The organism is Flavobacterium polysaccharolyticum, assembly GCF_038739875.1.
GTDB lineage: Bacteria > Bacteroidota > Bacteroidia > Flavobacteriales > Flavobacteriaceae > Flavobacterium > Flavobacterium polysaccharolyticum.
The window spans coordinates 115,344-173,014 of the sequence record NZ_JBCGDP010000009.1 but is presented as its reverse complement, the minus strand read 5'-3'; the positions used below and the strand labels follow the sequence as shown (position 1 = coordinate 173,014).

Sequence of the window (57,671 nt, the reverse complement as noted above, 5' to 3'; positions counted from 1 at the left end):
CCTTTGAATACTAAAGATCCTTCTTTAAAGTTTACCGTACCATTGTGTTGTCCTGTAACTTTTTTTCCTAACCATTCGATGCTACTTCCTGCTACGTCAATTTTTTTGGTTTGTGCAGTTACAGCTACTGAAGCTAATACTAAAAAAGCTAATGCAATTGATTTTAAATTTTTCATGTTTAAATTGGTTTTTAGATTAATATTTGAGTTGTAATATTATAAAGTAATAAATAAATCTTCGTTTGATTTTCTAACTTTTGCGTAGTGTTGTGTGTCATCTTCTTCGTGACGGTAACCTACAGCCGCAATTACAGCCGCATTTAAGTTTAATTTGTCTAAACCTAGAATTGCATTAAACTGAGCAGGATCAAATCCTTCCATAGGAGTAGTATCAATTTTTAATTCGGCAGCAGCATTCAATAAATTGGCTAAAGCTAAATAGGTTTGTTTTGCAGTCCATACTTTTTTTGCATCCTCAGCTAGATTAAGAAGACTTCCTTTCATAAAATCCCCATAACCATTCAAAGTTCCTTCTGGTAAACTTCTGGTTTGTTCTGCATTTTTTAAGTATCCTTCGATATCTTCGGCATCAACAGTCGTTTGATTGGCAAAAACAAATAAGTGAGAGGCTTCAGTAATTTGACTTTGTCCCCAGGCTGCAGGTTGTAATTGTGCTCTTAGTTCCGGATTATCTACAATAAAAACCTTGTACAATTGCAATCCGTAAGAAGAAGAACTCAATCGGATGGCTTCTTTTAAAGTATTTAAATCTTCGGTTGTTATTTTTTTGCTAGCATCGAATTTTTTGGTAGCATATCTCCAATTTTGTTGGTCTAAAAATGTACTCATAATATATTTAAATTTATTTAGTTCTGTATTTTTCTAATAGATAATTCAGTTGTTGTAATTCTTCAGAAGCCAAATTTTTGGCAAAAGATTCCTCATGTTCTTTTAACTGGGGTTCTAATTCTTTTAATAAAGACAAGCCTTTTTCGGTAATTAACACTTCTATTTTTCTACGGTTGTGAGGGCAAACATTTCGAGTTACTAATTCTTTTAATAATAATTTATCAACTAGGCGAGTTGTATTACTAGTTTTGGCTAACATGCGTTCTTGAATCACACACATGTTGGCTGGTTTTCCTTTTTGACCTCTTAGGATTCGGAGCACATTGTATTGTTCTCCAGAAATGTCATAGGGTTTTAAAATTTCATTAAAATTTTCCGAAAGAACAATTTCAGTATACATGATATTTAAAATCACTCTTGTCGATTCGCTATAATCGATAGTGCTTTTTAAAACTTCTTCTATTTTCATGTTTGTAATTACTTTATTTGTCGATACAAATGTAGCACTTTTTTTATATGTATATACAAATGTTTTAAATTTAACAGTTATTTCACATCTTAATGGGTTAAATAGGGTCATAAAAAAAGCCGTGAAGTACTAATTCACGGCTTGTAATGAGTTGAAAGGTATTTTTTAAATCATTTAGTCTTTTATCCCCAATTTGGTTAGAATGTCTTCCATCAAACACCATTTGGTAATTGAAGATTGTAGTAAATTTGCTCCTACAAAGGCAGTAAACCACAACCAATTTTGATTAACATAGATTGATAATACTACACTTAGTAGCACAAAAGTTCCTGCTATGGCTCTTATAATTCTGTTTTTCATTTTTTTTCTTTTTAAGTTAATTGGATTTTTCTATGCACAAAACGGCTAGATGTATTTGGGACAAAGATTCTTGTTTCGCATTAAACGCTGCTACACTTTCAAATAGAGGATCCACTTTTTTTTCATTCGCAAAGGCATAAAACAGCACTGACTCATTTTCAATACTATCGGTGGCGAACCAGTTTTCTTCTATCAATTCTTCTGAACTGTTGTGGTAGCCCGTTACTTCTTTATAGGAATATGAACTAATATTGGCCTTCTTCAATAGCTGTTGGATTTCTTTTTGGAAAGCTTTGACGGCAACGATGAGTAGTAATTTCATTTTTTTAGGTTTAAAGGTTTAAAAGTTTAAGGTTTCTAAAAGTGGAAACCTTAAACTTGAAACTAATTTTTATTGATTAGCAGCTCCTGATTCCTCTTTTTCGGAGAGACTATTTGTTTCCCATTTTTTTCGCTCAGTAATGTAATAAATCAAAGGCACGACAATTAGCGTTAAAAGTGTAGAAACAATAGCACCAGCTACAAGTGAAATGGCTAATCCTTGAAAAATTGGATCAAACAAAATAATTGATGCTCCAATTACAACTGCACCAGTGGTTAATAGAATAGGAGTGGTGCGGACCGCTCCAGCTTCTATAATGGCTTGTTTTAAAGGTACACCGTCATTCAGACGGATTTCGATGAAGTCAATAAGTAAAACCGAATTTCGAACCATAACCCCTGCCAAAGCAATCATTCCAATAAAAGAAGTGGCGGTGAAATAAGCATTTAGCATCCAATGACCTAAAACGATTCCTATCAACGAAAGTGGAATAGCCAACATCATAACGATTGGTGTTTTGAAGTTCTGAAACCATCCTACAATCAACATATAGATTATCACAATCACCACCATAAAGGCTACGCCCAAGTCACGAAATACCTCTAAGGTTATTTGCCATTCACCATCCCATTTTACTGTAAAATCACTTTCATCTGTAGGTTGTTCCATATACAATTCATTAATCTTATAGCCTTGTGGAATTTTCATTTTTGCGAGTTTTTCATTCATTCCCAAAATTGCATAAACTGGACTTTCTAATGTACCTGCCATATCAGCCGTAACATACACCACACGTTTTTGATCTTTTCTGTAAATGGTTTTTTGAAGCGTGTCATTTTTAACTTTTACCAAATCGCTAATCGGAATCATGTTCCCTTGATTTCCTTTTATTTTCAAGTTTTGGATATCTTGTAAACTGGTTTTGTCTTTGTCGTCTAACGAAAGAACGATACTAACATTGTCATTTGAGTTTTCGTCGTATAAATTAGAAACAGGATATTCCTTTAATAAATAAGTAAGATTCCCTACTACTTGTTGAGGAGCAATACCATTGAGCATGGCTTTTTCTTTATCAACTTCAAGGCGGTACTCCGTTTGATGGTCTTCTACCATCCAATCGATATCTACAATATTAGTAGTGTTTTGCAGAATGGTTTGTACTTGTTGAGCTACTTTTATTTGTTCTTCATAATCAGGACCATAAATTTCTGCGACCAAAGTAGACAGTACAGGAGGTCCTGGCGGTACTTCAATCAGTTTTACATTGGCGCCATATTTTTTGGCGATTTTTTGAATCTCAGGACGCATGGCTTTGGCAATGTCATGACTTTGTAAATCACGGTCTTCTTTATGTAACAAATTCACCTGAATGTCGGCCATATTACTACCACCACGCATATCGTAATGACGTACCAAACCATTGAAAGTAATAGGAGCAGAGGTACCTACATAGTTCTGATAATTGACTACTTCGGGTTGAGTTGATACATATTGAGCAATTTCTCTGGTAACTGCCGAGGTACGTTCGAGAGTACTTCCTTCAGGCATATCAATCACTACTTGAAATTCATTTTTGTTATCAAATGGGAGCATTTTTACTACCACCGATTTGGTAAAGAACATCAAAATCGAACCAATCAATAAGACCACAGTTCCAGCCAATAAAAGTCTTCTCTTGAAACTATTGTCTAGAAACGGACGCTCTATTTTGCTGTATATTTTATAAATTAAATTTGTTTCTAAGCCTTCGGCATGTTTGTGCGCTTGTTCTTCTTTTTCTTGAAGCAAATGATAACCTAAATATGGAGTAACGGTCAAAGCAACAAACAAGGACAACAACATAGCAATAGAGGCTCCAATAGGCATCGGACTCATATAAGGCCCCATCATTCCAGATACAAAAGCCATAGGAAGAATGGCGGCAATTACTGTAAACGTGGCCAAAATTGTAGGGTTTCCGACTTCATTAATAGCATAAATTGCGGCTTGTTTAAAGGGAAGTCGCTTCATTTTGAAATGTCTATGCATGTTTTCGGCAATAATAATACTATCATCAACCACAATTCCAACTACAAATACAAGGGCAAAAAGTGTGATTCTGTTCAGTGTATACCCCAACAAATAATAAGCAAATAGCGTTAATGCAAAAGTCAGCGGAACAGAGAAAAACACTACCAATCCACCACGCCATCCCATAGCTAGAATGACCAATACAGTAACCGCAATAATAGCTATTCCTAAATGAAGCAGTAATTCCCCCACTTTGTGCGATGCTGTTTCTCCATAGTTTCTTGTTACTTCAACGTGTACATCATCTGGAATGATGGTTTTTTTAAGTTGCTCTACTTTGGTCAAAATCTTATCTGATATTTTCATAGCATCGGCACCTTTTACTTTTCCAACAGAAATGGTAACAGCAGGATATTCTGATTTTGCCGTTTTGAATTGATCATTGGCTTTGCCATAACCAAATGAAACATAGCTTCTGGGAGTAGAAGGTCCATCTGTGATTGCAGCTACTTGTTTTAAGTAGACAGGCATATTTTTGTTGACACCAACCACTAAGTTTTCTACATCTTCAGCATTCGATAAAAATTGTCCTGTTGTAACCAAAAATTCTTCATCGTTCTCAACAAAACTCCCCGATTGCGAACTGCCGTTATTGGCCTGAATCATTTGCATAATTCCTAAAGCATCCACACCATTTTCGGACATTCTATCTTTGTCGAGAATAACTTTAAGTTCTCGATTATTGCCGCCAATTTCTTTGGTAATGGCTACATCTTTTACTTTTTCTATTTCAGAAGTTACTTCTTCTGCAATCTGACGCAATTGGTAATCATCCTGTTTCTCGCTCCAAAGGGTTATTCCAAGCATAGGAACATCATCGATAGAACGAGTTTTTACCATAGGTTTGTACACACCTTGAGGGAACATATTTTCGTGTTTGGCCAATTCGTCATAGAGTTTTACATAAGAGCGCTCTACATCTTGCCCTACATAAAATTGTACAATCAGCATCGCCTGACCGTTCATGGCCATAGTATGCACGTGCTCTACACCCTTAATATTCGAGATAATTTTCTCCAGTGGTTTGGCGACACGGCTTTCCACTTCTTTTGGACTCGCTCCAGGATAGCCAACCATAATATCAGCCATCGGAACATTAATCTGTGGTTCTTCTTCCCTTGGAATTAGAAACGAACTGTATACCCCAATAATCATCAACCCAATCATTAACAAAATCGTTAATTTGGAGTTCATAAATGCTTGGGCAATTTTGCCTGAAATACCTTCTTGCATAGTTTCTTTTATTTATTTGGGCGTGACCCTCTCGAAAAGGTCGGGTCGGGCTATCCGTTGCAATCTTTTTATTCCAAACCCTGTCGGGATTTAGAATAAAAAGGATTTCCACTACTATCCCTCACGCATGATTAATGATGATTTTTATATTTTATTGAAACCATTTATGTTCAATACTAGTTGTCAGCATTCAGCAATTGAATACTACGAAACCGAGCACTGACCACTTCTTTTATTGTACTGTAACCAAAGCTCCGTTGTACAATTTTCCTTCTGCCGAAACTACATATTGTTCTTTGACCGAAAGTCCAGATAAAACCTCTACTTGATTGCCCATTTTTTTGCCAACGCGCAACCATCTCAAAATCGCAACATTTCCGTTGCCTATAGTGTAAATTCCAGTCAGCTGACCTTGATGTACCAAAGCACTTTCTGGTACAACCATTCGTTCACTTGGCTCCGAAGTCGTTTTGCTTTCAATAGGAAACTGAACATTAACAAACATTCCTGATAACACTTTCGCTTTCGTTGGTTCTAAATTGATTTTCACCAAATACTGTCCACCCGTGTTTTTGGCAGATCCGCTCACTTCGCTCACTTTTCCATTTAATGTAATGTTGTTCGATTTGACTAAAATTTGTACAGCCATTCCTTTGTGAATCGCTGTGATAGCATTCTCGGCTACCATGGCGGTAACTTGCAATCGCGTAGCACCTTCTAGGCTTACCAATGGCATTCCCGGATTGGCCATGTCACCTTCTTTTACAAACGTATTGGTAATGGTGCCGCTAAAAGGAGCCGTAATATTTGAGTAAGAAAACTGAGCTAGTACTTCGTTTCGCATTTGTTTGGCACCTTCCAATCCTGCTTTTGCCATTTCGTAGCGCGCCGTCATGTCATCTAGCTCTTTTTGAGAAGCGCTTTGTTGTTTGAACAAATTGGTGAAACGATCGAAATCTTTTTTAGCATTGTTAAAACCCGCTGTAGCTTGTAGAATACTAGCATCTACTTGTGCTTTTTTAGCTTGTAAGTCGGTATTGTTTATACTTACCAACAATTGTCCAGCACTTACTTTTTGTCCTACTTGTACATGAAGTTTGGTAACAAAACCCATCATTCTGGTACTTAAATTGGCTGAATTTTCAGCTTCAATTTTACCACTGGCCGCAACGAATCCGCCGTTGCTGTTTTCTGCAACGCTACTCACTTTTACAGCAATAGGCGTTTCTTTGTTTATGGATTCTTTTTTGTCGCTTCCACAAGAGGTCAATACAACTGCAGAAAGGGAAAGGATGGCTATTATTTTTTTATTCATTTTCATGTTTATTTCTATTGATGATTATCTTTTTTATTCGTGAAATTTGAGGCGTACTAATTTCTACTTCGTTAAAAACTGCAAGTATTCTTTGGTGAAATTATACTCAAACACTGCTTGTAAATGTTCCAGTTCTTTTTGTGCCATTTGCGTTTCGGCTTGCAATAATTCTGTCGTTTTTTCAAGACCTTGCACAAATCGGTTATTGCGAATGCGATAGGCTTCTTCGGACTGTTCAAATGCTAGTTTTGCCAAGTTTACTTTGTTTTCGGCATCTAGTAATTGGCGATTGGTTTTGTTCAATTCTAATTGGCTTTGTGCTTTGTATTGTTGGTTTTCTATAGTTGATTTTTGAAAATCGGCCTTGGCTTTTTCCATTTTACCAATCGATTTATAGCCATCAAAAACCGTCCATGACAACTGCGCTCCAAACAAATAACCACTAGCGTTCATGCCAAGGAAGTTCTTGTCGTATAGTTCATAACTTCCAAAAGCATTCAATCGGGGTAAGAAATTCATTTGACTAGATTTTGACATTTTTTCATACGCCATTACAGATTGATCCATAGCCTGTAGGTCTTTTCTATTTAAAGGTAAAGCCAGATTTACAGGACTGCTAATAATAGCATGTTCGAGGGCTTCAACAGGTTTGTAGACAGTGTTTTTTTGTTCTTCTCCTAATAAAAAAGCCAGGTAATCAGAGGTATTCTGAATGGCACTAGTAGCATATTGTAACTGATTTTTAATTTCATTTACACGTACTTGAACCGAAAGGACATCTGTTTTTTGCAACAAACCTTGTTTGTAATAATTTTGGACCAATTGCAAATTAGCTTGTACAGTAGTATTAGCTTTTTTCAAAACGCTTACGGCTTTATAAGCTAGTTGAAGTTGCATAAAGGCCTTGTTTACCTCCAATTCGAGGTATTCTTTGGTACGTTCGGTTTGTAATTGAACCGCGTCCATTTTCGCTTTTGCAGCTTGTCTACCATAATAGCCATCTATATTGATAAGAGGTTGCAGGATTTCTATTTTGGTAGCAAAATTTTGTGTGCGAGCGGGGTTGTTCAGTAATGCAGGATTGAAATCGGCTTGTGTTAGAATTTCTTGATTTAGTTTTGAACCAAAAGCCATTAAGGGATTAGTTGTCGAAATTGCGGTATGTGAAGCTGTAATACTTGGTAGAAATAACACATTCGATTGTCTATAATCGGCTTGGGCGGCTTGAAATTCTTGTTGCGCTATTTTGAGTTGAAGGTTTTTATCGGCGGCTTTCAAGCCAATTTCTTTTTTGGATACCATAAGTGTATCTTGACTCCATCCCATTACGGAACTCATCAAGCTTACTAGTAGAGCAAATACATTTATTTTTTTCATTTTTTTACCATTTGATAAAGCAAAAGTAGGGGCAGAAAAAAACAAAGTCTGTAACTATTATCACACAGTCTTTTTTTGATTGATTTTCTAACTTATTGTAGTACTATGAAGTGTGTTTTGTAGTTGTTTTTTATAATCCAGAATCCGCATTAGACTTCGTAGCGAAACTGAATTGTTCAATAAAAGCAATAGCTCACGGACTATTTTTGAAGATGTAATACTTTTTGTATTTTGAATTTAAAAATGGGAGAACCAAGTTAGTATATCTTGAAATGTACTAAAAATATAAATTCTTGAAAAAAAAATTTTGGTTTTGAAGAAGGCATCTAAGATTACATTTGACCTAAACAACAATATTAAAAACAAATGAAATTGATTCACTGAACTCTTCTAAAAAACATAAAAATGGTGAAGTAATTCAGTTGCTGTAGATTTATAATTCGGAATTAGGGTTAAAATCTATTTTTTTGGAGTAATTGAGTTGTATTAGATTTCAAAAGTTGAAAGAAAAAAGTGTCTAGAATTCGGGATGAACGATTATTTGTGAAAACCTATTCTTGCCAAAGATTTACAGGAGATGATTCAAAAATGGGTGTTGATTAAAGACTGATTTTTAATAACTAGTATCGTCTAATTTTACTTTTCCATTAAAGGTTTTATACAAAAAGAAAAAGTAAGCCGCTAACAAAGGTGCACCAATTGCCACAATAGTCAGCATAATTCCTAATGATTTTTGCGAAGAAGCAGCATTGTAAATCGTAACACTATACTCAGGGTTTATTGTAGAAATCAATAGTGTAGGGTACAAATGCAAGGCAACGAGAATCAGTAAAAGCGACATCGTTAACGAAGAGAAAATCAAAGCGCGCATGTATTGTTTTTTGGATACCAGTCTTGGTACATTGGCTACTGCCAAAAAAGAAATTACAGGAACCGCAAAATAAATAGGATTGCTTCTAAAATTTTCAGTCACACCAGGAATAAATATTAGCGTGTATAGTGAAGTGATTCCAAAACTAACAATGAAAAAAATCATGCCTCTTCGGAGTAGGAAAGTCAAACGTTGGTGTAAGGTTCCTTCTGTTTTTAATAATAAGTATATCGCACCTTGAGTCATAAAAAGCGATAGGGTAGTAAATCCAACCATAATCGCATAAGGATTAAGAAAGGAAAAAAAGATACCTCCTTTGTAACTAAAATTAGGGCCTAATGCAAAGCCTTGCAGAATATTGCCTAATACAACGCCCAACAAAAACGCAATCATTATACTTGAAGTGCTATAAATCACATCCCAAGTTTTACGCCACCACACCATTTCCTCTGCACTTCTAAACTTTATAGCAGCCGCACGAAGTACATTAAAAAACAAGAATATCATAAAAGGCACATACATGGCAGAAAGCATAGTCGCATACATTACTGGGAAACCGGCAAATAATGCTCCACCACCAATAACCAACCAGACCTGATTGGCATCCCAAACCGGACCAATGGCGTTGATGGCAATACGACGACTCAAATCTTTTCTAAAAAACAAATGCCAAGCACCTGCACCAAAATCAAATCCTTCTAAAATCGCATAACCTGAGAACAAGAGTCCAATGACTAAATACCAAAGCGTGGGATAATCTATGTCTAAAAAATACTCCATAAGTGTAAAGTTGTGGGTAAGTAAATCAGTTTAAAACAGCGTCGGATGAATCATAAGGACCATGTTTTACTTTTTTATTGACTGAATAAATAAATAAAACCAAAAGTAAAGAATACACTAGCGTAAAAAGCACCAATGAAAATACAATTTGGTTAGCCGAAACTTCTTGAGAGAAAGCTTGACTCGTTCTTAACTGACCATATACCACCCAAGGTTGTCTGCCCATTTCGGCTGTAAACCATCCCACCTGATTGGCTATTTGAGGCAGTAGTACAGAATAAGAGAAAATAGTCAATAGCCATTTGGTCTCGAACAATTTGCCTTTGAACCATAAGAAACTCGCATAGAAAGTAAGCGCAATCAAAAACAAACCAATAGCCACCATAATATGGTAAAATTGAAACACCGCATTAATTTGGCTAGGACGGTCTTGTTCTGGAAAGTCATTCAAACCTTTGATAGGCGCTTTAAAATCCTGATGAACCAAGAACGATAAGCCACCCGGAATACCTATGCCTGTTACGGTTTGGTCTTTTTTATTCACCCAACCCATAAGGTATAAATCTGCGGGAGCATTTTTTTCAAAATGACCTTCCATCGCTGCTAATTTTGCTGGCTGATTCACGGCCACTCCATCAGCAGAGCTGTGTCCAGAAAGTAATTGTGTAAAAGAAAAGAAAGTAGCCACTCCCAACGCAATCGGAAAGGCTTTTTTAGAAATGGCAACAAAACGTCCTTTTTTTAAGTAGTAGGCATGAACACTTAACACTAAAAATGCCCCTGCCAAAAAAGAACCTTGCCAAGTGTGTATCAATCGGTCAACACTTGAAGGATTAAAAACCATCGCCCAAAAATCGGTTACTTCAGCGCGAGCGTGCAAGCCTTCGCCTACGATATGATAGCCTGCTGGGGTTTGTTGCCAAGAATTAGCCACCACAATCCAAACCGCCGAAAACATAGAACCTAAAAATACACCAATGGTAGAAACCAAATGCACCCAAGGTTTTACGCGATTCCAACCAAAGAGCAATACACCCAAAAAGGTACTTTCTAGCCCAAAAGCAAAAAGACCTTCAGCAGCAAGTGCACTACCAAAAATGTCTCCCACATAACGCGAATACACCGCCCAGTTGGTACCAAATTCAAATTCCATAATGATGCCTGTGGCAACACCAATTCCGAACGTTAAAGCGAAAATTTTAATCCAAAAACGAGTAAGAGTTTCGTATTCTTTATTGCCGGTTTTGATATAAATACTTTCAAAAAGTACGATAAGCAATCCAATGCCTATGCTCAAAGGCGGATAGATATAATGAAAGGCAACGGTAAAAGCAAACTGGATTCGAGCTAATATTTCAACATCCATGATAGTGGGTTTAGTAGTCCTACAAATTTAGTTGACTTCAGCCAAATATTACCGCTTTTTTTAGCCATTTATCAAAAAAGTAACTTTTGTTGAAGATAAAATTGGAGCTATTTTTTGGGCTTTTTTTCAAACAAATTGCCAATTAATCCTCCCAATAACCCACCGTATAAAGTGCTATTGATTGGTTTTGAGGTAATAGCGCAGCTTCCAGAAGAGCAACCAATAGCTGCATAATAACAATATCCCGCGAGTAATCCAATGGCGATTCCAACCGCGGTTACTATAATGCCTTGTTTACTCATGAGTTGCTTTTTTCTACGATAATTTTGACCAATTCATCTTTGCTCACCACACCAGATTGTCTCCACAATTGTTTCCCGTTTTGAAACAAAAGCATTGTGGGTACGCCGCGAACTTGGTACTGAGCCGCAATCGCTTGATTTTTGTCCACATCAATTTTGATAATTGTGATACGTTCACCAAGGCTTTCCTTTACTTGTTTTAGAATAGGAGTGAGCATTTGGCAAGGACCACACCAAGTAGCGAAAAAGTCAACCAAAACAGGTTGGTCTTTCTGTATCAATTGTTGAAAAGCATTCATAGTCTATTTATTTTTTAGGAATAGCGCAACCATTTGCCCCGCAACCCCAGTTAAACAAAGCTTGTAGCAAGAAAAACAAACCAAAAACAATAAAAAACCATTCTCGAGTAGCATAAGCCTCTCCAAATAAGAATAGGGCAAAAGCCAGCCGAATCCAGCGCATCAAATGCCAATTGGTAAATAAAAGTGTTTTCATTTTCGTGTTTATAATTTTGATGTATTATTATTTTTAGGAACAGCAACAAATGGGCTTTTCAGGAAACACCGTCCCGCTATCCGCTATATCTTTGCTTTTTTAAAGAAAAAAAGCAAAGGATACCGCTGCTATCGGGGTTAAGGAGCAATAATTTGCTTCTTGGTATTCATTGTTGCTATTCTTTATGTTGCAAACCCGAGTTCAATTTACTTTAAGGTTTTCAAAAAATTGTAGGCCTTTTTTGAAACTCCATTTCCTGGAAGGTTTTCAAAACCTTGTAGGTATATTTTGAGTTCAATTTACTTTAAGGTTTTCAAAAAATTGTGCCCTTTTTTAAAACTCCATTTCCTGCAAGGTTTTCAAAACCTTGTAGGTATATTTTCATACTTTAAGCCTTTAACTTGTAAAAAATCATCTTCTTAAAAGTGTACACAGTAAGAAAGTTTAATCAACAAGCGCAATGCTGTACTCAGGTTCATAAGCAAGTACCTCTTTCAATTGTTCCAGTGAAATTTCGTTGGTGCTCATAACAATCAAATTACTGAACGTACTATTGATTTGTGTATTAATTACTCCAGTAATTTCTCCTATTTTCTGAAGTACCGTTTTCGTGCAATTCGAACAAGTGATGCCACTCAAAGCGAAACATTGCACAATCACTTCCGCTTTCTTCTTAAAAACAAAAAACAATTCCGATTGCGCTCTTGGCGTAACCGAGTTATAGGATGTTTCTAGAATTTTAAAATGAAAAGCTTCTGAAAATAACTGTTCGTATTCGGTTTTACTCCCACCAAAAGGTGGACTTACCTCAAAACTGCGATTAAAAAGTAGTCCCGCTTTTTTTCCATTTTTGGATAACAATTGATGCATTTTCCAAACGTATTTTTGACGCATTTGCGGAGGCAAAGCACAAAAGAAAGTTTGTTCCAAAATCAAATCATAGCTACCCTTATGTTCAAAAAAATCACCTTGAATAATGTGAATGGCAGTTGTGTTTTTGAATTTTTCTTTTAATTTTTCAACTAGAGTCGGAGCAATATCAATCACTGTAATGTTGGTAAACCCTTTTTCTAAAAGGTATTCCGCTTCATAGGTATTCCCACAACCCGGAATCAAAACCGAAATTGTAGTATCTTTCAATTGGTCAACATACGCTTTGATTGGTGGAGAAATCGTTCCCAAATCCCAACCCGTAGTTTCAGATTGGTATTGTAAATCCCAATAGGATTGGTCTAATGGTTTCTCGCAACTCTTTACAGAACAAGTAATACCTTCCATTCTTATTTTCTTTTACAAGTTGTAATTCCAAATGGAGCATACAACGGACAAAAACTAATAAAACTCGTTAAAACAAATACCAAAGCTAATCCTAATCCAATCATTCCTAAAGTTCCCTCAATTACTTTGAAATAGTATAGAGCAAAAAGCAAGACGGCTATAAAAACTCGAATTCTTTTGTCGGTAACACCCATGTTTTTTTTCATGATGATTAATTTTAGTTATTACTTTACTATTTGTTCAAGAATTGTCTTTTAAACATTGTTTCACTTTCAGTATTTCTAAACGCGATATTCGCAAAGGATTACGCAAAGAACGCAAAGTCCTATTGGCTCAATAATGTGGTTGGTTAGTGCTCGATTGGATTGATAAGTTGCAGTTGTAGTAAGGTATAGTCAATTTTAGATTTCTATTTTCTAAAGTCTGCCTTTTCATCTCTAACTTCTAACCCAAAAATTATCAATCTTAAAAACTTTTTTGCACCAAAGCACTGAACATTCTCAAACTGATCACACTTTAAATTTCTATTTTCTATTTTCTAAAGTCTGCCTTCTAACCTCTAACCTCTAACTTATTTCAACACTTTGCTTTGGCACACAAAATCAGTTTTAGGAACTGTTGTTTTTGCTATAGCGCCAAAACCACCTTCAATTTCAGTGAAATTTCTAAATCCTCTCGCTTGTAAAATAGAAGCCGCAATCATACTACGATATCCACCTGCACAGTGCATAAAGAAATGTTGTTTCGGGTCGATAGTGGTTATCCAGTCATTTATAGCGGATAAGGGTTTATTATACGCTTCAGCTACGTGTTCTGCGCTGTATTCACTTTCTTTTCTAATATCAATGATAATATCTTTATCGGTGTTTACCTTTTGTTCGAACTCAGCAGCTGAAATTCTATGAATGGTGTCAATTTCTTTATTGGTTTTTGTCCATGACTCAAAACCACCTTCAAGATGTCCTAAAATATGATCAAAACCAACACGACTCAATCGGGTTACGGTTTCTTTTTCACGCCCTTTTTCGGTGACCAAAAGTATGGGTTGTTGTACATCGGCAATCATGGCTCCCACCCATGGAGCGAAATCGCCATTAATCCCAATATTAATAGATTGTGGAATGAAAGCTTTATAAAAATCACCGTTATTTCGGGTGTCTAAAACTAAAGCGCCTGTTTCATCGGCTATTCTTTCAAAATCAGTTGCCGAGAGCGCTTGCATACCGTTATGCAAAACTTTTTCAAAACTTTCGTAGCCTTTTTTATTCATCGCTACATTCATTCCAAAATAGGCTGGAGGAGGAAGCAAACCATCGGTTACTTCTTTTATGAATTCGGCTTCGGTCATGTTGACTCTTAAGGCATAATTGGTAGCTTTTTGTTGTCCAATCGTAGAAACCGTTTCTTTGCTCATGTTCTTACCACAAGCACTTCCGGCACCGTGCGCAGGATACACAATCACTTCATCAGCTAGAGTCATAATTTTATCTCTTAACGAGTGAAATAATGTTCCTGCTAATTGCTCCTGTGTCATTCCAGCGGCTTTTTGTGCCAAATCTGGGCGTCCTACATCTCCAATAAATAAGGTATCTCCAGAGAATATAGCATGTTCTTTACCCGTTTCGTCAAGCAACAAATAGGTAGTGCTTTCCATAGTGTGCCCAGGAGTGTGCAATACTTTAATTTTGATGTTTCCAATTTCAAAAATCTGATTATCTGTGGCTACAATAGCTTCAAATTCAGGTTTTGCAGTTGGGCCATATACAATGGGAGCATTAGTGGCTTTGCTCAAATCCAAGTGACCTGAAACGAAATCAGCATGGAAATGCGTTTCAAAAATATATTTTAAACGTACGTCATCTCGTTCCAAACGGTCTAAATACGGCTGTACTTCTCTCAAAGGGTCAATAATAGCCGCTTCTCCATTTGAAGTGATGTAGTAGGCTCCTTGAGCCAAACAACCTGTATATATTTGTTCTATTTGCATGGTATTTTGTTTTATTGAGTACACAAAGGTACTATTGATTTTTTATAGAAAAAGTGATAAATGTTACATATTTATGGACTAAAAAAAGACTTCTTTGGTAATGATGTAAATGCCCATCACCAAAATAAACCAACCAAAAAGAGGTTTGAGTTTGGCTCCGTCTATTTTTTTAGAAAGCTGAATCCCAATTAGAATTCCGATAAACGCCATAGCGGCTATAGTCAGTAAAAAAGTATAATCAATAGGGGTTCCGATGTATAAATCGCCTCCAAACCCAATGGTCGAATTGATAAAAATGATTAAAAGCGAAGTGCCAACGGCTTGTTTCATAGGTAAATTGGCAAAAAAGAGCAAGGCTGGAATTATTAAAAAACCACCACCAGCACCTAAGAAACCAGTAATGATTCCAACGATAAATCCAATAACTCCCAATTGAACATAATTGGTAGAAGTGGATACAATTTCAGGTAATTTTCTTCTTATCATTGAGACAGCAGCCAATATCATCAAAACCGAAAAGACAATCATTATCAAAAAGTCTTTCGATACTTGAAAACTAGCAATTGAAAATAGAGTAGAAGCAATCTGCGGAAAAATAACTTCTCTAATAATTAGTATCGAAAATACAGAAGGGATTGCAAAATATAAAGCGGCTTTTATTTTTAGATTCCCCATTTTGTAATGGCTATAACAACCAAATAGAGCCGATAATCCAACGATGAATAAGGAATAGCTAGTGGCCAATTCTGGGTCTATTTTGAATAAATAAACCAAAATAGGAATCGTCAATATAGAACCCCCACCACCAATGAGTCCCAATGATAGACCAATAATTATTGAAGCAAAGTAACCAATATATTCCATGTTTCTTTTTTTTGTGCTGCAAAGATGTGACTTTACTTTTTAGTCTTTGGTAATTTTAGTCACATTCGAATTTTTAGTCACAATGTTTGTAATTTAGAGTAGCAAGTTGAGGTTGTTTTAAAATTTACTTAGTCAAAACTTCGATATGGTTGCGATGCAATTTTACTAAACCTCTTTGTTCCATTTTTTTTAAGAGCCTCGAAATAACTTCTCTCGAAGTATTTAAATCCATACCAATCTCTTGATGGGATAATTTTAAATCTTTACAACCACAAGAAGCGACTTGACGTTTTAAATAAAATTCTAAACGCTCATCCATGGCTCTAAATGCTACACTATCTAATACTTCTAGGACTTCTTCAAAACGATTGCGGTAAGTAGCAACCACAAATTCATACCACGAACGGTGCTCCATCATCCATTTGTCCATCAATGCTAAAGGCACCGAAATCAATTCGGCATCTTCTACCACCTTGGCCATAATTTGGCTTTTTTCACTTCTGGTGGCACATACCATAGAGAGTGCGCAAGCTTGACCCGGTTGTAAATAATACATAAAAAATTCTCCACCATCTTCGTCTTCACGATAAATCTTAATCTTTCCGCTAATTACTAGCATCGTATTTTTGATATACTGTCCGGTGCGCATAATTACTGTGCCCGCTGGAATAAATTGTTCCTTGGCATTTTGGTCAATTGCATCGATTAAAGTATTCGAAAAAGAGGGAAAAGATTGTTTTATGGAAGGGTTCATTCTGATGAAGTTTTGTGGTTTATTGGTACTACAAATATAGCACAAAAACGGCAAGATGGGTCGGGTTTAATTTGTTGAGTAATTGTGATTATTTGTGTTATTATTTAAAATACTATTTAATTATTTATGAAATATGATGATTTATTAGTGATAATTTTGTAAAAATGAAATTTTGTTGTTTTTTGTAATTTACGATATCGTTTTCTACGAAATATTATCCATTTAACATTTTTACGTCTTTTTGTTTCTGTAAAACATTGTAATTTTACAAAAAAAGAAGCTATGAATTTAACACAAGAAGATTGGATTGAGCAATTAGAAGCCGATTCAAATGCAGTTATACTTGATGTAAGAACTGAAGACGAATACAATGATGGAATTATCGCATCTGCCTTAAATATTGATATTCACCAAGGTCCAGCGTTTATCTCAGCTATAGAAGCTTTGGATAAGTCTAAAAATTATTATGTGTACTGTCGTTCTGGTGCAAGAAGTGCTAAAGCTTGTGAAATCATGAATGAATTGGGTTTTGAAAATGCCTATAACTTATTAGGAGGTATTTTGGCCTGGAACGGTGAGATTGTAGCGCCAGACTAATGCTACAATAAGAACTAATATTAATTTTTAAATTGTTATCAATGGAAGTACTACCTCAAGAATATCAAATACATACTCTTGTCAATCAAGATACTTATCTCGTAAATGGTGAGTTGAAAAAGTGGACAGGAAAAACAACCCCTGTATATTCAACTATTTCCTCAACTGCAGACTATGCTCCAACTTTATTAGGTTCTATACCTTTTATGGGCGAAGCTGAAGCTTTAGAAGCTGTAGAGGCTGCTCACGACGCTTATGATAATGGTCAAGGGTTATGGCCTACAATGAAAGTAGCGGATCGTATCAAATGTATGGAAAACTTCGTTTCTCAAATGAAATCAACAAGAGAAGAAGTGGTGAAATTGTTGATGTGGGAAATCGGAAAAACCTTAGGCGATTCCGAAAAAGAATTTGACCGAACCGTAGAATATATTTACGACACCATCGAAAGTTTGAAAGAATTAAACAGTCGTAGTGCTCATTTTTCAAAAGTGCAAGGAATCCATGCCATGGTACGTCGTGGTCCACTTGGTGTTGTACTTTGTTTAGGACCTTACAATTATCCTTTAAATGAAACTTTTTCCTTGCTGATTCCCGCTTTGATTATGGGAAATCCAGTAATTTTTAAACCTGCAAAACACGGTGTTTTATTGATTTCCCCTTTATTAGAAGCTTTTAGAAGTAGTTTTCCAAAAGGAGCCATCAATATTTTATATGGACGTGGAAGAGAGGTAGCAACTCCAGTAATGCAATCTGGAAAAGTAGATTTATTGGCCTTGATTGGTAACAGTAAATCGGCTATTGCTTTGCAAGATCAGCACCCAAATAAAAACCGTTTGCGTTTGATTTTAGGATTAGAAGCCAAAAATCCAGCAATCATTTTACCTGATGCCGATTTGGATTTGGCAATTCAAGAATGTATAACTGGTGCTCTTTCGTTCAATGGACAACGTTGTACGGCCTTGAAAGTATTGTATGTTCACGAATCGATTGCAAGTGAATTTAATACACGTTTTGCAGCAAAAGTTGATGAATTGAAATTCGGAAATCCTTGGGAAAAAGGCGTGATGCTTACACCGCTTCCAGAAGTTGAAAAACCCAATTATATTCAAGAATTAATTGATGATGCTATCGCCAAAGGGGCAAAAGTTATCAATGCGAAAGGTGGACAAAAAACCGAAAATTCAATTTTTCCAGCGGTTGTTTTTCCAGTAAATAAAGACATGCGAGTGTACCATGAAGAGCAATTTGGACCAATCGTTCCTATTTTGACTTTCAAAGACATTCAAGAGCCGTTGAATGACATGGCAGAATCCAATTACGGACAGCAAGTTAGTTTGTTTGGAAAAGACATCAAAACCATTGCTCCACTAATCGATACTTTGGTCAATTTAGTTTGTAGAGTAAATTTGAACAGCTCTTGTCAAAGAGGTCCAGACGTGTTCCCATTTACAGGACGAAAAGATTCAGCTGTTGCCACATTGAGTATTCATGATGCCTTGCGCTCATTCTCTATCAGAACTTTTGTAGCATCAAAAGACAATGCTTATAATAATGCTATTTTGCAGGATCTATTAAATAGCAAAGAGTCTAATTTTATCAATACAGATTATATATTGTAAAATCAATTTTTTACTTACTTAAACGCCTCATTCTTATGTTTGAGGCGTTTTTTTTATGTGTTTTAGTAGTCAAAATGTTATGATTTTTTTCAAAAATGGGGATAAATGATATTTATCAGTTTTTTCAACGAGCAATTGTTATAAATTTGAGTAATAATACTAAATCGATTTCGCCATGAAAGCCAATTTTTCTTATTTATTAGTTATGGTTTTATTTATCATCGGAGGACAATTTACTTTTGCTCAAGAGTCAGATTGGAAAGCCCCAAAAACTGCCGATGCACTCAAAAATCCTTTCAAAGGAAATGCTAAAGCAACAGCAGAAGGAAAACGTATTTACGAACAAATGTGTGTACTGTGTCACGGAGTCAAAGGAAAAGGAAATGGAGAAGCAGGACTGACATTAGATAAAAAACCAGCCAACTTTTTGGCTTTCAAAGTAAAAAAAGAATCCGATGGTGTGATTTTTTGGAAAATAACTAACGGGAAAGCTCCAATGGCTGCTTATGAAGAGTTATTAACCGAAGATCAACGATGGCAGTTAGTCAATTACATACGAGAACTCGAAAAATAAATCGAAATCCTATCAAAAAGAAAATAAAAATAGTGACCACCAAGTTACAGGAACAATTGAGTCGTGAGCCCAAGTATGTGCCACATCGATGGCGATTGATTCCGAATGTGATGATTAACCTCCTCTCTTTTTTACTAGCAGGAGTTATAGTTTCAATACTAGTCTATTGGCTTTGCAAATTTGTTCTTACATTATTTTATCATTTGAATTAGTATCTAAACGATAAGAACCCATTGGTCATTATATGAGCCGTCTCTTAAATACCTGAAAAGAGATGGTTTTTTTATTGATTCCTAAGTAGTTATTGCTGAGTGAGTGGCATAAAACGAACTAATTACGCTGTATTAATTTCTATTCGCTGTATTGGTTTTTTTGTATTTTAGCAGAAAATAATCAAAATGCTATCACAAAAAACTAAATATGCTTTAAAAGCTCTTCTGTATTTGGCGCAACAAAAGGAAGGTGAAATAGCCAAGACTTTTGCTATTTCTGAAGGAGCCAATATTCCTAAAAAATTTTTAGAGCAAATTTTATTAGATTTAAAACGAGCACATTTTGTAGGAAGTAAACAAGGCAAATTAGGCGGATATTATCTTTTGAAATCCAAACACGATATTACTTTGGCCGATGTACACCGTTTATTTGATGGGGCAATTGCGCTATTACCTTGCGCTTCGCTTAACTTCTACGAACCTTGCGCAGATTGCAAAAATGAAGCAAGCTGTCATTTGCGTCACGGATTAATTTCTGTTCGAGAAGAAACGCTCAAATCCATGCAACAAATTACTATTGCTTCATTGGTAACAGATCAATAATATAGATACCTGTTTTTACATTTGCTAGTAAAACCCAAATTTGGCTGTCCGGGCAGGCTATCCACTACAAGTCCGCAGGAACCCGTTCATAAAACATAACCCCAAAAGGAGCTTCCGTTGGTCGCTCTTTTGGGGTTTGTTTTATAAAAAGAACGGCTTCCTTTACGGGCTTTCCGTTACTATCCTTGACAGAATTGGGGAATCAAGAACGTTTTCATTCCTCATCATCTTCCTCATCATCTTCGCCATCTTCCATATTTTTAAAAAAAGCATCAGGATCAAAAGGAATATCTTCGTCAGGATCTTTGTCGTTAGCACTTACGCCAGGCGGATTAAACAATCCCCAATTGTCTTTGATATAATTCCATTGATCGAAATTTTCTACCCAGTCCACAAACAAAAGTCTGAATTCCTCGATTTCATTTCTTAACAAACTAATATAGTCTTTGTCCGTTACATGTTCTTCGTAGCGCAAACTGCCCGCTTGTACATACAAGTCTCTAGCTGCTTTTCGGATAAGGGTAGCATTCTCCATTTTTAAATCATACAAATCAATAGCGCAAGCACCAGCAATCTTCGCTGGAATAATCATGGCATTTTCCATCATAAAACGTACGGTGGTTTCTTGCAGAAATTCATTCTCTTTGGGAACAATTTCTACTAAGCCCATCGTGATTTTTAAAATTTGTTCAGCCTTTTGATACAAAGGTATTTGTTGTAGTCGATCTCGTTTTGACATGGTGATTTATTAGATATAACTTGTGGTAAGTTACAAAAAAAGTACGAGACCAATTGTTTGCTTTAATTTATGAAATCTAAAAAACCAACAACATTCCATAGTTGATTTTAAAAAAAAAACTCTAATTTCGCGCCAAAATTAAAGCAACTCTCATCAATAACCTTGTGGAATTCGACAACTATTGCATTTTTTGACGCAACCATTTGTACTTTTTCTCCTCTACAGAATATACCTTTAAATTTGATGAGCAAACATTGAATATTCATCAAGCAATTGAAAGGTGTGAGCTATACCAACCCCAATACATGAAAATAGTATGAAAGAAACTAAAGCAACCAAAAGAATATTTCTTGAAACGCACAACATCAAAAAATTACATACTGGTTTCGGTCAATTCAATTTTAATTTAGCGAAAGCTTTAAGCCATGAAACCGAATTTTTAAATGAACATGAAGTCATACTAAATTGCAATAACGACATAGTAAAGAAAGCCTTAGGAGCACGCGTTTCTTATAATACCTATTTGCCAATTACCAGATATCCGCTTTTTAGAATTAAAAAGAATTTCAATTTATGGCATTCTGTAAACCAAAACACCAAAATTGAACCCGCTTCATTTTCAGTACCCTATCTTTTAACCGTTCATGATGTCAACTTTTTAGAAGAAGAAAAAGGAGAAAAATTAGATTTTAGAATTAATAAATTCAAAGATAAAATCCAACGAAGTGATGCTATTGTCTATATTTCTGAGTATGCCAAAGCTAGTACGCATGCTCATTTTGATATTCCTAATATTCCCGAGTATGTTATTTACAATGGCAATAATCTAAACTACAGTTGTGCGAATCATTTCGAAGATTCGTGTACGGGTTTTATTCCTCAAAAACCATTTATATTTTCAATAGGTCAGGTGGTGGAGAAAAAGAATTTCCACACCTTGATTGATATGTTGCGATTCTTACCTGATATACAGTTGGTTATTGCAGGTGAAATGAAAACAGAATATGCTGAGATTTTAAAGCAAAAAATAGAACACTATAGATTGGAAAATAGGGTTTTCTTGCTTGGAACAATTTCAGAATCAGACAAAATCTACTATTACAAAAATTGTCTTGCTTTTGCTTTTCCTTCCTTGAGAGAAGGTTTTGGACTTCCAGTCCTTGAAGCCATGACGTTTGGTAAGCCTGTATTTTTATCCAACAAAACATCTTTGCCCGAAATAGGAGGGAAGCACGCCTTTTATTGGGAAAATTTTGATCCCGAAGCTATGGCCGATGTTTTTGTTGAAGGCATAAATTGCTATATGCAAGACAAGGAATATTATGCATTAGCCTATAAAAAGCGAGCCCAAAAATTTACATGGGAAACGGCAGCCAAAGAATACATGAGCGTGTATAAAAGTATTTTAAATCAATAACCCTTATATTTTAACCTTTAGTAAATGAAGAATTTCAAACGCTTTCTTAAGTATTTAATTCCCTACAAAAAACACCAAATTTTAAGTATCATTTTTAATATTCTCTACGCTCTTTTTTCTTCCATTTCAATGCTTTCTTTGCTTCCAATGATGAAAGTACTCTTTGAAGAGAGAGAGAAAATAAGAGTAAAACCAACCTTTATCGGAATCCAAGATTTTGATATTCATTACATAGAAAATTATCTCAATTACTACATTACGCATCTTAACGAAACTCAAGGGCCATTGATTACTTTAATCACCATCGTTAGTTTTGTGTTGAGTACCTTTTTGCTAAAGAATTTGTTCAGTTACCTTTCGATAGTGTACATGACTTATTTAAACAATGGTATTCTAAAAGATTTAAGACAAGATGTTTATAGAAAAGTAATCTCACTTAATGTTGGATTTTTTTCGAATGAACGAAAAGGAGATCTTATTGCTAGAATGACTTCTGATATCAATACGATTAAAGTCTCGTTTATGAATGTCCTGATGATGATTAGAGAACCTTTGACGATCCTTTTTACCTTGGCGGGAATGATTGCCATCAGCTGGAAATTAACCATTTTTGTGTTCTTTTTTATTCCAATTTCGGGCTTTTTAATTTCAAAGCTAGGGAAAGGTATCAAAAGTCAGTCGGGTAACATTTTTGAGCTAGAAGGTCATTTGATTTCGAATATAGAAGAAACGTTGGGAGGTATAAAAATCATTAAAAATTTCACCTCGGAACAATTTTTTACCAAAAAATTTAATGCTTTTACCAATGACATCAATGCCCTAAATAATTCTGTTGGGAAAATCATGAGTTTATCTTCTCCTATGAGTGAATTCCTGGGAATACTTGTTATTTCGATTTTATTGGTTTACGGCGGATCGTTGGTGCTTATCGACAAGTCTCTGAGCGGTGGTGCTTTCTTAGCCTACATGGGATTGGCCTATCAAATTCTAACTCCAGCAAAAGCGATTACTCGAGCAGTTCATGATTTTCAAGGAGGTAGCGCGGCTTATGAAAGAGTAGCGTTTATTTTGGATGCTGTAAATCCACTGCAAGACAAACCTGATGCAAAACTAATAACTGAGTTTAAACACGAAATAAAATTCGATAATGTCAGCTTTAAATACAAGGACGACTATGTGTTGAAGAACTTTACTTTGACGATTCCAAAAGGGAAAATTGTTGCCCTTGTAGGACAATCTGGTAGCGGAAAATCTACCATTGCCAATTTAATCACCCGTTTTTATGATGTAACCGAAGGAAGTATTACTTTTGACGGAGTCGATATTAGAGATGTTGCAACTAAATCGCTGCGAGAACAAATGGGTATTGTAGCCCAAGATTCTATTCTATTCAATGATACCATTGCGAATAATATTTCTTTGGGAATCGAAAACAGCAGTGAAGATAAAATCATCGAAGCGGCCAAAATTGCCAACGCTCACGGTTTTATTTCTGATTTTCCTAATCAGTACCAAAACAATGTGGGGGACGGTGGTTCTCTACTCTCTGGAGGTCAGCGTCAGCGAATTGCAATTGGTAGAGCCGTAATGAAGAATCCGCCTATCATGATTCTTGACGAAGCCACTTCTGCCTTGGATACAGAATCTGAAAAATTAGTGCAAAATGCTCTAGAAAACATGATGGAAAACCGTACTTCAATAGTAATTGCTCATAGGTTGTCTACCATTCAAAATGCCGATTTAATTGTTGTGATGCACAATGGAATGATTGTGGAGCAAGGAAATCACGAAGAATTATTAAAAATGAATGGGACTTATAAAAACTTGGTTTCCCTACAATCTCTAGAAATCAACTAAATTATTTTCATAAAGTATGCAAACCTCTCAAAAAGGAATTAACGTGGTCGGATATACAGAAGGTATGTTTGGACTAGGAGAAGCAGTAAGATTAAATATCAAAGCTGCCCAAAAGCATGAAATTCCGCTCAATTTAATCAATTATGATAAAATTAAAAACAGCAAGAATTATCGGTATTCATTAGAGTATCCAATCAATTTAGTGCAAATTTCCTTAAATGATCTGGAATCTTTTTTTGGATTTATTGATCCTTATTTTTTTAAACAAAGATATACCATCCTTTTTATGGTTTGGGAATCTGAATACATAGCTCCTGAACTAGCCGAAAATTTAAATCTATTTAATGAAATTTGGACTACATCAAAATATTGTAAGACCATATTCCAAAAAACATTTCCTAATCCTATAAAGATAGTTCCGCATCCCGTTGAAGTTGATATTCAGCGTGTTTTAAATAAAAAGAAAATAGGATATATAGATAAGACTAAGTTTAGTTTTTTATTCATATTTAGTTATCACAGTTCGATAGAAAGAAAGAATCCTTTTTTCTTGATAGAATCCTTCAAAAAAGCTTTTGGGGATAGAGATGATGTAGAATTGGTCATCAAAACTGTTGGTGCATCAAAGCATAAAAAAAGTCGACAACGTTTGCAGCAATGTCTCTCTAATAACATTAAAATTTACGATGTGGAATTAGATAAAGACAGCGTAAATCAATTAATACAATCTTGTGATGCATATGTTTCGATGCATCATTCCGAAGGATTTGGATTGACCTTAGCAGAAGCCATGTATTTAGGAAAACCAGTTATCGCCACGAATTATTCAGGGAACACTGAGTTCATGAATGATGATAATAGCTTTTTAGTAGATTATGAACTAGGATATATTGAAAATTCCGATACAACGTTCTGCCCGAAAACACTTTGGGGCAATCCTTTGCTTGATGATGCTGTTGAAAAATTACGCTCGGTTTATGAAAATTCAGAGGTAAGAGAAAAGAAAGCGGCAAACGCTAGTCTATTTGTAAAAGATGCCTTGTCTTTTTTTACTATTGGTTCAACCATTAAGAAAAGAGTAGACTATCTTTATGCTAATTTAGATGTTATAGTAGCCAGCCAAAATCAGTTTACTTTTATTTTAAACAAATTACAGACTACAAAAGCCGAAAATCAAAACCTTAAGAGAGAAATTCATAGAATGAAAAAAAATGTCATTATTCGGTTTATGCTAATGCTTAAAGATGGAGTGAGGAAAATGAAAAGTAAAAGGATCTAAATTTATTTTTCTATCCACTCCCGAAAGGCAGCGGTATTACTTTGGCTCGTTTTTAGGTGGCTTGCGGAACCTTTCATTTTTACGGCTAAAATGTTTTTTGTGTAGCGTTCCACCTTTTCTATGTGTTGTTTGCTGATGAGTTCACTTCGGTTTATCCTAAAGAATTCCGAAGGATTTACTTGTTCTTCGATTTCTTTTAAAGTTACTTCGTTTAACAGTTGTTTTTTGCCCATGGTATCATGGGCAAAAATAACGCCTTCATTGGCGCCAAAAAATGTAATGTTTTCGGTGTCTACAAAATGAAATCCTCCGTGGGTATGAACGGTAAAACGCTTTTTGTAAGATTGTTTTGCGAAGTTTACTTCAATGAGTTTTGAAAGTTTGGTTAGCTGAGTGTTTTCCTCTGAAGTTGAATTTCTGAAAAGCATAAATTTGTCCCAAGCTTGCTGAAAACGTTCCTTCGAAAAAGGTTTTAATAAATAGGCTATTCCGTTGCTTTCAAAAGCATCCATCCAAAATTGATCGTACGCAGTTGTAAATATGATTGGACAAGAAATTGAAACTTCTTTGTAAACTTCAAATGCGTTACCGTCCACTAATTCAATGTCAGAGAAAATTAAATCTACTGAGGTACTTTTTAAAAATGTAATGGCCGATACTACAGTATCAATTTCGGCAACAATTTTGGTGCTACAATCCAGCTCTTCAAGAAATCGTATTAGTTTTTTTCTTGCTGGTATTTCGTCTTCTATGATGAGGATTTTTATCATTTGGATTGAATTATTGGAATGAGTACAGAAAATTCTTTATCAGAATTTCGAATTTCGATAGGATCGGGGGTAAGTAGCTTATATTGTTCTTTTATATTTTGTAGTGCGCGCCCAGACGTAGGTTTTGAATTTCGCTTAGGGATACAATTGTTCGAGATGCAAAGGCTATCTGTAGCCTCTATTTTTATACAGATTGGAGTATCGGATGTTCCAAAGTTATGCTGAATAGCATTTTCAATAAGTAGTTGAAGCGTCAAGGGTACAATATAACCACTACCTGAACTTTCAATCTTAAGTTGATACGCGTCACCATATTTGTGTTGTATTAGTTTAAAGTATTGTATAGCAAAAGTCAGTTCTTCGTGTATAGGAACAAGTTTTTTATCTGTTGCCTGTAAAACATACCTATAAATATCTGCAAATTCATTCAAAAATTCGGATGCTTTTTGTTTGTCTTCTTCGATTAATTGGTCTAAAACATTGAGATTATTGAAGAGAAAATGTGGGTTAAGTTGGGCCTTAAGTTGATTTATTCTACTTTCAGAAAGTGCCTGATTGTATGACGCTACTTCCTCTTGATGTTTTTTGTTTTTGTGATAGTAAGAATAGGCGATAATAAAACTGCCATATATAAACCCGTCTAACAAATAAGAAAAGGAGGAAAGGGCAGCCGTTTGCCAATTAAAGTTTCTTTCAATTGTATCAAATAGAAAAGCAATCAATAATCCGATGGTTTGCATTAAAAGAACATAGCCTAAAATTGATGAGCCAAATATTTTTAGCATTTCTTTTGTACTGTAGCGTTCGGATGGCTGCCAGTACTTAATAAAAAACATAAAAACTAAAAATAAGAGATAGACTTCAATAAGTTTAGCAATGGCTGCCTCGGGAGTAAAAGTATATATGTTCAATTCTCCTCTAACTAGAACTCGTGAATAAATACTTTGTACATAAGCAAACAAAAGTATGAACACAAAAAAAGGTTGGTTTTGACGGATATAATAGAAAAATTTTATCATTGAAAAACAGCTATCTAAGATTACAAAATAGCCTTATTTTTGATAAGGCTATTTTGTACGATTATTTTTTTACAATATTAATTTGTTTTTTCTGGAAACGAAGCAATAGTTTTTCCTTTATTGTCATAGAAATCGAGTTTTGCATTATTGTCTTTGTCTACATAGAACATTGCTCTAGGGATTCCTTTGTTGTCAAAAAGGAATAAACCATTATTTTCATTTCTTGTTTTTCCAATCATTACGCGAGGAGCACCGCCAATTAACCCTTGTTCTTCATACATTTTGTATTTTTCATTCGCCGCTTTAGGGTCTTTTTTGCTGAGTTCATCCAGCTCTTTCATGATTTTTGCATTATTACTTTGTGATTCTTTTGAGGGTCTATCGTTAAACGTCAAACCGCTCCTTACGAATCTATTGTCTCCTACTTTTTCATCTTGAGTAAGTAACTGCATTACTTGATCGCCATCATATTGATCAAAGGTTAATGAAAGACCAGAGCTGTGACCGTTAGCTTTTTTTTGTCCATCATAGATGAAACCACCGCATTCTATTCCGTCTTCATTGAAAAATAGCATTCCAGAGCGTTTTTTTCTGTTCTCATTTGTTGATTTTCCGTTAATCAGAGTGTTCCCATTTGGAAATTTATCAACGTTGGTGATGATCATTTTTACGGTACCATCTCTTTCTACAATATTGATTCTCTCTACATCAATCTCGGTAAATTTTTGATTGCTATTGTTTTTAAAAGCTGAAGAGGCCATAAACACAAATCCAATGGCAGTAGCAACTGCAAAAGTTCTTAAAAATACTAATTCTTTGTTCATTTCTTTACTCATTTTGGTTAAACATAGGACAAAGCTATTCTAAGTGTTTTCACTATTCAAACACAAAACAACGAGTTAAGGAAAAAATCAAATCAGCTAAGGAAATAGTGGATTAAGCTGATGAATAAAATGTAAAATGGATTTTCAAAGCGACACGATTGAAAATGGCGTGAAGCTATAGAAGTTCGCGATGTACACTTCTACGGTATGTGTTCTTTGAAGAGCTGAGGAGGAGTATTAACTATTAATAATACTCTTTTATATATTCATAAGCTCTCTCAAATAATACATGATCTTTATGTAATTTATACTTCAATAAAGATTTTCGCAATGCTTGTTGTACTTCTCTTTCACCAGAAGCTGTTTTCTGCCAACCAGGAAAGCGAACTTGACGCACAATAGCATCAATATCATGAACTATTCTTTCTACTACAGCAGGTGTTTCTTCTGTTTTTAATTCTAAAAACAATTCTGTTAAAGCAGCTTGCGGCGTTTTTTCTTGTAATTCGGCTTCTAGTTCCTTTTCTGCTTGTAAGGTTTCTTTAGCCAATTTACAAAGCTCCTTTACAAACTCGATAGAAGTAATTAATCCCAATTCCGCTTTATCTCTAAGTGCTTCTAAAAGTTCACTTAATTTTTTAAATTTAGGATTTCCTGCATTTTTCTTAAAACGCTTCACCAGGATTTTCTCTAATTTTTTAGCATTTTTTGGGTCGGGATTATTAAATATATTCTCAATAACATCTGCATCCAAAACAAATTCTTCTAATTGGTGTACTTCACCCACGTGAATGTTTTCATGAATTAATTTAGTAGTTTGAGCTCCTAAAGTAAACCACAATAATTTTCCAATATGATCTGATGATGGCCTTACGGATTCGAAAACTTGCGATAACCAACGGTACTCTGCTTGATACTGGTCTAATATTCTATCGGGAGATAATGATTCCCATAGTTTAGAAAGGTATTTGTAATCTTTGGCGAAGGCATCTTTTTTATCATCGTTGTTTATAGCGTTTTGAGCCAATTCCAAACCTTCAAATCCTTCAATAGTTTTGTCTACCCCAATAAAATGCGACAATGCTTTTTCCATGGCTTCGGGCAACTGTTCTTTTAATTCGGAAAGATTCGTTATCATTTGACTTACACTTTTTTCGTCAAATTCTAAGGCTTTGGCAGCATCATCAAACACCCCAAAATAATCTACAATTCTTCCAAAGGATTTACCTGGATACAAACGATTCGTTCTACAAATGGCTTGTAATAAAGTATGATCTTTTATAGATTTGTCTAAGTAGAGCGTTTGTAGAATAGGAGCGTCAAAACCAGTTAATAGTTTGGCGGTTACTATTATGAATTTTAAGTCCGAATTAGCATCATTGAATTCATCTACTACTTTCTCTTGCTGACTTTTATCCAGTCCCCATTTTTGTTTGAATTCAAAATCATCATTGGCAGAAGTAGAAATGACCACTTTACTGGCTTCTGATGGGAAATATTTATCTAATTCTTCTTTATATTGCACACAAGCATAACGGTCAGCAGTTACTACCATTGCTTTATAACCATGCGGAGCCACTTTTTCGTTAAAATGCTTTGCAATATCTTCTACTATTTTAGCTACACGCTCTGGCGATTTTAAGAAAGCTGCCATTTTAGCTGATTTCTTATTTAAAGCATCTGCTTCTTCATCAGTTAAAGCGGCTTCTTCTTTAAAGGCTTTAAATGCCTCGTCTATGGTCTCTTTATCAACGTGAACATCCACTAATCTAGGTTCAAAATGCAAAGGTTTTGTAGCATCGTCTCTAATCGAATCATGGAACGTATAGCGTGACATATAGCCTCCTTCATCTTCTGGTGCTCCAAAAGCCCAAAACGTATTCTTATCCGCTTTATTAACAGGAGTACCCGTTAAACCAAACAAGAAAGCATTAGGCAAAGCCGCTCGCATTTGCCTTGCTAGATCGCCTTCTTGCGTTCTATGGGCTTCGTCGACTAATACAATAATGTTATCTCTTACATTCATATTGGGTTTAGCATCTCTAAACTTATGAATCATCGAAATAATGATTTTTCGAGTATCGCGTTCCAATAAGGTTTGCAACTCCGAAATACTTTCGGTTGTGACTACATTAGCCACATCAGCCGCATTAAAAGTTCCTGTAATTTGGGTGTCTAAATCGGTTCTATCCACCAATACGATTACGGTTGGACTTTTTAATTCTTGCATTTTACGCAATTTTTGTGCGGCAAAAACCATAAGTAACGATTTACCAGAACCTTGAAAATGCCAAATCAAACCTTTCTTTATTTTACCTTCTTTAACGCGTTCTACTATTTTGTTGGCCCCTTCATATTGTTGAAAGCGACACAATACTTTAATTCGTTGTTTTTTCTTATTGGTAGTGAAAAGAGAGAAGTTTTGTAAAATATCCAAAAGTCGTTTCGGATGTAATAAATTGGATAATTCTTTACCTATTTCACCTAATCCTAATTGTTTGGCTAGTTTATCTTCCTCATTTTCTATGCGCCAAGGTGCCCAAAATTCTAAAGGAGTCCTTACACCTCCAAAATAAAAGGTTTTCCCTTCAGTCGCAAAAGACAAAATATTAGGAACAAACAATTGAGGAACCGCATTTTCATAAATATCATGAATTTCATGTGCACCATCCAACCAACTTACTGAAGATCGAATTGGTGTTTTCGCTTCTCCAACTACCACAGGTAAACCGTTAATTAATAAAACAATATCGGGGATTTTTGTTTCTCTGCTATGTACGCGATATTGATTGGTGGCTACATAGGTGTTATTTGAAAGGTCTTCAAAATCAATTAAACGAATTGGAACGTGACGATTGTTTTCTCCAAAAGGCATAGTTTTTTCGCCGCACATCCATTTAAAGAACTCTTCATTGGCTTTTACTAAACCTATTTGATGCACAGTGATCAAAATGGCTCTTAGTTTATAAATCACTTCTTCTGCCAAATCGGGATTAAGAGCGATTTCAGGATTCAAACGAATTAAAGCGGCTTTGAGTTCGGTTTCTACTAGTACTTCATTAACGGTTCTATTGAGCGCATTGGCAGAAACATATTGCCATTGGACACCATAAGGGGTTTTGCCCTCCGAAACTCCAAAAGTATTTAAATTCACACCACTCAATTGGTGAATGATATAATGTTCTACACTGTTTAATTCGTTAAATGACATAAATGACTAGAGATAAAATCAAATTATAAAAAATTAATCAAAACAAAACTCAGTCTCTAATTGCGGAATTAAATATGTTTTCAGTATGATTTTTAAGGTGGTTGTGTGCTATTTCAATTTGTTTGTTCTCAAAAAGATTTGCTTTTCGATTACTCCATGAAGCTATTGCTTTTTGTATGGATTCGATATCATTACTTTTATTTTCAGTACTCACAAAATCAACTGTGGCTAATAATTCTAGAGCAAAAGTAGATTCAAAACCTTGCAATAATTGTAACACGCTGTTCAAACGTTGTTGTTGTTCAAAGTTTATGTTTTCTTTTAGATAGCTTTCTATTTCTGAGTACTTATCATAATTAAGCCATAATGGTTCAAAAGGTTTTGCCTGATTTTGCTCCATTCCTTTAAGATATACTCCATTTAGATGCATCAAAACATGGTTTAACTGTACTGTATAAGGACCATAATGGTGCGCCTCAAATTTTAAACGCAATTTTTCACCTTTCCTTTGCAAAAAATAAGCTAATTTATTGGCTACAAACAAGCTGCTTTGTTCGCCTGAAGCTTCATATTGAAACAACAAATAAATCAACATAGCCCTTGCTGGAGTCAATTTTGCTTCCTTTTTTGCCGTTTCTTTTTGTAAAATAGCTTTTATTTCGTTATTTGGTGTATACACTACAATATCGCAATCAACATGACTCAAAGATTCTTCAATCATGATTTTAACACGGTTCCAATCTAATCCCCCATTACCACATCCAAGAGGAGGAATCGCAATGCTTTTGATATTATATTCTAATAAGGCATTCTTAAGTGCTTCTAATCCTGTACTTATGTATTCGTATTTAGAATCTGCTTTCCAGTGGGCTTTGGTGGGAAAATTTACAATGGTTTTTTGGTGCAATAAATCACCTTCTCTAACTACTAAAACTTGACCTGTATTAAAAGTTCCCTTTTTACAGGCTTCCTGGTACACTTTAAAATTTTGTGGAAATCTTGTTTTAAACTGTAAAGCAATTCCTTTCCCCATAACACCTACAGTGTTAACGGTATTCACTAATGCCTCTGTAGTTGCGCTTAATAAATCTCCCTTGGTATAGCGTATCATAATTTAATAGTACAATTTAGAATTTACATCGATAAGTACTTTTATATCGAGTGCTAATTTAGTTAATAATTCTTCGAAATAAATCTTTCTTTCTTCGTTTTTAACCACAATAGCATTAATATACTGTACCGGAACGTGGTTTTTTATTAAAAATTCAGCTTGCTTGTAATCTTGACGAGACCAATTTGATTCATCATTATTCCAATGCTTTGAATTGATTACTTCCCAATGCAATTTTTCAAAATCTTGTTTATTAGTATAAAAATTAGCAATTGAAATTTTTGCATTTCTATCTGTAAAAACATATTCTAAACCTGAATTTTCAATAGTTTCAAATTTACAAACCAAGTAAACAATATCTTCCTGAGGTCTTTTGGTAACTCCTTGATAGCCATTTTTAATTAAATACAACATAGGCGAATGTCCTGCAAAATAAAACGGTACATAATCACCTAAACTACCTGCATTTGGTAGTGCAATTGGGTGGTCATGCCGGTCGGAAATTAATTGAAGATGACCAATATTAATATAATCAGGGTCTGCAGTAACATGATCTCGGCAGCATAATCCATTTTGCAAAATATATTCCACATTTTGCCAGTGCACCATTCTGTAAAAGTATATTTTTTCTGGGACTGCCATTTGTATTTTCTTTTTTAAAGGCTAAATATATAAAATCTTACTATTTACATCCCCAACAATTCTCATAAATCAATTGCTCCATCTCCCACAAAGCTTTTCCTGAGCAAAAAGTATTATAAACTGAAATATCATGGTCCGAAACCTTTTTTAATTCCTCATTATACTTCAAAAATTTCAGCATATTCTCTTCATTATATGTAGTTTCAATTTTAACGTTACCACCATTCAAATCTTTACCTTCAAGTGTTAAACCGTTAATTTTAAATTCTTGCAACGCAATAACTATAGGATCATTAAACTTCTGTTCTGTAATGTATTGATAAGCATTATTGAGCACTGGATTTACTAACAACATCAGTAATTCTTTATCATTAAACTTTACATATTTATGAAAATGAACAATATCGATCAGGATTTTGGTGTTATTGTATTCTAAAACAAAATTTCCGTTTTGAAATAGCTGTAATTCTTCTTTAAGTTCTTGTCTTCGTACTTTAAGTTTTTCAATAGCTGCCTTTTCCAAAAACAGAAAATTGATTATATTCATGAACAACATCATATTCCCCGCAGGCTTTCCTAAAGCCCCCATATAACTGTGTTGCTCCGGATGCATTCTAGAATTCCTTAAATTTCTTGCTCTATTAAAATCGAGTTTCAAAAAATCAAGATGGTTTACATCACAAACTTCATCAATTAAAGTAACCAACTTTTTTTGAAACGTTTTACCACTCTTATTAGGAGGCGTTTCTAATGCAATATTATCTTTTTTTGCCTTTAGTTTTACCGCCATTTCCATAACCAATAACGCTTTGGTCATGGCTTCGTCCATCATAGGCCAATGGTAATAGGAATGTACCATTAAATAACTAACCGTTTCAAAAGCCGTAACAATATCTTTTGGAACCGCATTGTGAAACTTACCCGTTACCACATAATTATTAATGAAATCTTCTAATGATTTCACACCAAACAATTCCCATCGGGTATCAGCTTCAAACCATTTCATTAACTCTCTATTACTTTGTATAGTTCTTCGGCAACTAGCTTTGCTTTTTCTATTTCAAAATTATTAAAATGGATTTCATTTTGGTTTTCGGGCCATTTTCCTGTTTTATTTCTTACCAAATAGACAAGTTCAGCTTCAATCGCTTCTACAAAACTGATATATTTTTTATCCTCTTCATTTTGATTTCCAATTAACTCTTTGTCAAAAACGAAGACCAATAGTTCTAATTTTTCATGAACTTTCCATTTATAGCCAGAATACCCTTTAGCTCCTTTTGGGTTAATACCGTATCGTAATCTATTTGTTATAGATTGACTTGTATATCCTATATAAATTATATTTTCTTTATCTTTTAAAATATAGATTTTAGGCCGTTTGTTTAGTGTTACTGGACTTATAAAGGAAACGATATTCCCCTCAGCATCAAGTTTATTCTGAATATTTCGTTCTTCTTTATTTCCTTGAATACGCAAAGTATATTGGTATGGTCCAGTATAATCCATTGTTAAAACACCTGATTAATTAAACTTTTTTGTAACGATTGGGAGCTTTGGATTTTTCTATCTGAAAGTCTTTTATTATTCTCAATTTTTTCTAAAATTTCTACAATAATTTTCTGTTCATTTGTATCATCGGGTATAGCAATTTTCAAACTTCCTTGAGAAGTAATTCCAACATATGCTCTTGTAGATTGTGAACTTAATTTTTCTATTTGATTTTGAAAATAGAAGGAGCTAAGAACATAATACAAAAATTTATTATTTAAAAACTCTTGGTCAGTTCGATAATATGTTACCTGAGGTGTAAGCATTAAATAAGGATAATCCAATTTATCTGGTACGATTGCTACTTGACCAACAGTTCCTTTATGGCTTAATAAGATATCGCCAGGTAACGAAAACCCTATTCTCAATTTGTCAGTAATAACTTTTGGTAACTTTTTAGATTTAGCGAAATCAATTTTCCCATCTGACAATGTATTAGCCATTATAAAAGGAATTCCTTCATCAACATAATCACTAGATTTAGGATGAATTTCACCATGATTACCATCTTGAATATTTTTTATATATTTTTCTTTTAAAAGTTTTCCAACGGTAGTTACTTTCCATCCTTCAGCAACATCAGTTTTTAAAAAATCTGAATATTTTACGTTTTTCTTAATACCCTTTAAAATTATTTTTGATTTGAATACTTCGTATTGTTGTTCTATTTTTTTACTCAATTCAATTTCGGTTTCAATCACTTCATCCATTGCCCACAGCAATTCTGCTAATTGTGCTTGTTGGTCTTTGGGTGGGAGGAGGAATTCATATTCAGATATATCTTTCCAATTTATATAGGGATTTACTGAACCTTTAGAATTTCTGATTGAATGTTCCGTAAATTCATCAGTCATCATAATATAAGGCAACAATCGTTTGTCTATTTTTTTTTCATTTGCCTTAATAACAAATGTTGTATTGGATGTTATGCCTTCAAAAGGAGCAATTACCACTTTACGTAAATAAGTTCTTCTTGAGCCATATAGAATATCATCTTTTTCAAAATATCTAATAAAAGCAGGACCTAAATATTCATCTGTTAATTCTCCCCATTCACGTAAATGAAGATCTTCTGAACCCATGTGCTCACCTTTAACATATCTCGTCAAAGAGGTGTTATCTCTATCAACGGTCTTCTTTTGTTGAATGGCAACTTCTCCAAATTTGGTTAGCTTCCAATCAGTTTTATCAATTAATAATTCTGCTATCTTATTTTTTATTGCCTCTTCCATATTAATTCAACTCCTCAAACATTTTATTCATTGATTTTTTTAATTTTTCACCATTCTCAATCCATTTTTCATAAGCTATTGGGAAAGTTAAATTTTCTTTTACATTTTTTTGCTTAACATAGAAATTGATATTCATGTTTCCATTAAAATCAAGCATTTCTTCAATTGTTGCTACTTTGGCAAAGTAAGGAACATCAATAAAATCCTTGTAGGCTTGATACATTTTATTGATATGATTTTCTGTTAAGTATGCCAATCCTTTATTGTCTATTACATCAGCTTTTCCATTTACAAATAAAACCTTTCCTTTTTTATTGGCGGGTTTATTGTTGTTACCAATAAGAATCATGGCTTCCATTGGTGAGTTATAAAATAAATTAGCACCTAATCCAATAACAGCTTCAATATGATCCTCTTCAATCATTTTTTTTCTCATTTCTGCTTCCATATCTCTAAAAAGAATACCATGAGGCCACAAAATTGCAAATCTTCCATTGGATAAATTCATGCTTTTATGGATGTGTTGCTGAAACGCATAATCGGCGCAACCTTGTGGTGGTGTTCCCCAAAGATTACGTCCGTAAGGGTCGGTTTCAAAGCTTTTTCTATCCCACGCCTTAATAGAGTAGGGAGGATTGGCCAGGATCACATTGAACTTTTTCAATTCGTCATTTTCTATAAAGGCGGGTTGTGCCAAAGTATCGCCACGAGCAATGTCAAATTCTTCAATGCCATGCATGAACATGTTCATTCGGGCAATGGCAGAAGTAATGAGGTTTATTTCTTGTCCGTATAGTTTTAAGGTGCGGTATTCTTTGCCTTCTTCTTTGAGGTGCAAGGCGCAGTTTAGTAGTAAACCTCCACTTCCGCAGGTTGGGTCGTAAACACTTTCTCCTGGTTGCGGATTCATAATCATGGTCATTAGTTTTACCACGGTTCTGTTGGTGTAAAACTCGGCTGCGGTATGTCCGCTATCGTCTGCAAATTCTTTAATTAGGTATTCGTAAGCATTTCCTAATTTATCATCCGGCACATTTTTAAGATTGAGTTGGTGTTGTGAGAAATGCTCAATTAAGTTGGTTAAGGTTGCATCCGACAATCGGTCTTTGTTGGTCCAACTGGCATCACCAAAAATTCCAAACAAAGTTTCTGGGTTGGCTTTTTCAATTTCGCGCATGGCTTCTTGTATTGCTATCCCTATATTCACGGTAGTTTCGCGTACTTTTTTCCAATGGGCATCTGCTGGTACCAAAAAATGATGGTGCTCGGCAAAGGCAGCGTATTCTAAATCGCCATCACTGTCTTCTAATGCTTTTTCAAATTCTTCATCATACACATCACAAATGCGTTTGAAAAACAAAAGCGGAAATATATATTGTTTGTAATCTCCAGCATCTATAGTACCACGTAATGCAGTAGCCGCTCCCCAGAGGTATTTTTCTAATTGTTGTTGGGTCATTTTAGTATTACTTCTTTTAATTCGTGATACACTTTGGTAACGAGTTCTGTTAATCCAATAATATCATTTTTATCAGTATCAATTCGTTTTAGTTCATCATACGGAATTCGAACAGCTAATTCAAAACCAAAAGATAAATCAAATTGTGACCTATTGGATCCGAGTATTTTTTGACTCCAGTTACAATGATATCTCCAATCATAAGTATCTTTATTAAAATTTTTATCAAATAATTCTTCTACGTTATTCCAATCTTCTTTCTTTCTACGACCTGAAAATCTTGAAAAAGTTTCTTTGGAGTAAAGATTGGAATGTTCAACTAATTGCTTATCATTAAACCACAATCCTGTAATGTAACTCTGCCCATTAAATTTAATATGATAATCCTTAGTTATAGCGTATTTTTTACCATTTATTTCTATTTCCCTTTTAAAATCTGGATCCTTGTAAAAGATATTTTGACCTTGCGCTTTTGTATTACCTGGATATACTGCCACAACTAAATTTCCATTTTTATCTATATTATAGATAATTTCTTGTGCCCAAGTCTTTTTTAGTTTTAGCCCTAAACGATTCTCATTTTGCAGTTTATCATATTCAGGAGATTTATCTAATACTCCCAATACAGACTCAAATCTTCTTTTTATTGCTTTGGTATCATTAGGAGCTAACGATATCAAAGCGGGTTCAGGCAACCACTTAAAATTATGTTGTTTGACCAAATTAACGAAGTCACTTAAAAATCGGTTAACAGAACCTATAGAACGTTCAAAACTCAATACTTTAACAGCAACATCCATCAATTTTATCCAATTTAAATCAAAAGGAGTTACTTGATTATCTAATTCATTTAATTCTATTTTATTATTTTGAAACACATTGTATATTTGATTGTACAATTGAGCAGTACAATCTACAGCGTCACGTTTGGCTTCAATAATAATCACAACATTATTAATTCGTACTACTATATCACATACAGGATCATATAGAGTATGTTTATTTTGTTTCCAAAAATCCTGTTTATTCATTACATTTTCACTAAGAGAAATTGCAAATACATGTTCAAACCCTTGAATATCTCTAGCATTTTTTTGTATTTCAATAGTTATCTCATTAGAATTATTGATGTCATCAAAAAATTCTGTAAAATAATTAGATGATGTAAATATTAATTTTAAAACCTCATGAAAAAACAATGGATCTTCTTGCAAGCAGATAGCCAAAGCTCTTGTTAAATCGTTTTCTAATTGATGATTTCTTTCTTTTTTTGTATAGGTTTTGAAAACATTTAAATGTGAATTCATTATATAAATTTCTTTAAAATCGTTTTAAATTTCTCTTCTGCTTTCAAACTTTCCTCCCAAGCCGTTTTTAAATCGGTTAGAGCTTCCTCTACCGAAGGCAAATTATCTTCTATGATTTTTTCTACATAAAGCGGAATGTTTAGGTTGTAATCGTTCTCTTTGATGTCTTCAATAGAAGCTACTTTTACAAAGTTTTCTACATTTTCAAACTGTGTAAACCATTGGTACAATTGCTGTACATGATGGGGTTCTAAAAAGTTTTGTGCTCTACCCACACGTACTTGCTCAGAACCATCAATAAATAACACTTTACCTTGTTTATGCTTTTCTTTTTGTTGTTTGAAAACCAATACACAAGCTGCTAGTTGGGTTCCGTAGAAAATATTAGGTCCTAGACCAATCACGGCTTCTAAAACATCTTTTTTTAATAAGGCTTCACGAATTTTCCCTTCAGAAGCTTTTCTAAACAAAGCGCCATGAGGTAAAACCACTGTCATTCGCCCACTTGCATTCATAGATTTAATCATGTGTTGTACCCAGGCCATATCACCGTTTCCTTGCGGGGGTACACCAGCTATATTTCTTCCAAATGGGTCATTCACCCAAATATCGGCTCCCCAATCTTTAAGTGAGAAAGGAGGATTTGCAATGACACAATCAAAGGTTTTTAATCCATCCGCTTCAAAAAAAGCAGGATTCCGCAAAGTATCGCCACGTTCAATTTGAAAATCTTCAATCCCATGCAAAAACATATTCATCCTAGCAATAGAGCTTGAAGTTAGGTTTTTTTCTTGCCCGTATAATTTTAATGTTCGGTAATCTTCTTTGTTTTCTCTTAAATGGTCTACACATTCCAACAACATTCCGCCCGTTCCACAGGCTGGGTCATAAATACTTTCTCCTTCATGCGGATCCAATATTAAACCTAACAAATGCACTACGGAACGAGGGGTATAAAACTCCCCCGCTTTTTTATTAGTTAAATCGGCAAAATGTTTAATCAAATACTCATAGGCTTGTCCTAAAATATCTGGATCTACCAATGAGTTTGATAGGGAATATTGAGAGAAGTGCTCTATTAAATCTGTCAATAATCTATCAGAAAGTTTGTTTTTGTTGCTCCATTGCGCATCTCCAAAAATGCCATACAAATACTCTTGATTGGCTTGTTCTATGCCTCGCAAGGCTTTTTCAATGGCCAATCCAATATTAGAAGTCGTTTCACGAACATCATTCCAATGGCACCCATCTGGTATAATAAATCGATGAAACTCAGGAAGCATGGCATATTCTTCATCGCCTTCCGATTCTGCTAAGGCTATTTGATATTCTTCATCAAAGACATCCGATAGTCTTTTGAAGAATAATAGAGGAAAAATATAAATCTTAAAATCGGAGGCATCAACGGGACCTTTAAGAATCCAAGCGGCTTTTGATAAGTATTGTTCGAGTTGTGAGAGCGTTATCTTTTCTGAAATCATTATTGTAATTCTAGTGCATTTAATCTTAAAGTAGTAATCCACAAACATACGAAAAAGCTAACTAAAGAAATATGAGGAAAGCCGTAAACACTTGGTTTGTTATTAACAAAAAGCCATAAAAAGGTGTGAATTTTATTAAGATCGCAACAAGGCTTTTGTTCGAATTAGAGTTGTTAGATTTATGGGTTTTGAATTTATAGTCTTTGTGAAGAGGTTTGAGTAGGCAGTATGTAGAATAGGAAAGTTATAGGAATAGCAAAGCCCGCGACTTGTCTGTACGGAGATTGTGTGGGCTCGCGAGTTATCCTAACCGGATTATCTTTTATCTCTTGATCATTGATCTTGCGTGATTTTAGGTAATCTATTTTTATAAAAAGAAATAGTTCTCCTAAACATTACGATTTGAGGTATAACCAAAACAAAAAAGCCTGTAAATCCTAAGATTTACAGGCTTTTGCTCTGATTTGAAAGAGCATCATTATCAATTCGTTTTTATTAAATCTGCTTATCCATTGATTTTAATTTGGCTTACTACAAGATTTGATGTTGCTGATGCTATCATTTTTTTTGAAAGAAACATATCCGCTTTTACGTTGATTACCGATTTTCCTTTTTTAACAACAGTTGTTTTCACTAGTACAGTATCGCCTTCTTTCGCTGGGCTAAAAAACTCCACATTTAGATTAATGGTGGGGAAGAAATATTCTGTACCTAAAATCATAAAATTAACACCGATGCAATCGTCAAACATCCCACAAATAACACCTCCGTGAAGCGTTCCAGCCGGATTAGTCATTTCTTTTCTTACCTCAAATTGAAATTCAATTGAATTTTCATCCACAGCAAGCACCGTCCCATTCAGCCATTTGGCAAATGGGGAAGGACTTCCTGTAAATGGTTTTCCAATAAAACTTTGAAGTAATTGTAATCTATTATTTTCCATTTTATTTCTATTTTTATTTGATTTGACTAGCTAAGTTCTTTTTGATTTTCATCATTATAAAATCGGGAGTAACTCGAGGTAAATTCGAAATAAACCAATTTGTAAAACCTACTATTTTTTTAGTTTTTGTATTGAGTAGTAATGTAACCCCTTCTTGAGCTACTACTTCTGGAAGAACAGGTTTGTTTGTTTTATACGCATTAGTTGCAGCCATTTCAGTGGTTGTAAAGCCGGTATCAATTGGACCAGGACACAATGCTTTTACCATGACGCCTGTTCCTTCTAACTCAGCATTCACTGTTTCTGAAAATGCCAATACAAAAGATTTAGTAGCCGAGTAAACCGAATAGTAAGGAAAAGGTAAAAAGGAAAGTAAAGAAGCTATATTCATAATATTTCCAGAACCTTTTTTCACCATATCTTGCGAAAAAAGCTTTGTAAGCACTACCAATGAAGCGATATTGAGTTCAATCATATTTAACTCTTCCTGAAGTGAAGTCTCTATAAAATTACCATAGTTGCCAATACCTGCATTGTTTATTAGGTATTCAACCTCGAGTTTTTCTTTTTTAATTTCGTGATACAAAGCTTCTGCATTACCAGATAAGGATAGATCTTTTCGAACTATTTTTACTTTACTACTGTATTTTGATTCAAGATCATCTTTAATACTTTTTAAACGATCAAGGTTTCTTGCCACCAAAATCAAATTATGATTTTTTGAGGCTAGAATTTTAGCCATTTCATAACCAATGCCTGATGAGGCTCCTGTAATTATTGTGTATTTTTCCATTTTGTATTTATTTAAAATTTGTACTTATTCTTTTTAATCCTTGTTTCTTAACCCTTTCGCAATACCATTTGTCTTCATCATATCCTGAAAAATTATGCACATAAACGAAATCTTCAATATCAAGTTGATTTTGTTTAAAAAACTCATACAAGAGGTTGACTATATCTTTAAAATGAAACTTCTCTGGTTCAATTAAAACAAGCGTTTCCATCCATTGTGTTCTTGCAATTTTAGATTGTATTCTCTCTTTTAATTGATGGACAATTTTGTCGTCCTTTATATTGTAATAAATGGCATTCATACTACTCATTTTCTAAACTAGGCGGAATCAATTTATACATCACAGGAGTTACAATTCTTGCCAAAATAGTTGAACTGATTAACCCACCAATTAACACAATCGCCAAGGGAGATATTTGAGGATTGGGATTCACAGCCAGTGGAATCAAACCACAGATGGCTGTCACTGATGTTAAAACTACCGGAAGAAAACGAGTTTCACCTGCAATGGCAATAGCTTCATCAATAGATTTACCTTCTTGTCTTAACTGATTTGTAAAATCAACAAGAAGAAGTGAGTTTTTGACTTGAATTCCTGATAATCCAATGAAACCGATAATTGAAACCAATGACATTGGGTTTCCTGATGCTATTAAGAATATTACACCTCCAAGAACTCCTAGTGGAATGATAGATAATACGATGATAATTCCTTTAAATGTTTTGAATTGTAACAATAAAACAGCTATGAATAGAAACGTACTTAATATAATTACAGCAAGAAAATTACCTCCTAATGCATCACCTTCCGATTCTTTTTCTCCAGATAGTTTGTAATAATACCCTTTTGGCATTTTAAGCTTATCCAATTTAGGTATGATATTTACCAACAGGTCATTTGCTAAATAACCCTCTTTTGTCATGGCGCTAACTTTTGAAAAGCGTGATTTGTTAAAGTGGTTTATTGCTGTTGGAGCTGTTTCAAAAGTTACTGTTGCAATCTGATTTAGTGCAATTGGTGTTCCCTGAACATTATTTACATATAAATTTTTAAGCGCATCAAGATTCGAAAATTTATCTCTTGGTAAAGTAATAGTAACGTTTCTTGCATCTCCACGGTCATCTATATAATCACCAACTGTTAAGCCAGCAACGGCAAGACGAATTACTTTGTCAATTTCGCTTGTTAGAACTCCTAGTGTTCTTGCTTTTTCTTTATTGATTTTTACTTTAACATCAGTTTTATAAGTATTTAACTCGTTGTTGATGTAAACAGTTCCTTCTTGATTTCTTAAAATAGTCTCTACTTGAGAAGAAAGTCTGCGTAAAACCTCTTGGTCTTCTCCAAATAATCGTACTACAATATTGGCTTCCAACGGTGTTCCTTGTTCAAAATCTTTTACTTCCACTTTAGCATAAGGCAATGTTTTAAATTTTTCGCGCAATTCAAGTATCAGTTTGGTTTTTTCGGAAGGCTTTGCTTCCTCTTCCAATTGCACGAAAATTTGAGCAAAATCAGATTTTCTATCTTGTGGATGCACATTGTAGTAAATCTGTGGATTTCCATGTCCTACATTTGAAGTGAAATATTCAATTTCTTTGTGGTTTTTCAATTCTTTTTCTACCAATTTTGTTACCCTGTCACTTTCCGAAATACTGGCTTGAAGTGGCATTTTTATATTGATTAAAAACATTGGTTTTTCCGAAGTTGGGAATAACTTAAATCCTGCAACCGAAAACAATCCAAAGGCAATAACACTTAAAAATATAGAAATGGCTATCGTAGTTTTTGGAAATTTTAATGCTTTTGGCATAATATCTCTGTAAGCTCTTGTTAGAAATTTTTGCAAATACTGAAGGAAAATATTCCCTTCACCGTGTTCGTGGGTTTTCAAAAATCGGCTTCCCAAAAACGGAACCAATGTTAAAGCCACAAGCATAGAAGCCAATACACTTGTGATAACCGCCATAGGCAAACTTCTGATGAATTCGCCTGCCATATCTGGAAGAAATGCTAATGGTAAAAAGGCAATAACCAAAGTGGCTGTAGTACCTACAACAGCAATGCCAATTTGCTTTGTACCTTTTAAAACGGCATCCATTTTTGAATGTCCTTCACGAAGCCAGCGTTCAATATTTTCGACTACAACAATACTATCATCAACTAATAATCCTAAGGCCACGACTAATCCAACAATACTTAGTTGGTTTAAAGAATAGCCTAAAGCATTCATTGCAATCAAACCCAAAGCCAATGATAAAGGAATAGAAATCATTACAATAAGTGAGGCTCTTCCGCCCAAAGGCAATAAAGTAATTACAACCAATAGAATTGCTAAAATAAAATCAAAACCTAAATGCCCTAAACGACTTGACACCATATCGGCTTGGTCAAAGTTTTTTATGAGTTCGATGTTGTTAGGCAAATCTTTAGAAAACGCATCTACTATCGGTAAATATTCTTTCTGAACATTACTAATATTTACATTGTCTTTCATTCCCGCAGTAACCAAAACACATCGGTGTCCGTTAATTCTAGTAATATGATTTACTACTTCTGATTTATAATTTACATCAGCTACCTCTTTTAGATAGATGATTTTTCCATTGGCATTATAAACAACCGTATTGGCGACATCATCGGCATTTTTGAATTTACCACTTGTTTTTACATTGAATACTTTGGTGTCCAAATCAATGCTTCCGCCGGGAATATCAGCAGCTTCACTTTGTAAACTTCCCATTACGATATTCAATGGAATTCTTAACTGCGCCAATTTCTCCAAATTCAAATCCACTCGGATTTCCTGCTCAGGAATACCGCTGTATTTTACATCCTTAAGATTGGTTATTTTTTCAATTTTTGTCTTTAGTTTATCCGCTTCATCTCGCAGTTTTTTATCAGAAGCATTTTCAGAAACCAAGGCCACTTGAAGAATTTTTACATCTGAAGACGAGATTTTTTCGGTTTTGATTTGGTAAATATCTTTCGGTAATTCACTGCTTTTTAGCGCATTCATTTCGGTAGATATTTCCTGATATTTATTATCAACATCCACTCCGTATTTAAATTTTACTTGAAAAGCGGCAACACCATCTTCTACAGTGGTTAGTATTTTTTCGATGTTTTCTAAGCCGTAAATCTTATTCTCAATAGGTTTTACCACTTGTTCTTCCATATCCTTCGGACTTGTACCGGGATAAATAACCGTAATCAAATATTGTGGTGGATGCGTCGATGGGTCTTCTGCTCGTGGCATCGTGAATAAGGTAAGAACACCTACTACAGCGACTAATAGCGCTAGAATCAGCGTGAACTGATAATTTTTAACGGAAAAATTAGTTATTTGCATAGCCTATTATTTTATGATTTTGATAGTAGATTGTTCGTTGAGATAAGCACTATTAGAAATTACAATTTCATCCGTTTTTTGAAGACCGTCTTTGATGAATACTCTGTTATTTTCAAATTTAGCAATAGTAACAGCTTGACGTTTTGCCTTGTTGTTCTCTACGATAAATACAAAAGCATTGTTTCCGTCAGCTTCAATAAGCGAGTTATAAGGAATAATGATGAAATCTTCGGCTTTATCTGCTTTAATTTGGGCTTTCCCAAACATTCCTACTGCTGGTTTGCGGTTTTTCATATTCAGTTTTAATTCTACTTGAAAAGAACCTAACGACCTATCAGCAGCTTGTGATTTTCTGAAAATAGTAGCGTCAAATTCTTCATCTGGAAATCCATCAAGCGTTACTTTTGCTTTTTGGCCAATAGTTACAGCTGCCCATTCTTGGTCGGTTAAACCCACTTTTAATAGATAATTATTGTTTTTTGTGGTTTCGTTTATGGCCAAAATGGGTGAACCCGGACCAACTACTTCCCCTTCATTAGCTATTTTTGCAGTAACAAAACCGTCGGCTGTAGCATAAATTTTGGCATAACGTGCATTGAAAGCAACGGCATCTTTTTGTTTTCTGGCAATATCTAAACCTGTTTTTGTATTTTGAAGTTGCTCTAAAGTATATACGCTGTCTTTGTAAAGATTTACAGCACGGGTATAATCACGTTCGAATTTTTTTACATTCAAGTCCGATTGATTCAAACCCGAACCGATTTCGGTTTCATCTAATGTCGCTAAAAGTTGTCCTTTTTTGAAAAACTGACCTTCTTCTACATAGATTTTACGGACAACGCCACCAATTTTAAAACCATAATTGGCTTGATTTTCTGTAGTTACCAAACCCGAAGCATTTATATCGCTTGTAAGAGCCAATGATTGAACCGTAGCGGTTTTTATCGAAATAACATCGGCATTTTCAAAGGGATTTTGTTCTTTTGTTTCTTCTTTACAAGCATAAAAAAGAGGAAAGGCTAAAAGGCATATTGCTATTGATTTTTTACTCAGAAGTGTAAACTTATTTTTAAGGTATTCGTAAATCTTAGATTTCATAATTATTGTTTTTAAAATTTATTTTAAATTGAAAGTTGCATTGGCTCTCTCTAATTCGGCATAGGCTATCCACGAATTATAAAGCGCTATATTGGTATTTAATTGAGCATTTACCCACTGATTTTGTGCGTCTAAAAGTTCGATGTAAATGGCTTGGCCTTCTTTATACAACTTGGTTATGTCCTCGTTATATTTTTTGGCCGATTCTTTTTGATTTTTATTGGCATTAAATTGTTCCAAAGCTGATTTTAGATTATTCTGTGAAATCTGAAACTGAAGCAATAATTGTTGTTTCACATTATCGGTCTGTGAACTTATTTTTTTTGTATCTTCTTCAACCTGTTTGAGTTTGTATTTATTTTTATTGCCAGAAAAAATGTTCCATTGCAAAGCAAGTCCAGCAAAATAATAGCGGGAATCTTTATTTACTTCAAAATCAAAATCCTGAAAACCAAAATCTGCAAATCCACTTAAGGTTGGAAGCCAGTGTGATTGGGTGAGTTTGCCAACGGTTTCGTTTAATTCTTTTACCTGTTTTAGTTTCTCAAGTTCTTCTCTGTTTGCTGTATTTTCGACTACCAAATCACTTGGAATTTCATTGGCATCTGTATCAATAGGAGATTCCAGTTTTTTATTCAATAAAAAATTGAAGTATGCCTTTGCATTTGTACTGGTTTGCTTCGCCGTTTCTAAATTGGCTTGTATGCGAATAACTTCATTATCACTTCTCAAAACAGCGGTACGGTTTATTTTGTCATTTTTGAATAAAGATTGATTCACTCTTTGATTTTCCTTAACCAATTTGAGTGCATCCTCATAAATTTTAATGCCTTCAACAGATTGTAGGTATTTGTAGTACGCAATTTTTATTTCCTTTACTAATTCCCTTTTGTAGATTTCCAATTCAATAGTTTGTAAGGAAGTTTGTTGGGTTTTAATTCTCTTATTGTAGATGATTTCAAAATTCAACAATGGCATTGTAGTGTGAATTTTGGCATCATAAAAATTATCAGGGTTAATGAGAACTGACTGATTTTGTAGGGTAGGGAATGAGTTGGAGTTTGTGATTTGATTTAAGGTACTGTACACCGGATTCAGTAAATCGCCAATCGGAATATCAATAGTTCTTCCGCCTTCTGCTTTTGTATAATTTCCATTTAGGGTAACAGTAGGATAAAACAAGGCACGTGCTTCTTTCAAAGCATACATACTTTTATTTATGTCAAAGTTATGTTGCTTGATGACTTCGTTATTTTTTAGTCCAGCCTCAATATAGCCGTCTAGCTTACTTTGTGAATATCCTTGATATCCAAGTAAAGTGGTGATAATAATTAGTGTTCTTTTCATTTTATATTACATTGTTTTTTAATTGAACATTGTTCATTTTATTAAGCAAAAAAAAATTATAGTTTATCGATTATTTTTAAATACTCATTATAACCATCAAATAAGATAGTATCAGGATTTGTGAATTTTACGCCTTTAGTTCTTTGACGAATTTCAAGACAGCACATACCGTGCACTAAACTCCAAACCATAAAAGAAAGCGGTTCTACATTATGACCTTTAAAGTACCCCTTATTTATGCACTCTTCTATTGTTACTTTAACGCGGTTAAATGTTGCAGCGCCTTCATCCCAATCTTCGTTTTCTGATTTTTCCAGAAATTCCATCGGTGCTTTAAGGTTGAACATCAAATCGTACATTTCTTGATTTTCTAAAGCAAATTTAATGTAAGCAAACCCCATTTTACGAAGGCGCTCCATAGGATCTTCTATTTTGAATAATTCTTGAAAGTAGCCGCCTAGTTCTTGAAAACCAATAGAATGCAGGTCGTGCAAAATCGCAGTTTTATCTTTAAAATATACATAAACTGTACCTACACTATAGTCAATTTCGTCTGCAATGTTTCTAATGGTTGTTTGCTCAATCCCTTTTTCTATAAAAAGTTTTTTAGCACCTTTTAAAATCAATGCTTTTAATGTTTCTTTTTCTCTTGCTTTTCTGTCTGCGACACTCATAATTTTTAATATTATTCGACAAAGATATGTTTTATTTTTGAACAACGTTCATTTTTTAATTTATTTTACATTTATATTTAAAAATACTGATTTTAAAAATTTTAAATAGAGTAGTTTATCTCTTTATAGCGAAGAGGAAAGCAAGTTTTTTATGGATTCCAAAGACATCCGAAATTTCTTTGAGATAAGCGTTATTTTTTGGTAAGATAGGATAGGGAGTAGCTTGTTTTCTGTTATCGATTGCTGGTGATTTTCATTTTATCAATTATCATTTGAGTAATCTGAAGGATTGGGATTTTAGAAGCGCTCTCCGTTTTTGCCAGTGGGTGAATTTTTTTAACCAAAACAAAAAAGCCTGTAAATCCTAGGATTTACAGGCTTTTTACTCTGATTTGAAAAAGTAAAAGTGGAGTCGCCGAGAATCGAACCTAAGCTCAAAAACCCGCATTAATACCTATATTTTACTTCGTAAAAATCTGGTTTGCCACGATTTTGCCATAAGTTTAAAAACTCCTTGAAATCTGGGTTGTTTTAGACTTTCCTGCATGAAACTGATTGACTTTAAAAGAACGAGATAATTCATAATGAATACTTCAAAAGTAAACATTATTTAAGAATTATAAAAATATTGTTAAGTGATTAGTGTACTCAAATCATATTTGCGATTTCTACTTGTAGTGTTGAAAGTGTTGTGTCTACCGCCGAACAAATTCGGAATATAGGTTCCCAGACGGCATAGTTGCACAATATTCTATGATTTTTGCTATAAAAATTTTGATTACATGTCAATTCAGAAAAAGCCTTACTGTGGTTTGTAAGGCTTTATAGTAATTTCCACTTCACTTCGATATCCGGGATGGTAGGATGGTCGGTAATTTACATAACCCATTTGCTGTAACTCCTTAAAGTATTTATGATAGGTTGGTAAGGTACTGATATGCGAAAGCGACATTATTTTGCTACGACTTACTTTAATTATCTTAGTGTGTCCTTGTCTATATCCGAGACAAAGAATTGCACTTAAAAGAGCGAAATGCCAAACATTAAGCCTGGGATCCTCTTCTAAAATGGAAAGGTATCTTGAAAGTTTTTGCAGTCTCATATTAGTTTTTATCGCTGAACAGATTCATTAAATCTGATTTGCTATAATAATAAGATCCTAAAACTTTTTTGAAGCGCACTTTTCCCGTTATCCGAAGATTCTGTAACGATGCTGATGACATATCCATAAGTTTTCTGACAACACGGCTTTTAAGCCATTCTGGATTTAAGCCACCTTCTTCTTTATTTTGGTTTTTCTCTACAATTTTTTTGAACTGCTCCACTAGCAATATACCAAATTGGCTTAAATCATCTTTAGTTATATTATCGTTCATCTTCGCGCCTCCTATCTTAATTTGTTAAATAATGAGTGAAATTAAGGAGTAATTTTTTAGACTTTTGAAAAAGGTATTTCATGTCCTTGTTAGGCTTTTAATGTCTGAGAGTAGGTGTTTAGATGTGTTGAACTTTTTTGTGAATGAATCCTAAAGAAATATGATAATATTTTAAAAAAGCATCAGTCTTCGTACTTAAATTGTCTAGAAAAAAATATTGCTAGTTGTTATAACGCAATATCTTATTTTTATGAAGAATATCTATCAGAAAAAGGATTATATAACTAGTGGTAACAGATTTAATGATGGCATTAATTCTAAAGTATTTTCATACTAACAAATGTCGAACTTTTTTTTATTGAAGATCTCAAAAGCTAAATCCAAAATGGCGATAACAGTATGTGTTATTATTCGTATGATAAATGATAATATTCGTTTTACTAGTTCTGATGTTGAGAGTTGCTGCAAAATATTGATACTACTACAATAATTATTTATAATAATTAATAATCATTATAAATAATTATTTGTAATAAAAATAAAATTCCTATTTTTACACTCTTGAAATTTACAAATATCATATTATCAATTATCATTGTAGTACTTTCCTGTATGCCTTGCGCAGACAAGGAACAAGGTGTTTCGTCTGAAAAAGCAACTATAACAAATAGTTCAAAACAGCACCATGAGAAAGATGCATGTTCTCCTTTGTGCATTTGTAACCATTATGGCTGTCAGGGTTTTGTCTACAATATAGTATCGAATTACAATTTTATTACCGTCAAAAACATAATTGACAAAAAACTACCTGAATACAAATCAATTCTTACTTCCAATTTCTACGGGAGCATTTGGCAACCGCCACAAATTAATGCTTAATTTTTTTGATAATTAAAAGAAGACAATTCTAATAGATAGAGTTAGTTACAAAGTTTTCTTTATTTTAAATTAATTACAGTTATAGATATAATAATGGCAAAGCAAAAAACAAAAAGACCGAACAACCAAAAACCTAAATCTAAACCTAAATCCAAAAAGCCGATAACAGTATATACTGTAATTCGCACTATAATGATAATACTCCTTTTGTTGCTTTTGTTGCTTTTGTTATTGGGAGTTGCTGCAAAATATTGGCTCTACTATAATAAATATTACAAATAATTAATAATCAGTATAAATAATTAATAATTATAAAAAATAAAATCTTATTTTTGCACTCGTGAAATGGTTAAACATCATATTGTCAATTTACTTAATAGCCTTGGCATCTATGCCCTGTGCTGATGTGGAAGTAAATAGTGCGGGGCATTCTTTAAATGTACATCAGACAGACCTTGAAAACCATTCGCACGATAAAAGTAAAGATTTATGTTCCCCATTTTGCATTTGCAATTGTTGCGGTTCACAAATTACAAGTTTTTCAGAATTTGTAATTATTGACTTTCCAATACCTTCTAAAGGTATCAAAACACAATTACCTACATACAAATCCGTTTTTGCTTCCAATTTCTTCGGAAGTATTTGGCAACCGCCTCAAATAGCATAATGATGCCCGAGTAATTTCGGGTTAGAAAATTGTGACCTTTTCACAAATAATGGCAAATATTCTATTTGCTGATTTCTAATTCATTATAATATTTCAATGTTAGACAAAATCATACAATTTAGTATAAAGAACAAGTTCATTATACTCTTATTTACCCTTGTGCTTATAGCCTGGGGAAGTTATTCTATTAAAAATTTACCGCTGGATGCCTTGCCAGATGTAACTAATAATCAAGTACAAATAATTACCACTGCCCCTACTTTAGCAAGTCAGGAAGTAGAACAATTAATTACCTATCCACTCGAACAAGCTGTAAAAACGATTCCAAAAGTAATTGAATTACGAAGCATTTCTCGTTTTGGATTATCTGTGGTAACTGTTGTTTTCAAAGACGATGTAGATATATATTGGGCAAGAGAGCAAATTTTTCAACGCTTAAAGCAAGCTGAAGAAAACATACCTAAATATGCAGGTTCTCCAGAATTAGGACCTATTTCTACAGGTCTAGGAGAAATATATCAATACGATGTATATGCCAAAAAAGGCTATGAAGATAAATACGATGCCGTAAAATTACGAACCATTCAAGATTGGATTATCACTCCACAATTACAGGGTATTGAAGGTGTTGCCGAAGTCAGTACCTGGGGAGGAAAATTAAAACAATATGAAGTGGCTATTAATCCAAATAAACTAAATAGTTTAGGAATAACCATTACCGATATTTTTGAGGCTTTAGAAAAAAATAATCAAAACACAGGCGGTGCTTACATTGAAAAAGACCAATACTCTTATTTCATTCGTGGTGTTGGTATGGCTACAGGCATCAAAGATTTAGAAAATATAGTGGTTGCCAATAAAAACGGCGCTCCTATTTTAATTCGAAATGTAGCCGAAGTTAGAGAAGGTGTAGCACTACGTTATGGGGCATCTACTAAAGACGGAAAAGGAGAAATTGTATGTGGAATGGCTCTTATGCTAAAAGGAGAAAATTCAAGTGCAGTTGTCAATAGAGTAAAAGAAAAAATGGATCAGATCAACAAAACTCTTCCAGAGGGAGTGGTTGCTGAAGCTTTTATCGATAGAGGAAAATTAGTAGATAGTGCCATAGGAACTGTTACTAAAAACCTATTGGAAGGTGCATTAATAGTAATATTTGTATTGATCTTATTTCTTGGAAATCTTCGTGCAGGACTAATTGTAGCATCTGTAATTCCATTATCAATGCTTTTCGCTGTGATTTTGATGAATACCTTTGGAGTAAGCGGAAATCTAATGAGTTTAGGAGCAATCGATTTTGGAATTATTGTCGATGGTGCGGTTATAATTGTCGAAGCCACAATGCATCATTTGCAAAAACTCAAAAGAAAAAAAGATTTAACCCAATCTGAAATGGATGAAGAGGTATATCAATCGGCTTCCAAAATTAGAAACAGTGCCGCTTTTGGGGAAATAATTATCCTAATAGTGTATTTACCAATCCTGGCATTAGTTGGCACAGAAGGTAAAATGTTCCGACCAATGGCAATGACAGTAGGATTTGCAGTAATAGGTGCATTTGTTATGTCTTTAACCTATGTACCAATGATGAGTGCGATGTTCTTATCCAAAAATACAGAACACAAAACCAATTTTAGTGATAGAATGATGGCTTGGTTCGAGGGAATATATACCCCGTTTTTAGAAAAAGCATTGCGTTTCAAAAAAGCAGTTTTGGCAATTTCATTAGGTCTATTTGTATTGGCGCTAGTAATTTTTCAAAATATGGGTGGCGAATTCATTCCAACAATTGAAGAAGGAGATTTAGCCTTAAATGCTACAATTATGACCGGAAGTTCGCTTTCGCAAATGGTAAAAACAACCACAGAATATGAAAAAATTCTAAAAGCTAAATTTCCCGAAATTAAAACCATAGTAACTAAAATTGGTAGTGGTGAAATTCCAACGGATCCAATGCCTATAGAAAGTGGGGATATGATTATTGTACTTAAAGACAAAAGTGAATGGACAGGTGATTACGACAATTGGGAAGATTTAGCCAATGCAATGAAAGAAGAAATGGAAGCCATTCCAGGTGCTAATATTGAAGTTTCACAACCAATTCAAATGCGATTCAACGAGTTAATGACCGGAAGCCGAAGTGATATAGCCATTAAAATTTTTGGTGACGATTTAGAAATTTTAGATACTAAAGCCAAAGAATTGATTGCTAAAGTCAATAATATTGAAGGTATTGGAGACTTAAAAGCAGATAAAGTAACAGGCTTACCGCAAATTACTGTAAAATACGATTACAATAAAATTGCATTATATGGTTTGAATATTACCGATATCAACCAAATCATCCGCTCTTCATTTGCAGGAGAAAGCGCAGGTAAAATCTATGAAGAAAGCAAACGATTTGATGTAGTGGTGAGAATGGATGCAGCTAGCCGAACAGATATTACAGATGTGAGTAATCTATTTATTCCTTTACCAAACGGACAACAAGTACCACTATCACAAGTAGCAACGGTTTCTTATGAGCAAGGCCCTGTTCAGGTTTCTCGTGAGAATGGTAAACGTAGAATTACTGTTGGATTAAACGTTCGTGGTCGAGATATAAAAAGCGTTGTCGAAGAAATTCAGGCTAAACTTGATAAAGATTTCAAACTTCCCCCAGGTTATTATGTTACTTATGGAGGACAATTCGAAAACTTGATTGAAGCTACTAAAAGACTTTCGGTTGCTTTACCTATTGCATTAGCATTAATAATGGTGCTGCTATATTTTACTTTCAATAGTATGAAACAATCTTTGCTAATATTTACAGCTATTCCATTATCAGCCATTGGAGGTGTTTTCGCATTATGGATGAGGGGAATGCCTTTCAGTATTTCGGCAGGAATTGGATTTATAGCCCTTTTCGGAATCGCAGTGTTAAACGGAATTGTATTGATTTCTTATTTCAATCAATTAAAATCTGAAGGAATAACCGATCCATTACAAAGAGTTTTAATGGGTACAAAAACACGTTTACGACCTGTTTTAATGACAGCTGCTGTAGCCTCTTTAGGATTTATGCCAATGGCATTATCCACCAGCGGTGGAGCTGAAGTACAAAAACCATTGGCAACAGTTGTTATTGGAGGATTATTATCGGCTACATTACTGACGTTGATTGTTTTACCAATACTTTATTTATTGTTTGAAAAAGGAATTAAAGCAAGAAGAAAAATAAAAACACCAATCGTTACCCTAATAGTTTTATTGATAAGTAGTTTTTCTTTTGCTCAAAATAGCCAGCCTATTTCATTACAAAAAGCTATCGAAATTGCAAAAACCAATAACATTGATTTAAAGATTGCTGATAAGGAAATTGAGAAACAAACGGTTCTGAAAAAGACAGCATTTCAAGCAGATCCTTTGCAAGTGCAATATCAGGGTGGGCAATTCAATAGTAAATATTATGATAGCAATGTTTCGATACAGCAGTATTTTCCAATTGGAAGAATTACAAAAGCCAATCGTCAATTACAGGAAGAATTGGTGAAACTAGCTGAAAAACGAAAAGCATTATCCGAATATGAAATCGAAAAAGCAGTAACAATCGCCTACTATCAATATTTATATGGTGTTTCTGTACAAAAACTAAATGCAGATTTATTGGAAATTTATTCCAAATTCTTAAAGAATGCAGAACTACGTTTTGAAACAGGCGAAAGCGGAAAAATTGAAGTAATCAGTGCCAAAGCAAAGTCAAAAGAAATAGAAACACAGCAAGCGCAACTCGAATTTGATTTGGCAATTTACCAAAAACAATTACAATTTTTTATTCAAACGGAAGAGAATATTGTACCGGATAGTACAACGCCAATGCAATATTCATTTCAACCAAATGAAAACCAATCCAAAGTAGAAACGTTGGTAACCGATTATTATACACAGCAAATTTCGGTGTATCAAAAAGAAGCCAATACTTTTAAAGCATTGCGAACACCAAAATTAGGATTAGGTTATTTTGGACAAACCATTGATACCAAATCTTATTTTCAAGGGTTTACTGCGGGTTTACAAATTCCTTTATTTGGTGGGGTAAATTCAGCTAAAGCTAAAGCATCTGCTATCAGTATTTCGCAATCCCAATTAGAATTAGACAAAAATAAATTGACTTTGAAATTACAAATGCAGGAATTGAAAAATGATTTCGAAAAGCAACAAAAAGCATTAGATTATTATCAAAAGGAAGGTTTGCTATATGCAGAACAAATAATTGCAACGGCTCAAAAAAGTTATGCCAATGGTGATATGAGTTATTGGTATTACATCAGTTTTTTGAATCAGGCTATCGACATCAAAAAGCAAAATGCCGAAGCTACCAATGCTTATAATCAAAGTGCTATTCAATTGCAATTTCCATCTATTTCTAACAAATAAAATTTCTCAAAATGAAAAATATAAATTCAAAATTCAAAATTTTCTTAATACTTAATACTTTATTCTTACTACTTCTCACCTCTTGTGGAGAAAAGAAAACAGAAGAAGCAGGACACGAAGAAGAAAAATCAGAAAACGAAGTAGCATTAACAGCCTTACAATTCAAAACAGTTGGTATTCAAACAGGTTCTGTAGAAAACAGGAATCTTAATTTAGTGATTAAAGCCAATGGATATACGACAGTTCCACCACAAAATATGGCTAACATTTCAACCTTAATTGGAGGAACGGTTAAGGATATTTTTGTTTTAGAAGGCACGTATGTAAACAAAGGAAAAGTACTGGCAACTATTCAAAATTTAGAAGTAGTTGGAATGCAGGAAGATTATAATTCGGCTGTTGCCAATATTGAATACCTGCAATTAGAATACAATCGCCAGAAAACATTAACTGATGAAAATGTAAACCCTAGAAAAGTACTTCAGGAAGTAAAATCAAAACTAGCTGTTGAAAGAGCCAGAGCAAAAGCTGCAAAAAACAAATTGCAAGCCCTGAATATGAGTACAAGCGGATCAAGTTTGGTACCGATAGTTTCACCAATATCCGGTTATGTTGGAAAAATCAGCATTGCCAAAGGAGCATTTGCCGAAACAGGAATAACCCTTTTTGAAGTCGTAGATAATAGCCAGATGCACTTGGACTTAAACGTTTATGAAAAAGATTTGGAATCAATTTCTGTGGGGCAAACGATAGACTTTATTTTGACTAATCAAGGAAACAAATCCATTAAAGGAAAAATATTTGGTATCAATAAATCCTTTTCAAATGAAAGCAAAACCGTTGCTGTTCACGCCAAAATTAATCCAGCTGATTCCAAAGATTTAATTTCTGGAATGTATGTTTCTGCCAATATCAATATTAAAAATGCAACCGTCCCTGCCCTACCCAAAGATGCTGTTGTAAAAAATGGAGATAAATACTTTGTCTATATCCAGGAAGAACACGAAGAAAAAGCCACAGGTAAAAAAGCAGAAGCTCACGAACACAAAGAAGGCGAAGCACATTCTGAAGAAGCTGTTGGCGAGGAAGAAGGACACAACGAAGTACATTTCAAAGCAATAGAAGTTGTACCAGGAACAACAGATTTAGGGTATACCGAAGTGAAATTTGTTGAAGCAATTCCTGCCGATGCAAAAATTGTAATTAAAGGAGCTTTCTATTTACTGTCTGCTATGAAAGGTGGCGGTGAGCATACACATTAATAAGTAGTTTAAGAAGCATTAGAAAACTTAAGACTATCTAAGACCGCTAGTATTATTTGTATTGGCGGTTGTGATAGTAAATTAATTGATGAAGACTATGCCCCCAAAATAATATTAGAAAAATCATTAATTGCTGAATATGAAAACAACAAAATATAGTTTTCTGCGAAATACTAGCGGAATAAAAAAGATAATAATTTGTCTTACCTTATCATTATTGTTGTATTTCATTTTACTGTTTTTTAAAATTGATATTAAAAACAGGATAATTTTATCCTGGGATATCTTTTGTCTTTCTCTAATTATATTTAGCTGGGCATTGTTTTTTACTACCACAAATAAAGATCTATGTGAGGTGGTAGAGCGTCAGGATGATGGACTTAAAGTGATTTTTACGATAGTGCTAATTGCTGTTTGTGTTAGTTTGTTTGGTACTTTACTCCTTTTAAAAGGTACAGAAGAATCGTCCTTTAACAGAATATTTGATGCAATCGTTTCATTATCGCCCATTTTAGTGTCGTGGACATTACTTCATACAATTTTTACAATTCGGTATGCACACTTATATCACGACCATAATCAATTAAAAACGGGTAGTAATGTTGGAGGTATCAAATTTCCGTGTAAGGAGGAGCCTGATTATATTGATTTCGCCTATTTCTCAT

At 34.2% G+C, this 57,671-nt stretch carries 51 protein-coding genes (2 of these 51 cut by a window edge); 12 read left to right on the top strand and 39 right to left on the bottom strand.

What is annotated here, in order from left to right:
- From WFZ86_RS11045 to WFZ86_RS10960, 18 genes are all read right to left on the bottom strand, one after another.
- On the bottom strand, positions 1-176 hold the 5' portion of the coding sequence (locus WFZ86_RS11045) for a YceI family protein (protein ID WP_342691963.1). It extends 388 nt beyond the left edge of the window; 176 of the gene's 564 nt are visible here — the first part of the coding sequence; it begins with the start codon at positions 174-176; its stop codon lies beyond the left edge, outside the window.
- Between the two features lie 39 nt (positions 177-215).
- The gene (locus WFZ86_RS11040; protein WP_342691962.1) at positions 216-848 is read right to left on the bottom strand and encodes an NAD(P)H-dependent oxidoreductase; all 633 of its coding nucleotides are present in this window, start codon (positions 846-848) and stop codon (positions 216-218) included.
- A 13-nt stretch (positions 849-861) separates the two neighbouring features.
- Positions 862-1,317 (bottom strand): MarR family winged helix-turn-helix transcriptional regulator, encoded by a 456-nt coding sequence (locus tag WFZ86_RS11035; RefSeq protein ID WP_342691961.1) that lies wholly within the window; start codon positions 1,315-1,317, stop codon positions 862-864.
- A 174-nt stretch (positions 1,318-1,491) separates the two neighbouring features.
- Positions 1,492-1,677 carry a YgaP family membrane protein gene (locus WFZ86_RS11030; protein ID WP_342691960.1) on the bottom strand — a complete coding sequence of 62 codons (186 nt, stop codon included), beginning with the start codon at positions 1,675-1,677 and terminating at the stop codon, positions 1,492-1,494.
- A 16-nt stretch (positions 1,678-1,693) separates the two neighbouring features.
- Positions 1,694-1,999: a hypothetical protein gene (locus WFZ86_RS11025; protein WP_342691959.1), complete on the bottom strand. Its 306-nt coding sequence runs from the start codon at positions 1,997-1,999 to the stop codon at positions 1,694-1,696.
- A gap of 69 nt (positions 2,000-2,068) precedes the next feature.
- A complete protein-coding gene (locus WFZ86_RS11020; protein WP_342691958.1) occupies positions 2,069-5,302 on the bottom strand; it encodes an efflux RND transporter permease subunit in 3,234 nt (1,077 codons plus the stop codon).
- Positions 5,303-5,534: 232 nt separating this feature from the next.
- Positions 5,535-6,617, bottom strand: coding sequence for an efflux RND transporter periplasmic adaptor subunit (locus WFZ86_RS11015; RefSeq protein WP_342691957.1), 1,083 nt, complete (start codon positions 6,615-6,617; stop codon positions 5,535-5,537).
- 63 nt (positions 6,618-6,680) lie between these two features.
- Complete coding sequence (locus WFZ86_RS11010; protein ID WP_342691956.1) at positions 6,681-7,994, bottom strand: TolC family protein; 1,314 nt, start codon at positions 7,992-7,994, stop codon at positions 6,681-6,683.
- A gap of 613 nt (positions 7,995-8,607) precedes the next feature.
- Positions 8,608-9,645 carry a cytochrome d ubiquinol oxidase subunit II gene (gene cydB, locus WFZ86_RS11005; RefSeq protein ID WP_342691955.1) on the bottom strand — a complete coding sequence of 346 codons (1,038 nt, stop codon included), beginning with the start codon at positions 9,643-9,645 and terminating at the stop codon, positions 8,608-8,610.
- A gap of 25 nt (positions 9,646-9,670) precedes the next feature.
- The gene (locus WFZ86_RS11000) at positions 9,671-11,011 is read right to left on the bottom strand and encodes a cytochrome ubiquinol oxidase subunit I (RefSeq protein ID WP_342691954.1); all 1,341 of its coding nucleotides are present in this window, start codon (positions 11,009-11,011) and stop codon (positions 9,671-9,673) included.
- Positions 11,012-11,118: 107 nt separating this feature from the next.
- On the bottom strand, positions 11,119-11,313 hold the full coding sequence (locus WFZ86_RS10995; RefSeq protein ID WP_342691953.1) for a hypothetical protein: 195 nt from the start codon (positions 11,311-11,313) through the stop codon (positions 11,119-11,121).
- Positions 11,310-11,612, bottom strand: a complete 303-nt coding sequence (gene trxA, locus WFZ86_RS10990; RefSeq protein ID WP_342691952.1) for a thioredoxin — start codon at positions 11,610-11,612, stop codon at positions 11,310-11,312. The genes WFZ86_RS10995 and trxA overlap by 4 nt, the downstream gene beginning before the upstream one ends.
- Before the next feature lie 7 nt (positions 11,613-11,619).
- Positions 11,620-11,808: a hypothetical protein gene (locus tag WFZ86_RS10985; protein WP_159684175.1), complete on the bottom strand. Its 189-nt coding sequence runs from the start codon at positions 11,806-11,808 to the stop codon at positions 11,620-11,622.
- Between the two features lie 444 nt (positions 11,809-12,252).
- Entirely contained in the window at positions 12,253-13,086 is an 834-nt protein-coding gene (locus tag WFZ86_RS10980; RefSeq protein ID WP_342691951.1) for a methyltransferase domain-containing protein, read from the bottom strand.
- 2 nt (positions 13,087-13,088) lie between these two features.
- Positions 13,089-13,292 carry a YgaP family membrane protein gene (locus tag WFZ86_RS10975; protein WP_342691950.1) on the bottom strand — a complete coding sequence of 68 codons (204 nt, stop codon included), beginning with the start codon at positions 13,290-13,292 and terminating at the stop codon, positions 13,089-13,091.
- 365 nt (positions 13,293-13,657) lie between these two features.
- Positions 13,658-15,073 (bottom strand): MBL fold metallo-hydrolase, encoded by a 1,416-nt coding sequence (locus WFZ86_RS10970; RefSeq protein ID WP_342691949.1) that lies wholly within the window; start codon positions 15,071-15,073, stop codon positions 13,658-13,660.
- A 78-nt stretch (positions 15,074-15,151) separates the two neighbouring features.
- Positions 15,152-15,937 carry a sulfite exporter TauE/SafE family protein gene (locus WFZ86_RS10965; RefSeq protein ID WP_342691948.1) on the bottom strand — a complete coding sequence of 262 codons (786 nt, stop codon included), beginning with the start codon at positions 15,935-15,937 and terminating at the stop codon, positions 15,152-15,154.
- A 124-nt stretch (positions 15,938-16,061) separates the two neighbouring features.
- Positions 16,062-16,691: a Crp/Fnr family transcriptional regulator gene (locus WFZ86_RS10960; protein ID WP_342691947.1), complete on the bottom strand. Its 630-nt coding sequence runs from the start codon at positions 16,689-16,691 to the stop codon at positions 16,062-16,064.
- Between the two features lie 282 nt (positions 16,692-16,973).
- On the opposite strand from WFZ86_RS10960, the gene WFZ86_RS10955 reads away from it, so the two are divergent.
- The 4 genes from WFZ86_RS10955 to WFZ86_RS10940 all read left to right on the top strand — a co-directional run bounded on the left by WFZ86_RS10955 (position 16,974) and on the right by WFZ86_RS10940 (position 20,299).
- The gene (locus WFZ86_RS10955; RefSeq protein ID WP_159684192.1) at positions 16,974-17,288 is read left to right on the top strand and encodes a rhodanese-like domain-containing protein; all 315 of its coding nucleotides are present in this window, start codon (positions 16,974-16,976) and stop codon (positions 17,286-17,288) included.
- 41 nt (positions 17,289-17,329) lie between these two features.
- Positions 17,330-18,910 carry an NADP-dependent glyceraldehyde-3-phosphate dehydrogenase gene (locus tag WFZ86_RS10950; RefSeq protein ID WP_342691946.1) on the top strand — a complete coding sequence of 527 codons (1,581 nt, stop codon included), beginning with the start codon at positions 17,330-17,332 and terminating at the stop codon, positions 18,908-18,910.
- A 175-nt stretch (positions 18,911-19,085) separates the two neighbouring features.
- Positions 19,086-19,484, top strand: a complete 399-nt coding sequence (locus WFZ86_RS10945; RefSeq protein WP_342691945.1) for a c-type cytochrome — start codon at positions 19,086-19,088, stop codon at positions 19,482-19,484.
- A gap of 398 nt (positions 19,485-19,882) precedes the next feature.
- The gene (locus WFZ86_RS10940) at positions 19,883-20,299 is read left to right on the top strand and encodes an RrF2 family transcriptional regulator (protein WP_342691944.1); all 417 of its coding nucleotides are present in this window, start codon (positions 19,883-19,885) and stop codon (positions 20,297-20,299) included.
- Between the two features lie 214 nt (positions 20,300-20,513).
- Here WFZ86_RS10940 and WFZ86_RS10935 read toward each other — a convergent pair whose 3' ends face one another.
- Complete coding sequence (locus tag WFZ86_RS10935; RefSeq protein ID WP_342691943.1) at positions 20,514-21,038, bottom strand: hypothetical protein; 525 nt, start codon at positions 21,036-21,038, stop codon at positions 20,514-20,516.
- Positions 21,039-21,354: 316 nt separating this feature from the next.
- On the opposite strand from WFZ86_RS10935, the gene WFZ86_RS10930 reads away from it, so the two are divergent.
- From WFZ86_RS10930 to WFZ86_RS10920, 3 genes are read left to right on the top strand one after another with little or no spacing between them, the layout of a single operon-like run.
- Entirely contained in the window at positions 21,355-22,455 is a 1,101-nt protein-coding gene (locus WFZ86_RS10930) for a glycosyltransferase family 4 protein (protein ID WP_342691942.1), read from the top strand.
- Positions 22,456-22,479: 24 nt separating this feature from the next.
- Positions 22,480-24,312, top strand: coding sequence for an ABC transporter ATP-binding protein (locus WFZ86_RS10925; protein WP_342691941.1), 1,833 nt, complete (start codon positions 22,480-22,482; stop codon positions 24,310-24,312).
- 16 nt (positions 24,313-24,328) lie between these two features.
- Positions 24,329-25,591 carry a glycosyltransferase family 4 protein gene (locus WFZ86_RS10920; protein ID WP_342691940.1) on the top strand — a complete coding sequence of 421 codons (1,263 nt, stop codon included), beginning with the start codon at positions 24,329-24,331 and terminating at the stop codon, positions 25,589-25,591.
- Between the two features lie 2 nt (positions 25,592-25,593).
- Here the strand turns inward: WFZ86_RS10920 and WFZ86_RS10915 are convergent, their stop codons facing one another.
- From WFZ86_RS10915 to WFZ86_RS10820, 20 genes are all read right to left on the bottom strand, one after another.
- Complete coding sequence (locus WFZ86_RS10915; protein WP_342691939.1) at positions 25,594-26,361, bottom strand: LytR/AlgR family response regulator transcription factor; 768 nt, start codon at positions 26,359-26,361, stop codon at positions 25,594-25,596.
- A complete protein-coding gene (locus WFZ86_RS10910; protein WP_342691938.1) occupies positions 26,358-27,380 on the bottom strand; it encodes a sensor histidine kinase in 1,023 nt (340 codons plus the stop codon). Before WFZ86_RS10910 ends, WFZ86_RS10915 begins: the two co-directional genes overlap by 4 nt.
- A gap of 77 nt (positions 27,381-27,457) precedes the next feature.
- A complete protein-coding gene (locus WFZ86_RS10905; protein ID WP_342691937.1) occupies positions 27,458-28,204 on the bottom strand; it encodes a hypothetical protein in 747 nt (248 codons plus the stop codon).
- Between the two features lie 244 nt (positions 28,205-28,448).
- A complete protein-coding gene (locus WFZ86_RS10900; protein WP_342691936.1) occupies positions 28,449-31,415 on the bottom strand; it encodes a type I restriction endonuclease subunit R in 2,967 nt (988 codons plus the stop codon).
- Between the two features lie 49 nt (positions 31,416-31,464).
- On the bottom strand, positions 31,465-32,526 hold the full coding sequence (gene darG / locus WFZ86_RS10895) for a type II toxin-antitoxin system antitoxin DNA ADP-ribosyl glycohydrolase DarG (protein ID WP_342691935.1): 1,062 nt from the start codon (positions 32,524-32,526) through the stop codon (positions 31,465-31,467).
- A gap of 3 nt (positions 32,527-32,529) precedes the next feature.
- Complete coding sequence (darT, locus tag WFZ86_RS10890; protein ID WP_342691934.1) at positions 32,530-33,168, bottom strand: type II toxin-antitoxin system toxin DNA ADP-ribosyl transferase DarT; 639 nt, start codon at positions 33,166-33,168, stop codon at positions 32,530-32,532.
- 40 nt (positions 33,169-33,208) lie between these two features.
- On the bottom strand, positions 33,209-34,174 hold the full coding sequence (locus WFZ86_RS10885) for a hypothetical protein (protein WP_342691933.1): 966 nt from the start codon (positions 34,172-34,174) through the stop codon (positions 33,209-33,211).
- Positions 34,174-34,677, bottom strand: a complete 504-nt coding sequence (locus WFZ86_RS10880) for a GIY-YIG nuclease family protein (RefSeq protein ID WP_342691932.1) — start codon at positions 34,675-34,677, stop codon at positions 34,174-34,176. The genes WFZ86_RS10885 and WFZ86_RS10880 overlap by 1 nt, the downstream gene beginning before the upstream one ends.
- Before the next feature lie 2 nt (positions 34,678-34,679).
- Positions 34,680-35,951, bottom strand: coding sequence for a restriction endonuclease subunit S (locus WFZ86_RS10875; protein ID WP_342691931.1), 1,272 nt, complete (start codon positions 35,949-35,951; stop codon positions 34,680-34,682).
- A 1-nt stretch (position 35,952) separates the two neighbouring features.
- Positions 35,953-37,410 (bottom strand): type I restriction-modification system subunit M, encoded by a 1,458-nt coding sequence (locus WFZ86_RS10870; protein WP_342691930.1) that lies wholly within the window; start codon positions 37,408-37,410, stop codon positions 35,953-35,955.
- Complete coding sequence (locus WFZ86_RS10865) at positions 37,407-38,717, bottom strand: hypothetical protein (protein WP_342691929.1); 1,311 nt, start codon at positions 38,715-38,717, stop codon at positions 37,407-37,409. Before WFZ86_RS10865 ends, WFZ86_RS10870 begins: the two co-directional genes overlap by 4 nt.
- The gene (locus tag WFZ86_RS10860) at positions 38,717-40,198 is read right to left on the bottom strand and encodes a type I restriction-modification system subunit M (RefSeq protein ID WP_342691928.1); all 1,482 of its coding nucleotides are present in this window, start codon (positions 40,196-40,198) and stop codon (positions 38,717-38,719) included. The genes WFZ86_RS10865 and WFZ86_RS10860 overlap by 1 nt, the downstream gene beginning before the upstream one ends.
- A gap of 505 nt (positions 40,199-40,703) precedes the next feature.
- Positions 40,704-41,141 carry a PaaI family thioesterase gene (locus WFZ86_RS10855; protein ID WP_342691927.1) on the bottom strand — a complete coding sequence of 146 codons (438 nt, stop codon included), beginning with the start codon at positions 41,139-41,141 and terminating at the stop codon, positions 40,704-40,706.
- Positions 41,142-41,154: 13 nt separating this feature from the next.
- Positions 41,155-41,934 carry an SDR family NAD(P)-dependent oxidoreductase gene (locus WFZ86_RS10850; protein WP_342691926.1) on the bottom strand — a complete coding sequence of 260 codons (780 nt, stop codon included), beginning with the start codon at positions 41,932-41,934 and terminating at the stop codon, positions 41,155-41,157.
- Positions 41,935-41,941: 7 nt separating this feature from the next.
- Positions 41,942-42,235, bottom strand: coding sequence for a hypothetical protein (locus WFZ86_RS10845; protein ID WP_342691925.1), 294 nt, complete (start codon positions 42,233-42,235; stop codon positions 41,942-41,944).
- A gap of 1 nt (position 42,236) precedes the next feature.
- Positions 42,237-45,287 (bottom strand): efflux RND transporter permease subunit, encoded by a 3,051-nt coding sequence (locus tag WFZ86_RS10840; protein ID WP_342691924.1) that lies wholly within the window; start codon positions 45,285-45,287, stop codon positions 42,237-42,239.
- Positions 45,288-45,293: 6 nt separating this feature from the next.
- Entirely contained in the window at positions 45,294-46,385 is a 1,092-nt protein-coding gene (locus WFZ86_RS10835; RefSeq protein ID WP_342691923.1) for an efflux RND transporter periplasmic adaptor subunit, read from the bottom strand.
- Positions 46,386-46,403: 18 nt separating this feature from the next.
- On the bottom strand, positions 46,404-47,732 hold the full coding sequence (locus WFZ86_RS10830) for a TolC family protein (RefSeq protein WP_342691922.1): 1,329 nt from the start codon (positions 47,730-47,732) through the stop codon (positions 46,404-46,406).
- Between the two features lie 56 nt (positions 47,733-47,788).
- Complete coding sequence (locus WFZ86_RS10825) at positions 47,789-48,406, bottom strand: TetR/AcrR family transcriptional regulator (protein WP_342691921.1); 618 nt, start codon at positions 48,404-48,406, stop codon at positions 47,789-47,791.
- Positions 48,407-49,509: 1,103 nt separating this feature from the next.
- Entirely contained in the window at positions 49,510-49,782 is a 273-nt protein-coding gene (locus WFZ86_RS10820) for a hypothetical protein (RefSeq protein WP_024981657.1), read from the bottom strand.
- 561 nt (positions 49,783-50,343) lie between these two features.
- Here WFZ86_RS10820 and WFZ86_RS10815 point away from each other — a divergent pair.
- From WFZ86_RS10815 to WFZ86_RS10795, 5 genes are all read left to right on the top strand, one after another.
- The gene (locus WFZ86_RS10815) at positions 50,344-50,661 is read left to right on the top strand and encodes a hypothetical protein (protein ID WP_342691920.1); all 318 of its coding nucleotides are present in this window, start codon (positions 50,344-50,346) and stop codon (positions 50,659-50,661) included.
- Between the two features lie 340 nt (positions 50,662-51,001).
- Complete coding sequence (locus WFZ86_RS10810) at positions 51,002-51,328, top strand: DUF6660 family protein (RefSeq protein ID WP_035717660.1); 327 nt, start codon at positions 51,002-51,004, stop codon at positions 51,326-51,328.
- Between the two features lie 96 nt (positions 51,329-51,424).
- Positions 51,425-55,744 carry a CusA/CzcA family heavy metal efflux RND transporter gene (locus tag WFZ86_RS10805; RefSeq protein ID WP_024981661.1) on the top strand — a complete coding sequence of 1,440 codons (4,320 nt, stop codon included), beginning with the start codon at positions 51,425-51,427 and terminating at the stop codon, positions 55,742-55,744.
- An 11-nt stretch (positions 55,745-55,755) separates the two neighbouring features.
- Entirely contained in the window at positions 55,756-57,006 is a 1,251-nt protein-coding gene (locus WFZ86_RS10800; protein ID WP_024981662.1) for an efflux RND transporter periplasmic adaptor subunit, read from the top strand.
- A gap of 139 nt (positions 57,007-57,145) precedes the next feature.
- Positions 57,146-57,671, top strand: the 5' portion of a protein-coding gene (locus tag WFZ86_RS10795; protein WP_342691919.1) for a DUF1345 domain-containing protein. 149 nt of this gene lie beyond the right edge of the window; only the first 526 of its 675 coding nucleotides appear in the window; its start codon is at positions 57,146-57,148; its stop codon lies off the right edge, out of view.

Coding starts and splice junctions, on each gene's coding strand:
- WFZ86_RS11025 (WP_342691959.1), bottom strand. CDS start 1,999: ATGAAATTACTACTCATCGTTGCCGTCAAAGCTTTCCAAAAAGAAATC.
- WFZ86_RS10860 (WP_342691928.1), bottom strand. CDS start 40,198: ATGATTTCAGAAAAGATAACGCTCTCACAACTCGAACAATACTTATCA.
- WFZ86_RS10910 (WP_342691938.1), bottom strand. CDS start 27,380: ATGATAAAATTTTTCTATTATATCCGTCAAAACCAACCTTTTTTTGTG.
- WFZ86_RS10940 (WP_342691944.1), top strand. CDS start 19,883: ATGCTATCACAAAAAACTAAATATGCTTTAAAAGCTCTTCTGTATTTG.
- WFZ86_RS10830 (WP_342691922.1), bottom strand. CDS start 47,732: ATGAAAAGAACACTAATTATTATCACCACTTTACTTGGATATCAAGGA.
- WFZ86_RS10820 (WP_024981657.1), bottom strand. CDS start 49,782: ATGAACGATAATATAACTAAAGATGATTTAAGCCAATTTGGTATATTG.
- WFZ86_RS10850 (WP_342691926.1), bottom strand. CDS start 41,934: ATGGAAAAATACACAATAATTACAGGAGCCTCATCAGGCATTGGTTAT.
- WFZ86_RS10980 (WP_342691951.1), bottom strand. CDS start 13,086: ATGGAAGGTATTACTTGTTCTGTAAAGAGTTGCGAGAAACCATTAGAC.
- WFZ86_RS10805 (WP_024981661.1), top strand. CDS start 51,425: ATGTTAGACAAAATCATACAATTTAGTATAAAGAACAAGTTCATTATA.
- WFZ86_RS10835 (WP_342691923.1), bottom strand. CDS start 46,385: ATGAAATCTAAGATTTACGAATACCTTAAAAATAAGTTTACACTTCTG.
- darG (WP_342691935.1), bottom strand. CDS start 32,526: ATGATACGCTATACCAAGGGAGATTTATTAAGCGCAACTACAGAGGCA.
- WFZ86_RS10825 (WP_342691921.1), bottom strand. CDS start 48,406: ATGAGTGTCGCAGACAGAAAAGCAAGAGAAAAAGAAACATTAAAAGCA.
- WFZ86_RS11040 (WP_342691962.1), bottom strand. CDS start 848: ATGAGTACATTTTTAGACCAACAAAATTGGAGATATGCTACCAAAAAA.
- WFZ86_RS10905 (WP_342691937.1), bottom strand. CDS start 28,204: ATGAACAAAGAATTAGTATTTTTAAGAACTTTTGCAGTTGCTACTGCC.
- WFZ86_RS10855 (WP_342691927.1), bottom strand. CDS start 41,141: ATGGAAAATAATAGATTACAATTACTTCAAAGTTTTATTGGAAAACCA.
- WFZ86_RS11020 (WP_342691958.1), bottom strand. CDS start 5,302: ATGCAAGAAGGTATTTCAGGCAAAATTGCCCAAGCATTTATGAACTCC.
- WFZ86_RS11010 (WP_342691956.1), bottom strand. CDS start 7,994: ATGAAAAAAATAAATGTATTTGCTCTACTAGTAAGCTTGATGAGTTCC.
- WFZ86_RS11015 (WP_342691957.1), bottom strand. CDS start 6,617: ATGAATAAAAAAATAATAGCCATCCTTTCCCTTTCTGCAGTTGTATTG.
- WFZ86_RS10865 (WP_342691929.1), bottom strand. CDS start 38,717: ATGAATTCACATTTAAATGTTTTCAAAACCTATACAAAAAAAGAAAGA.
- WFZ86_RS10935 (WP_342691943.1), bottom strand. CDS start 21,038: ATGTCAAAACGAGATCGACTACAACAAATACCTTTGTATCAAAAGGCT.
- trxA (WP_342691952.1), bottom strand. CDS start 11,612: ATGAATGCTTTTCAACAATTGATACAGAAAGACCAACCTGTTTTGGTT.
- WFZ86_RS10975 (WP_342691950.1), bottom strand. CDS start 13,292: ATGAAAAAAAACATGGGTGTTACCGACAAAAGAATTCGAGTTTTTATA.
- WFZ86_RS10965 (WP_342691948.1), bottom strand. CDS start 15,937: ATGGAATATATTGGTTACTTTGCTTCAATAATTATTGGTCTATCATTG.
- WFZ86_RS10870 (WP_342691930.1), bottom strand. CDS start 37,410: ATGACCCAACAACAATTAGAAAAATACCTCTGGGGAGCGGCTACTGCA.
- WFZ86_RS10915 (WP_342691939.1), bottom strand. CDS start 26,361: ATGATAAAAATCCTCATCATAGAAGACGAAATACCAGCAAGAAAAAAA.
- WFZ86_RS10925 (WP_342691941.1), top strand. CDS start 22,480: ATGAAGAATTTCAAACGCTTTCTTAAGTATTTAATTCCCTACAAAAAA.
- WFZ86_RS10840 (WP_342691924.1), bottom strand. CDS start 45,287: ATGCAAATAACTAATTTTTCCGTTAAAAATTATCAGTTCACGCTGATT.
- darT (WP_342691934.1), bottom strand. CDS start 33,168: ATGGCAGTCCCAGAAAAAATATACTTTTACAGAATGGTGCACTGGCAA.
- WFZ86_RS11000 (WP_342691954.1), bottom strand. CDS start 11,011: ATGGATGTTGAAATATTAGCTCGAATCCAGTTTGCTTTTACCGTTGCC.
- WFZ86_RS10955 (WP_159684192.1), top strand. CDS start 16,974: ATGAATTTAACACAAGAAGATTGGATTGAGCAATTAGAAGCCGATTCA.
- WFZ86_RS11030 (WP_342691960.1), bottom strand. CDS start 1,677: ATGAAAAACAGAATTATAAGAGCCATAGCAGGAACTTTTGTGCTACTA.
- WFZ86_RS10845 (WP_342691925.1), bottom strand. CDS start 42,235: ATGAATGCCATTTATTACAATATAAAGGACGACAAAATTGTCCATCAA.
- WFZ86_RS10875 (WP_342691931.1), bottom strand. CDS start 35,951: ATGGAAGAGGCAATAAAAAATAAGATAGCAGAATTATTAATTGATAAA.
- WFZ86_RS11035 (WP_342691961.1), bottom strand. CDS start 1,317: ATGAAAATAGAAGAAGTTTTAAAAAGCACTATCGATTATAGCGAATCG.
- WFZ86_RS10880 (WP_342691932.1), bottom strand. CDS start 34,677: ATGGATTATACTGGACCATACCAATATACTTTGCGTATTCAAGGAAAT.
- WFZ86_RS10960 (WP_342691947.1), bottom strand. CDS start 16,691: ATGAACCCTTCCATAAAACAATCTTTTCCCTCTTTTTCGAATACTTTA.
- WFZ86_RS10970 (WP_342691949.1), bottom strand. CDS start 15,073: ATGCAAATAGAACAAATATATACAGGTTGTTTGGCTCAAGGAGCCTAC.
- WFZ86_RS10930 (WP_342691942.1), top strand. CDS start 21,355: ATGAAAGAAACTAAAGCAACCAAAAGAATATTTCTTGAAACGCACAAC.
- cydB (WP_342691955.1), bottom strand. CDS start 9,645: ATGGAGTATTTTTTAGACATAGATTATCCCACGCTTTGGTATTTAGTC.
- WFZ86_RS10950 (WP_342691946.1), top strand. CDS start 17,330: ATGGAAGTACTACCTCAAGAATATCAAATACATACTCTTGTCAATCAA.
- WFZ86_RS10885 (WP_342691933.1), bottom strand. CDS start 34,174: ATGAAATGGTTTGAAGCTGATACCCGATGGGAATTGTTTGGTGTGAAA.
- WFZ86_RS10945 (WP_342691945.1), top strand. CDS start 19,086: ATGAAAGCCAATTTTTCTTATTTATTAGTTATGGTTTTATTTATCATC.
- WFZ86_RS10900 (WP_342691936.1), bottom strand. CDS start 31,415: ATGTCATTTAACGAATTAAACAGTGTAGAACATTATATCATTCACCAA.
- WFZ86_RS10985 (WP_159684175.1), bottom strand. CDS start 11,808: ATGAAAACACTTTTATTTACCAATTGGCATTTGATGCGCTGGATTCGG.
- WFZ86_RS10920 (WP_342691940.1), top strand. CDS start 24,329: ATGCAAACCTCTCAAAAAGGAATTAACGTGGTCGGATATACAGAAGGT.
- WFZ86_RS10800 (WP_024981662.1), top strand. CDS start 55,756: ATGAAAAATATAAATTCAAAATTCAAAATTTTCTTAATACTTAATACT.
- WFZ86_RS10995 (WP_342691953.1), bottom strand. CDS start 11,313: ATGAGTAAACAAGGCATTATAGTAACCGCGGTTGGAATCGCCATTGGA.